Origin of the sequence: Lamprobacter modestohalophilus, assembly GCF_016583905.1 — a bacterium.
Taxonomy (GTDB): Bacteria; Pseudomonadota; Gammaproteobacteria; order Chromatiales; family Chromatiaceae; genus Lamprobacter; species Lamprobacter modestohalophilus.
In genome coordinates this window covers 1-56422 of the sequence record NZ_NRRY01000023.1, presented here as the reverse complement: position 1 = coordinate 56422, position 56422 = coordinate 1, and the positions used below count along the sequence as shown (strand labels likewise).

The following is a 56422-nucleotide window of genomic DNA, read 5'->3' as shown; positions in this document are numbered from 1 at the left end:
TCCGCCTGACCCTTCTGCAAGGTGGCGAAAACCTCATCCGGCATCTCCAGCGTCAGTTGAGTCATTGCAATGTGTTCACTTTGATTGGACCAAGTCACCCATGACCGGAAGCGTAGCGCTCGGCCGACTCGTCTCCGTCCCAGGCTAGTAGTAGGTCATCGATCGTGCCCAAGCGTGGTGTTTCCATCGATCTGAAGCTCAACATGGGGTCTGGGTGCTCAAAGCCGCAGCAACCGAATCTGCCGCTCGCCGGGGCTGCGCTGCTCGCTGTCCGCGAGCCGCTCCGCCAGCGGCAATTGCCCACTGCGTCGGTCGAAGATCACCAGCCAGCCGTTGTCCAGGCCCAATCCGGCCAGGTAGCCGTCGAGCTGCTCCAGCCCTTCCGTCAGCGGGTCCGGTGCGCCGTCACGCCAGACCTTCAGCTCCATCCCTAGCGTCAGATCCCGATAGCGCAGACAGAGATCCATGCGTCCACGGCCGATCGCATATTCGCGCTCCAGGGTTCCTTCGCCGTTGACCACGCGCTGGAAAAAGGCCATCAGCACCAGATGTGGGGCGATCTCATGATAGGGCGCGCTGCCTAGCAGCGGTTCGCCGTGCCGGCGCCAGAAGGCGAGAAAGGCGCTGAGAAGCTGGTCTGGGTCCAGGCTGCCGTCGGCATTGAGCCAGGTGGGGCTGATTTTGGGTAAGGATGCTTGTGGGGTGAAGGTGAGCGCGCGCGGAAGTACCTCACGGTAGATTGGATTGGCGATGGTCAATCCCTGCCCTGGCGCCATGCGGCACAGTCCCAGGTCAATCAGGTACTGAATGTCGTCTTCGGGAACCGCGTCCAGCGCGGTGCCAGCCAGCATCGGCTCGATGACCCGCTTGACCCGCTCTTCGCGCAGCTTGTCGGCAAGCTGGTCAAGATGGGTGACGCGGCGCAAGATCAGGTTCTCCTTGGCCTGGTTGATCACCTCGATGCCGATCGATCGGCTGCGGTCGCGTCCTTCGGGCCTGTCGAAGCAGGTCTCGTAGGCCAGCGCATTGACCAGCCAAGGTTGACCCTGGGTCAGCTCCCAGATGCGCTCGAGGGCCTGCGGCGTGAAGGCTTGCCCGGTCTCGGTGGTGTGCTCGCCGAGCAGGGTCTGCACCTCGGCGCGGCTGAAATCGCCGAGCCGAAGCGACTTGGCCTTGATGTTGAAGGCGCTGCCACCGGTGATGATGGCCTGCTCGGCGCTGGAGTGGATGCGGTAATCACGCAGGTCGCGCACCCCGCAGAGCACGACCGTGTGCGGAAAATGATTCGGACGCTGCGGATAACCGGCCCGCAGTTGGCGTAGCAGTGAGATGAGGGTGTCGCCGACCAGGGTGTCGACTTCGTCGAGCAGTAGGACCAAGGGTTGCGGATCAGCACCCGCCCAATACTCGAGCAGTGCCGCCAGGCGGTCGCCGGCGGCGATCTCGCGGCCCTGAGCGCTGCACCAGTCAGCGGGGCGCGCATCGCCAAGATACAAGCGGGCCGCGCGACCCAGCGCGCTGCAGATGATCGCCATCCCCTGCTCGATGCGTTCGCGTGCGCTTTGGGCAGCTTCGATGTTGACGTACAGCGCCCGATAGCGTCCGTCGCGATTCAGATAGTTCATCAACGCCAGCAAACAGGTGGTTTTGCCAGTCTGGCGCGGGGCGTGCAGAAGGAAGTACTTCTCCAGATCAATGAGGCTAAGCACCTCCTCTAAATCCCAGCGCTGCAGTGGCGCTAAGCAATAATGCTTGTCAGACCGGACCGGCCCCTCTGTGTTGAAAAATCGCATTGGCTGACTCCCGATCATTACCCATTGATTGGACTAAGTTGGCTGGAGCTAAGGAGCCCGAAGGCATCCTCTATCCAATCGCTGATCGCACTCAAAGCCGCAGCAACCGAATCTGCCGCCCACCGGGGCTACGCTGCTCGCTGTCCGAGAGCCGCTCTGCCAGCGGCAACTGCCCGCTGTTCCGATCGAAGATCACCAGCCAGCCGCTATCCAAGCCCAAGCCGGCCAGGTAGCCGTCGCGCTGCTCCAGCCCTTCTGTCAGCAGGTCCGGTGCGCCGTCGCGCCAGAAGGCTCGGAATCGCCGTCGCTCGGTCATCTCCGCAGCGGTCAGCGGGCGTTCGATCGCTTGAAATTCAAAGGATTGGTCTTCGCTCATCGGTGACCGGGTAGGGATAGCAGCAGAAAGAGGATTCAGCGCAACATGGTAAGATCGATGAGCGCGAGCCGCTATCGCCGTATCAGGCACCAAGCCCTTTAACGTGAATCTCACGCGATTCATCTTCCGGGGTGGCACCGCGCCATGAGCGTTAGAAGAGACAATCGATCACCGTAAAAACTTCAGCCTTCAGCCTTCAGCCTTCAAATGAACCGCCGCGACTTTGTGTTTGACTCACTGCGTGCCGCTACTGGGGTCGGTCTGCTCGGACTCGGGCTCAGTCTCTATAGCCAGCGGGCGGCGAGTCTGCCTGCCTGGGCCTTGCGCCCACCTGGCGCTCAGCCCGAGGAGGAATTCAACGGCGCCTGCATCCGCTGCGGGCTGTGCGTGCGCGATTGCCCGTTCGACATGCTGCACTTGGCCAGACTCGGGCAGGATATCCCAACCGGCACGCCCTACTTCATCGCCCGCGAGGCGGGCTGTGAGATGTGCGAGGACATCCCCTGCGTCGCCGCCTGTCCTAGCAATGCGCTGGACCATGCGCTTACCGACATCAACAAAGCCGACATGGGTCTCGCCATCGTCAGCGATCAAGACGCCTGCATCGCCTTCCAGGGGCAGCGCTGCGAGGTCTGCTTCGACAACTGCCCAATCCGCGGCGACGCGATCACGCTCGAGACCCAGCACCACGAGCGCTCCGGCCAGCAGGCGCTGCTGATCCCAGTGGTACATGCCGAGACCTGCACCGGCTGCGGCAAGTGCGAGGAGGCCTGCATCCTCGACGAGGCGGCCATCAAGGTTCTGCCGCGACACCTCATTCAGGGGAAGCGCGGCGAGCATGACCGACTGGTCTGGGAACGACAGCCGGCCCGAACAACCTACTCGGGCAACCTGCTCGACAAGCTCAACGGCCATAGCGCCTCGTGACCGTGTCTGACACCAGACGCCTCTCAACTAACCCCGGAAAGCCCTGGCTCAAACGCCACCGCTGGCTCATGCTGCGCCGGTTTAATCAGCTTGGCGTGCTGTTCATGTTCCTACTCGGGCCGCTGTTCGGCGCCTGGCTGGTCACTGGTAATCTGTCCTCGAGCATGACGCTGGACATCCTGCCGCTGACCGACCCGCTGCTCTTGAGCCAATCCATGCTCTCCGGGAACTGGCCAGCGCTGACTGGCTTCGTTGGTGCCGGACTGGTGCTGCTGTTCTATGCGCTGCTGGGCGGGCGGGTGTTCTGTGCTTGGGTCTGCCCGGTGAATCTGGTGACGGACCTCGCGGCCTGGCTCAGGCGCCGGCTCGGCATTCGCGGTGGCGTTCGCATCTCACGCCATCTGCGCTGGTGGCTGCTGGGACTGGTGCTGCTGCTACCCCTGCTCACGGGAGGGATGGTCTGGGAGTATGTCAACCCGGTCTCGATGCTGCACCGAGGACTGATCTTCGGCTTCGGCTGGGCCTGGCTGATCCTCGCCGCGGTCTTTCTTTATGATCTCCTCATCGTTTCCCGTGGCTGGTGCGGTCATCTGTGCCCAGTCGGCGCCTGCTATGCCGCCATCGGTGCGGCGGCGCCCGTGCATATCGCCGCGCCACGCCGGGACCAGTGCGACGACTGCTTAGATTGCTTCAAGGTCTGCCCGGAGCCGCAAGTGCTCAAGCCAGCCTTGAAGGGTACCCGACTCAAGTCAGATAGCAGCCATGGCCCCGTCATCGACAGCATCGATTGCACCAAATGCGGGCGTTGCATCGAGGTCTGCGACCAGGATGTCTTTGGTCTCGCGCTGGGATGGGTCGACAAGGACGGATTTGTCAAAAGCAATCTCAGTGGCCAACGTCCGAACGCCGAGCAAACGAAGCTTCAACATTGATCCAACCTCGGTTTCAGGGGTTCTATTTCGCCAAACCCACGCCGCTCGATGAGCTCGAGCGCTGGTGAACCCAAGCGGGTCACCGGCCCCACGCTGCATAGGCCAAGTAGGCCGCAATGATCGCCCTGCATCAGACGGCAACGGTGCCGGTCTTGATGGGCGGGAGATTTTGATGACACCACCCAAATGATGAGGAGAGACAGATGCCCAATCCAACGCTGCTGTCCCGGCTGATGCTGCCGGCGCTCATGTTGCTCGCCAGTGTCGCGCTGGCGTCAGACCAAGATACTGGCCTGCGCCTGCAACCGATCAACGATCGCATCTATGCCATCGTCGGTCCATTCGGCAACCGTACAGCTGAGAACCTCGGCAACAACGCGACCTTCGGCTTCGTCGTCACCGACGACGGCGTGGTGCTGATCGATTCAGGCGGCAGCGCCAAGGGCGCCGCGGCGATCGAGGCGCTGATCCAGCAGGTCACTGATCAGGCGGTGAAGCTGGTGATCAACACCGGCGGGCAGGATCATCGCTGGCTCGGCAATGCCTATTTCAAGGCGCGCGGCGCCCGCATCATCGCCAGCCAAGCGGCCGTCGAGGATCAGCGTGCGCGCCTGCAGGAGCAGTTGTTGAGGCTTCAAAACCTGGTCGGCGCAGAAGGCCTGGCCGGCACCGAGCCGGTCTACGCCGATGAAACCTTCGAGGAGCAGACCAACCTCAGCATCGGCGGCACAGACGTCGAGCTGAAGATGGTCGGCCCCGCCCACACCCCGGGCGAGACCTTGGTCTGGCTGCCGGAGTCGCGTGTTGCCTTCAGCGGCGATGTCGTCTATGTCGGGCGCATGCTCCGGGTCGGCTCGCATTCCAACAGCGCGCACTGGATCGAGGCCTTCGAGAGCTTAGCCGCGCTGGAGCCCGAGGTCGTGGTGCCAGGACACGGCCCCGCCACTGACCTCGCTCGGGCCCGCGCCGACACGCTCGACTACTTGGTCTTCCTGCGCGAGACGGTCGGCGCCCTCATGGAGGACGGCGGCGATATCACACAGATCGGCAGCCTGGATCAGTCCCGATTCTCCTATCTGGAAGAGTACGAGTCGCTCAAAGGCCGTAATGCCCAGCAGGTGTTTCAGGAGATGGAGTGGGAGTGAGCGAGGCGCGATGGCTAGCGTCCACCGAGGCGTGTCGACGCGCTGGGGCTCGCGATGCTGGCGGATGCACTGGCCTATACCTACCTGGGCTTCGTCGGGCGCGAGGCCATGGCTGGAACAACGAGCGACGCCACAATCTACCCACGGAGACGACGCCATGACGACCCACACCGGACGCTGGCCGGCCGCCGCTTATCTGCGCGCGCTCGCGCTTGCACTGCTCGCCGCCACCCAGTCTGGGGCGGCCGAGCCAACCGAGGCCCTCTCGCCCCGCCCGGCCGAACTGCAACAGCGGCTCGATGCCGCGCTCGCGGCCAAGGGATCGGACTACGCACCCCGCACCGAGCATCGGCACCCTGACGGCCAACCGCGCTTCACCAACCGCCTGATCCTGGAGAACTCGCCCTACCTGCTGCAGCACGCCCATAACCCGGTGGACTGGTTCCCCTGGGGACCGGAGGCATTCGAGCAGGCGCGGCGCGAGAACAAGCTGGTGTTTCTGTCCATCGGCTACTCCACCTGCCACTGGTGCCATGTGATGGAGCGCGAGAGCTTCGAGGATCTCGCCATCGCCGAGCTGCTCAACGAGCACTTCATCGCCATCAAGGTCGACCGCGAGGTCCATCCCGATGTCGACCAGACCTACATGACCGCCGTCGAGCTACTCGCCGGACGGGGCGGCTGGCCGATGTCGAGCATCCTGACCCCGGACGGCGACACCATCGACGGCGGAACCTATTTCCCACCGGCCGAATTCGCTCAGCTGCTCGAGCGTGCGCGAGACCTCTGGCAAGCGCGACCCGAAGCGCTGCGCGCGCGGGCGGAACAGGTTGCTCGTACCGTGAAGCGGGCGCTCGATACCCAAGGCCAGGCTGCAGCTCTCGACGATGCCCTCATCGATGAAGCCGTCGCAGCACTGCTCGAGCGCCACGACGAGCTGCAAGGCGGTTTTGGCTTTGCCCCCAAGTTCCCGCAAGAGCCAAAACTCGGGCTGCTGCTCGATCAGGCCCTGCGCGTAGACGACGACGCATCGCTCAACGCCGCCATCTTCACCCTGAAGAGCATGGCGCGCGGCGGCATCCACGACCAGGTCGGCGGCGGCTTCCACCGCTATGCCATCGACAACGACTGGCTGGTGCCGCACTTCGAGAAGATGCTCTACAACCAGGCCCAACTGGCGCGGGTCTACCTGGCCGGCTGGCGGCTCACCGCCGATCCGGATCTCGCCCGCGTGACCCGCCGCACCCTGGACTACGTACTGCGCGACATGACCTCGCCCGAGGGCGGCTTCTACTCGGCCACCGACGCCGACAGCGACGGCGACGAGGGGCGCTTCTTTCTCTGGACGCCAGCCGAGCTGCGCGCCGCCTTGCCGGCCGAGGACGCCGAGCTGGCGATCCGCTTCCATGGGGTCACGGAGACGGGCAACTTCGAGGGACGCAACATCCTGCACGTTCCCGTCGCCCTCGAGACCTTCGCCGCAGCCGAAGGCATTGCTCCCTCCGACTTGCAGCGGCGCCTGATAGGCCGCAGGACGCGGACTTCGGCTGCGGCGGGCTGAAGGCGCCATCGCTGATTCGCCTTGGATTCCTGGCGGTGCTCCCCGAGGCGCGGCTGCTCGGAGCCATCGGCGGGCGACTGATCCTGGATCAAGCAGCTGCCATCATCGCCGTCACATCCCTCCCTGTATGATCCCGTTGAGGCGTTCGACCACCTGTCGCAATCGATTGGCTTGATCGCTTAACTCCCCGGATGCACTGGCTGCCTGCTCGGCATTGACTGCCGTTTGCTGCGTTACTTCATTGACCTGCTTCAATGCAATTGTGACCTGCTCAATGCCGTCCTTTTGCTGCTTGGCACCAGCATCCATTTCATTCATTGAGCCATGAACGCGAGCCACACTGGTATCGATATGCGCGAGTGCCGCATCCACGCTCTCCGCCTTTCCCTTGACCTCACCGAGTAGCGAGACGACGCTTGCATTCATCGCCACACCCTTCTCGCTCGCGCCCACCGAGCGCTCGATCAGTGTGGCTGTCTCCTGGGCGGCCTCAGTCGCCCTCACCGCAAGGTTACGTACCTCTTCCGCAACCACCGCAAAACCGGCGCCCGCTTGTCCGGCGCGCGCCGCTTCAACCGACGCGTTCAAGGCCAAGATATTTGTTTGAAACGCAATATTATCTATCTTATCAATCACTTGAGAAATAGACGTCGTTGACGACTGAATATCTGCAATCGCCTCGTTAAGCTCAGTGATCGAGGCACTAATCTGATGCACGACACCGCTCAGGTGTTTCATGGAAGACACCCCATGCTTGGCAGCGTCTTCCGCTTCTTTTGAATACTCACTGGCCTGACGCGAAAGCTCAGCGTTTTGCGTCAACAATTCACTCATGCTTTGCATGCTAGCGGTGGATTGCTCAAGTGAAGCGGCCTGCTCACTGGCTCCCTGAGCAAGCGATTGACTCGATGTCGAAACCTGTTCAGATGCCTTCTCAGTTTCCTGGCTACCGGCTTGTAGATCCTGGCTAATGCGACTGAGTGGACCGGCTAGGCTGCGCGTCAGCAGGAAGAAGACGACAGCCGCAACAATGGCCATCACCGCTGTCAGCAGGAAGACCCAGTTGGTGACACTGGTGATAGAACGTTCTACATCTTGAGCAGCCGCATAAAACTCGCTGTCGTAGGCGCTTGCTGCGATCAGCCAATCCCAGTCCGGAAAATAGGCGTAGATAGCCAATTTGGTCCGTGGAGATGTCTCGCCCGGATTCTGCCACTCATACTCAATCAGCGCCGTCTCACCGGATTCAAACGCTTGGCTCCTCTCCACCATTTCCTGGATAAAATACCGGCCATTGGCATCCTGGCTGGTTAGAATGGTCTCCTGATCCCGGGCGCGTTTCGCTGAGAGCACATATCTTCCGGCGTCTTCGCCTCGCGTATTGAGAATAAAGATATACCCTGTCTCACCGATTCGCCTTTCCGCCAGTTGATCGAGTAGCGGTTGTGTAGCCATCGACTCCGGCATGCCGACATAAAGAATGCCGACAACTTGCCCAGACTCTCTAATCAAGGGCTGATAAGCCGTCACATACCAACGATCGACGACAAAGGCGCGGCCAATGTAAGTTTTCCCGTCAAGCACCTCAGACAGCACCGGATTAGGCTCACCATCCGGATTAATTGCAGGGATAAAGGTGCCGACTGCCCGTTGACCGTCTTTTTCCACATTGGTTGCAATGCGCAGCATATCGCCAGCGGGATTCATGCGTTGAAACAGGGTTGCCGTATCGCCTGTCAGCTCCCCAATCTCATCGACCAGCGCAACCCTCTGATCGAATGACTGTTGCGGCTCCAGCTTGATAGAGCCTCCAAGCAATGCCAGTGGAAGCCGCATCATCTGCTGGGCGCGGGTGTACTGATTAACAGCATTCCATTCGACGGTCTTCAGCTCCGAAAACTGAAGACCACCAAGCTGTTCAAGCTTATCCGAGGCAAAGCTCAGCAAGGTCTTGACGTTTTGTTGGAGCAGCTCTTGTGTAATCTCGACGGTGTCGATAATCCCACCGATCTCCTTCTCCATCTGATGATGGCCTTGCTCCACAATCGCTTCTCTGGCAAGGCCGGAGATCACGTCGGCCTGAGAATATAAGAACACAGCCACGATCGCTAGCGGGCCGACCGCTACGGCAAGCCCAGCAGTCAGTAGTTTGGCCTTCAAGCTTAAGGATTGCATAGTGCGTAAGTCGCTTGGATTCAATGAATGATTTGCAAGCCGCCGGAAAACCTTACTACCCGCGAGCTCTTAACCGAAATAAGCACAGATTCTGTAGGCTCATGAGCCTGAGTCTAGGCGAAGACTCGGCCACGTCAACGCGATGGCAAGACGCGGGTGATCAAGACGCGGGTGATACGGCGCCGATCTGTCACAGATTCGTCACGAGATCGTGCCCTCTGTCCCTTCTGTTGACGTCACGTTCACATCGGACCCACCGCTGGGATCAGTCGCGGTCTCTCGCTCGGCACTCAATTCAGTCATCAGTCATCCTCATCCACAAGCGGTGAATACTCCCACGCCTGGGCCTCCGCACCCGCGGCTGGCGATGCGGCCGCTGGCGCAGACTCAAGCTGTGACTGCGGAGCGGCTGCTGATCGCCCCAGCACCTGCCCAAGCACGGCCTGGGTGCGCTCGGCGATGAAGCGCCGCGACAGGCGCCGATCGGCAAACAATAGGGTCTGATCGGCCGCGCGGTCGAGATAGAGTAGCTGGTTGTCGGCGGGTTGAAAGGGTTGGAGGCTGATGCGTGCGATGCGCCCGAGATTCACACCGCGCCCGTCGTCGAGCAAGATCAGATGTGGCGCCAGCCCACGCGCGGGGTCCGGGCGCGGGAAATCGATCACGCCAAGCAGCTCATAGGCCCGATCGGTGAGCCGAACACTCAGCTGGATCTCGGTATCGCGCAACTCCGCGAGGTAGATCCGCTCACCGACCGCGGCACGCAGGCGCTCGACCTGGGCCTGATAGTCGGCTGAGGGCCAGAGTCCGCCCTCGGCATCAAAGCTCGATTGCGCATCGTCTGCAGATGTCATCCTCAGCTTCTCCAATGGCAGATAGAGCGCGAGGAGTCGCGAGCCGCTGAGGCTAACGCTAGCGCTGGCGTTTAGAGGCGACCAAACCTCGAAGCCGGCCTCCTCATATGCTCAGCCTTAGGTCTTGCCAGTGAGTGGTAAATTGCTTCTGCGACAGCTCGCTGCTAAGTCGCGGTATCTTGCCCTTGGCACTTTATGCGCCGGGGTGTTGGTGCTGATGCCCAGCGTTCGCCAGCCTGTACGCTGGACCGAGTCGCATAGTCGCTTACCTGTTCTTATCCTGCGCTCATGCCTGCTCGCACTAGATCGAATCGGTTCAGTTGCCGATGACCATTAACCCTTGCTTTTGGCTCGCTACCGAGGCCTCGCGCGACTCGACCTGCTCTGGTTACTCGTGACGTGACGCGGCGCGGTCGGACTCGACACGCTTAGCAGCTCCACCTTGTCATAGACCTCAGCCAGCGACAGCTCGGCCTGAATCAGGTGCAGCGGGATGGAATCCGCTGGGCCTTGGTAGCTGCTCAGACTCCAAGTGCCATCGGGCTGGCGCAGGAACAGCTCCGCTTGCATCCGTGTTTGCGACAGCAGCAGATAGGCCTGCAGGCTCTCGAGGCTCCGATAATAATAGAACTTATCGCCGCGATCATAGGCCTCGGTGGAATCCGAGAGCACCTCGACGACCAGGATTGGATTGGTGATCAGATCACGCCGACCGTCGTGGAAGGCGCGCTCGCCACAGACCACCATCACATCCGGATAGGCACCCACATCAGCGGCGGCGATATGCACCTTCATGTCGCTCGGGTAGACCCGACAGGGTCGATCCTTGAGCTGGTTACGCAGCTCTGCGGCGACATTCAGCGCGATGAGATTGTGCTCCTCGGAGCCGCCCGCCATCGCAAACACCTCGCCGGCAAGGTATTCACTGCGTTGCTCGGTCGCCGTGCGTTCAATGGCCAGCCAGTCATCGAAGGAGAGACGCGGTTGCGATGCTGCGGACATCATGACCTCCCGTTAGAGCGCATACGGGCGAGGCCCCAACGGCATGCGACTCGGAGCCCAAGCATAGCAGGCTTAGGTACTGGCATCAGCAACAGGCCGTGTTGCGATCGGAGGCGGGCGGGTTCTGATGTTCACCATGCTCAGCGCGGATCAGCGCACGTAGCGTCTCTAGTGCTGCGTCAACGACGTCCCGGCTGCCCGCAGTCGGATAGACCACATAGGTCGGCAGCCGCAGGCTCGGGCTGTCATGGATGCGGTGCAGGCAACCGCCCTCCAGATAGGAGGCCGCGACCCGCTCCGGCACAAAGCAAGTGCCGCCGTTGGCGAGGATCAACTGCAATCCGAGCCAGCCGATGTTGGCGGTCTGCGCCGGGCGCTCCAGCTCGGGGTAGGCCTGGCGATGCTGAGCGAAGAAGGTCGGCCCCCAGTTGACGTAGACATAGCTGTCATCGAGCTTGCGCCGTTCGGGGTCCGGGCCGACCAGGATCAGGGTCTCGTCGAATAGGTACTCGACCTGGATGCCGGCGGCTTGGCGCGGGCTGTACATCAGCGCCAGGTCCATGGTGCCGGCGATGACCCGGCGCATCAGGTCTTCCTCAAAGCCGATCTCGGTGTTGAGCGAGATGTCCGGCATATGGCTGCGCAGGCGGCCGATCCAGCGCGGCAGCAGACTGTCCCAGAGCGCAATACGCGCACCCAGGGTGAGGCTGGCTCGGAAGCGACTCGGCAGGCCGACCTCGTGGCGCGCCTGCTCGTAGGTCAGCAGCAGGGTCTTGGCGTGGCGAAGAAAACGCTCCCCGGCATGGGTCAGGTTGGCACCGGCGCGGTTGCGCACGAACAGGCGCGCGCCGAACTGCTGCTCCAGGCTCTGGATGCGCGCGCTCACCGTCGATTGGGTGACATGCAACTGCGCGGAGGCCTCAAGGAAGCTGCCATGCGCAGCGACCGCGAGGAAGGTCTTGACCTGGTCGATGTCCATCAGCGCTTGTTCAAGCAGCGCCAGCGCAAACCTTTCATGTCAAAAAGCGTTAGAGCCGATTCCCGCTGGCCAGCCAGTACTGCCAATCGGCGATGGCTTCCGCCGTCTGCTCATCCACATCGATGCCTTGCAGGTGCGAGAGCGGAACGCCGCAGGTTCTCCCGGCCCATGCCACTTCGACCGCCATATCGGTCAGACACTCATCGTCGTTGATCATCCCGAGTACCTGCACGGTTTCACCGAGCTTGAGGGGAGAGCGCTGACTTTCTTTGATACAGCGGGCCTGGAATGGAAAGGATAGCTTCTCGCCGAGATAACAAGACCAACCCGCAACCGCCTCCTCATCGTTGTAGGTATCCACCAGCACTTCCGTCTCAATACGCTCTTCGCGCTCCTCGTCAATTTGATGCTTAGGCATGCTGCTTTCCTGTGTCGAACATGGTTGTTGGTTGGCTGCGAGAAGAAGGATCGAACTATCGGAAAACCCGATACTAAAGTCAAATAACTTTCGTTTGTCTGAACTCAATATCAGGGCTAGCTTATAGAACAGAACAGAACAGAACAGAACAGAACAGCGCGGAGCAACTCGCAGAACAGCCGCTCCACAGGAGGACAAATAATGATCGCAGTCAATGTCTCGATGAAGGCCACCGATGAGCCCCACAAGCGCACCCCGGTGCTGCAAGCGGTGCGGGCCTTGGCAACGCAGACGCTACCCAGTCTAACGGTGGTGGATGCCGTTGGCCGTCGCTGTGGCCTCATGCTGCGCAAGGATTTTTTGCACGCCTGTCGTATCGGGGAGGGATCATGACGCCGAGCAGACCACTGCAGACCCCGTACGATCGAGCGTCGCCCACTGCCGCGACCCATCAGCCGCAACGCTGCGGCTTGGGATTGCATCTAGCGAGCGCGGTCACTGGCTATCTGCGCAAGATGCGCGGCTCCACACGGGGTGCCCCGTCTCGGGTCAGCAACAGCGAGGTACTCTGGTCCTGGCTTGGCAGTTTCCTCGGCATCGCCTTAGTGGCCTGGCTGAACGAGGCAATCAGTACCCGGGGGACCTATCCGTCCGTCTGGCTCGAGGCCATCGGACTCACACCAACAGACGGCCTGCTCCTCATCGGCTCATTCGGCGCCTCAGCGGTGTTGCTCTATGGCGCCCCGCGCAGCCCGCTGGCGCAACCGCGCAATCTGATCGGCGGCCATGCCGTCTCGGCGTTGATCGGCGTCTCGGCCTGGCTGCTGCTTGGCCCACTGCTGCCCTGGCTGGCCGCGGCGCTAGCGGTCTCGACCGCGATCGCTCTGATGCATCTGACGCGCACCCTGCATCCACCGGGTGGCGCGACCGCACTGATCGCGGTGATCGGCTCCGAGCAGGTGCATGCGATGGGCTATCTGTTCGTCTTGATACCGGTGACGCTCGGCGCGCTGCTGATGCTGCTGGTCGCGCTGCTGGTCAATAACTTGGCTCGCGGGCGCCGGTATCCGGAGTTTTGGCTCTGAGATCGACGCTCAGGCACGCGCCCTGCCCAGCAAGACCGGCATGGATGTCTGTCAGATAACCGGCAGCGCTCGCGATGGCCGCTTTCATAAAAACATAAAAACTGTGTATAAGCAGCTTGCCCGACGATTCGAAGTGCCTAATCATTCCATCAATGGAGAACGCCACCATGGCTCATTTTGCTGATTTGCTGGGATCTGTCATCCAAAACAATCTTGGCCCTTCAGGTCAACAGCGTATCGGCAATGCGCTGCAGGATCTGCAGGCCAATTACCTGCGGCAGTTCGCTGCTAAGACTGGACTGCATCCGGCAGCGGTACAGACAATCCACCAGACGATGGGTGTCGCTGCAGTTTGAGCCGGTAGTTGGCGGCCCTGCGGTAACGACCCGCGGGTTGTCAGGGCCGCCGCCCAACCCGTTCGGGATCAGGCATCCGCTTTCGGGATGCGGATCTTTTGCCCTGGGTAGATCAGATTCGCGTCCTTGATGACCTCGCGATTGGCCTCGAAGATGCGCGGGTACGCATTCGCATCGCCATAGAAACGCTTCGCGATCGCCGAGAGGCTGTCGCCCTTTTCAATGGTGTAGTAATCGACCGCTGCCGTTTGCTCAGGCGCCTTCAGGTTGTCGACCTTGACCTCGCCGACACCCTGGACATTGCCCGCCATGAGCACGGCCTTCTCCATCGCCTCAGGGCTCGCCGCCTCACCAGAGAGCGAGACGACGCCATCTTCATAGCTGACGTCTAGCCCGGTGACACCGGGGCGGAGCATCAGGCCCTGTCGTCAAGGGTTAGGCGGCAGCCGCCGCAGCTGATAGACGCGCTCATCAAGTGCATCGAGTCCGCGCGCCCTGAAGCGCGGACTCTCGGCCAGCGCATCAAAAACGCTCAGGGTCTCGACCTGGAAATTGGGCTCGAACAGCGCGCGCACTTCGGGCTCCACCACCGCGAAGGGCGGCCCTTTCATGCGCGACTGCTCGTACTCCAGCGTGATCAGCAGCGAGCGCACATCAGCCGGCAGCAGCGTCGCGAGATGGCGCGCGTAGCGAGGCCGCATCTCGGGCGGCAGCGCGATGAGTGATGCGCGATCGTAGACAGCGGCGATGCCCGCAACCTGCTCAGGGCTCAGATCGAAGAAGTCACCGATCATGACGCTGATCTCATCAACCTGGTAGTGCTGAAACGGACCCCGCACTTCGATGCGCGGCTCGAGCTGACTCTCGGCAAAGAACTGCTCGGCCGCTAATGGACTGATATCGACGCCAAGCACGCGATGGCCGCAACTCGCAAGCCAGAGCATATCCAATGACTTGCCGCAGAGCGGCACCAGCACAGCCGTGCCTTTTGGCAGTTCGAGGCGTGGCCAATGCTCAGCCAGATGCCGATTGATCTCATCTTCGTGCCAGCCGAGCTCACTGCGCTGCCAGCGGTTGAGCCAAAACTCAGGGGTCATCGATTCACCATTGTTCTCAGACAGCCAGCCTCAGGTCCATGGCGCCTCGCCACTCTGGACAATGAAACACTTGTTTCACGGTAAACTCAGCTGACACCGATCGCGCTTTCAGAGGGTTTCACCAACTGCAGCGGCCCTGCAGCGGCCCTGCAGCGCCTCTGCACCAGCAGGCGCATGACCTTGCGCAGGAATCCCGAACGACCGATATGACTTGATATGGAAAATGTCATCGCGCATTTCAGGTGCAGCCTACAGTATCATCACTCGATCGCAAAGTTATCGTAACCGTCAAGATGGACTCATAAAGCACATGATAAGGAAAATCACCATCGATCAACTCAGACAGGGCATGTTTGTTCACGATCTAGACTGCGGATGGCTAGACCAGACATTTCTCTGGACTGCATTCGCAGTAACAAACGAAATCACCCTCCAGCGTGTTAAAGCGCTCGGAATCAAAGAACTGTATATCGATACCGAACAGGGACTCGATGTCGCTAGCGCACCTTCTCAGCAAGAAGCCGAAGCAGCACTCGACGAGAGACTCGACACCATTTCTGCATCCAGTACGGCAAGGCCAAGGCTGAGCAGCGTTAGCGAGGAGAGCGCCACAGCAAAGGGTATTCGAACACTCGCCACCTCGATTATCCAGGGACTCATGGATGACATTCGACTCGGCCGTTCGCTCGAGTTCGAGCGCGCAAACCCGGTGGTCGAGGAAATGACCGCATCCATCTTCAGAAATCAGGACGCATTGCTAGGCCTGCAGCGAATTCGCCACGCGGACCATTACACGTTCGAGCATTCAGTGAATGTTTCAGTATTGATGTTAGCCTTTGCAAAAAGCCTGAATCTGAGCGCACCTGTGATCAAGGAGCTTGGGCTTGGTGCGCTGTTGCACGACATCGGCAAGACCTTGGTCCCAAATGACATCCTCAACAAGCCAGGTCCTCTCACCGAGCACGAGTTCACAGTCATGCAACGCCATGTGAGCGACGGTGTTGCACTCCTAAGCCGATCTCACGGATTTCCACACGCTGCCCTCAGCATCGTCGCAGAACATCATGAACGCACCGATGGTAGTGGATACCCACATGGCAAAACCGGTGCCGAAATTTCGCTCTTTGGGAAAATGGCCTCCATTGTCGATGTCTACGATGCCATCACGACGGACCGCGTTTATCACCGAGGTATGGAGCCGAGCGAAGCGCTCAGAAAACTATTGTCGTGGAGCAATCATCATTTTGACCCCAAGCTGGTCCAGCAATTCATTCGCTGCGTTGGCATCTACCCGGTAGGAACACTGGTGCGACTGGCGAGCGGCCGCATCGCAGTCGTCGTTGAGTCTAGTCGCGATGGTCTCTTAAGGCCGGTTGTTCGAGTTTGCTTTGACCCCGACCGCCAACGCGAATTGACATTGGAGGATCTGGATCTCGCAGACCCCCATATCGGCACTGACGAGCGGATCTTGCGCGCCGTGCGAACCAGCGACGTCCCGATCGATATTGCGGCAGTCATGAGCGCCAAGCTCTAACCGGCGGCTGCAGGTCAACACCGGCCGACCGCTCAGGGAGCCTGGGTCAGATCTCGATCTCGGCGATCATCGCCTGTCGATGTAGATGCCAACCCAGCTCGGCGTCTAACAACGCACTCAAAACGCACTCAATCAGCGTCGGCACGCACGCTTTCGCGCTGCTGACGCAGCACATGCCAAAGACTCACCACGTCCGAGCGCTCCTCGCGCAGCACGCCGGTGATGGCAATCTCCTCAAGGGCGGCTAGCACAGCGAGTAGTGCCGCCAACCGAAACGGCCAGACCGAAACGCCAAGCAGCATCAGCAAGAGTCCGACGAACGTCGCGGCCACAGCGACCTTCACCAGCAGGGTGTGATAGCTGGTGAATCGGCGAAAGCGCAGCAGGCCCGCCAACGCTGGCAGCACGAAACTGACAACCACCGCGGCTACAGCCAGCCATTCGCTGCGCACTAACGCCGGCCATAGCCGCCAGAGGGCGATCGCGGTGACGGTGTAGATCGCAACATCGGCCCAGGAGTCGAGCTGGGCGCCCAAACGACTGGTCTGGCCCATGGTCCGCGCCAGCACGCCATCGACAGCATCGGTCAGAAACGCCAGTGCCAACAGCCAGATAAATGCCTCTCGCTGCTCGGAGAGGGCAAGCAACAGCAGCAACGGCGCGGAGCCGAGCCGAAGGATGCTCAACAGATTAGGCAATGTCCAGGGACCCATCGAGATCATCACCCCAACCAAGGCGGACTGAACGGAAAGCCCAAGGTGTACGGCGCAAGGTGTACAGCGCAAGGTGTACGGCGCAAGGTGTACAGCGCAAGGTGTACGGCGCAAGGTGTACGGCGCAAGGTGTACGGCGCAAGGTGTACAGCGCAAGCTCGCCAAGGCTCGCCAACAAAGTCGCGAACACCAAGCCTTTGCATAGTGCACGGGCTACGGCTGCCCGATCAAGCCGTTCCAGGATCGAGACAGCCTGCCGCAGGTGAGCGCGATTGAACCGCAGCTGATGCCCAGACAGTCCAATCCGTGGCCAAATCGGCCTCGCTGCCGTGCAGACATGGCGGCTAACCGCTATCATCCGCCAGCCAACCCCATCCAGTAGCCAAATCCTAAGATTCAGGAGAAGCCAGTATGAACACTCGTTTACGTGCCGCCGCCCTCGGAACCCTCGCGATCGCCTTTGTTGGCACCGCGACCGCAGCCGACCTCAAGCCCGAAGAGCAGATCCAAACCCGTCAGGCTGGCTACAGCTTCATGTCTTGGAACATGGGCAAGATCAAGGCAAACCTGGACGGCGACTACAGCCAGCCTCAGGTTGAGGCCGCCGCCAATGCCATCGCCGGCATCGCCAATTCCGGCATGGGCGCGCTCTATGGCCCAGGCACCGACAAGGACATCGGCGACGTGAAGACCCGCGTCAAGCCCGAGCTGTTTACCGACCAGGAAGGGGTTGGGGAGGTCGCCGTGGCCTTCATCGAAGCCGCCAACAACATGGCCGAGACGGCTGCTCTCGGCGACGAGGCTGAGGTCAAGGCCGCTTTTGGTAAGCTCGGCGAGAGCTGCAAGGCTTGCCACAAGAAGTACCGCAAAGACTAAGCCCAGGGGCGTTTGATCGGTTAGGCTGCAGTCCATTGGCTGCAGCCAAACAGTCAAGCACATCGGCGAGGCTGGCAACGGCCCCGCCATCAAACGACGCCATCTCCTGCCCGCTATCGAAAAGCCTGTCGATACAAGAGCGACGCTGGCTTGAGTTCACATTGGTTAGGTTGCACAGCCTCAAGAGCCGGGAACTCACCAGCTCGGCAGGCTACCCGCTGGTGGCGGAGGGGGTGGCGGTGGCAGCAGACCACCATCCGCAATCCACACCGCCGCTGCGCCGAGCAACAGCGCCAGCAGCAATGCCCAAAGAGGTCCGCCCCGCGCCGAGCTTGCGCACGAGCCATCCGGCGGTGCCGGCTTCCAGCCGGTGATCATCGGCCGGATCAAGTTGTTGCGCCGAACCAGGGTATAGAACAGCACAGCCAAGATATGCAGGCTCACCAGCGCAACGATGACCCACAGCCCTTGGCGATGCAGGCTGGTCAGCCAGTCGCTGGTCGCCTTGGACACCAGTGCGTAGAGTGGCCCGTTGAAGGCGATGTCATCGTTGCTGAACAGGCCGCTACCAGCCTGGAATAAGAGCACGGCGAGCAACGCGAGAACAGACAAGGCGCCAAGCGGGTTATGCCCCTCCTCGTGCCAGTGGCCACGCAGATAGGCCAGGATCTTCCGCGGCGTCGGGAAAAACTGCGCAAAGCGCGCGTAGGTTGATCCCAACAGGCCCCAGATGAGGCGGAACACGAGCAGCCCCAAGATCAGGAGCCCGGCGCGTTCGTGCCAGACCATCCAGTTACCGCCTTGCAAACCCGTCAAAATGGCCGCGGTTACAGCCACAAAGAGCACCCAATGGAAGACGCGTGTCGGTAGGTCCCAAACCTTGATGCGCATAAGCAGGATTTCCGCAACAGTCGAATTCTCACCCACCGCAGCCTGAGGCTGTCGGCCCAAGTGTGCCTATTATGCCAGAGCGCTCGCGCGCGCCAGCTTCAGCAACGCATCCACAAACGGCCGACAGCCTAACGACTGGCGCGCCGACAACCGCGCCATTTTAGCGCGCGAACGCGTAGAATCGGGGCATTGATGACAACATGCCACTGGAGTTGTGGGATATGCCCTTTCAACTTTGTTACGCTAGCACCGCGACACACGACTTCAGCCGCGATGAGCTGCTCGAGCTGCTAACCTACGCCCGCAAAAGCAACGCCGAAAAAGGCATAACCGGACTCCTGTTGTTTCAGGGCGGCCACTTTCTGCAGGTGCTCGAAGGCGAGCCAAATGAGGTCCGCGGCCTGTTCAAGCAGATCGCCCAAGACGAGCGCCACACTGACATCGCGCTGTTGTTCGAAGAGCTTGTCTCACAAGCCCAGTATCCGGATTGGAGCATGGGCTTCCAGACCCTCGACGGCAGCGAGTGGATGGAATTCCCCAACGAAGACAGCAATCAGCAAGATCTGCGCGCCCTCGCCCAGACCATGGGCCGGGCGAAAGAGCTCCTCATGTATGTTCGCAAGCAGGGCCTTGATCCAGCGAAAGACATCGGCTGAATCCGCTAGTAAAGATCATCACGCGAATGTCGCATACGGCCAGTGACACGCCCACCGCAGCGCATTTGATCGCCAGCGCCCGATGCTTGAGGCGACCTACCGCAGACATCGACACCGACGAGCCCCGCATCCGCGCGGGCGCCACGACCCACTCCCTGAAGAGGCATCCTGGATGAGCCACGACCAACTCCCCGCCCCGCTCCGTCAACTCACTGAGGCGACCCACACCGACCCCTTTGCCGTACTCGGCCGTCATCAGGACGGAGACCAGGTCTGCGTGCGCGCGATCCTGCCGCAGGCGGAGACTGTCTCCATCGCCGAGGTTCAGCAGGAGATGGAGCGCGTCAGTGGCACCGACATCTTCGAATGGCGCGGCCCGGCCGATAACCTACCCGACCATTACCGGCTGATCTGGCGCGACCAAGATCACCGCGAGCACATCGCGCACGATCCCTACAGCTTCCCGCCGCAGGTCCCCGACTTCGACATGCACCTGTTCGGCGAGGGGCGCCACTGGCATGCCTACCGCCTGCTCGGCGCACGGGTGCACGAGACCAACGGCATTGCCGGAGTGCTGTTTACGGTCTGGGCGCCGAATGCCGCTCGGGTCAGCGTGGTTGGCGAATTCAATGGCTGGGATGGCCGCTGTTATCCGATGCGCGTGCACGGCAACGGCGTCTGGGAGCTGTTCATCCCCGACCTGGCACCTGGCGCGCTCTACAAGTTCGAGATCCGCTCGCGCGACGGCGCCATCCTGCTCAAGTCCGACCCCTATGCGCGGCGCGCCGAGGTCCGCCCAAGCACGGCCAGCATCGTCGAGCCGCCCACCCAGTACCGCTGGCGCGACGAGCCCTGGCGCGAAGCGCGTGCGGCATACGACTGGCAGCACAGCCCGATGTCGATCTACGAGGTGCACCCCGGCTCCTGGCAGCGCGGCCCCGAAGGCGAGATGCTCAACTACCGTGAGCTTGGCGAGCGCCTAGTCGATTACGTCAAAGATCTCGGCTTCACCCATATCGAGCTGATGCCGATCACCGAGCACCCGTTCGACCTCTCCTGGGGCTATCAGACCACTGGCTATTACGCGCCCACCAGCCGCTTTGGCAGCCCGGACGACTTCCGCTGGCTGGTCGACCACTGCCACGCCAATGGCATCGGCGTCATCCTCGATTGGGTTCCAGCACACTTCCCGAAGGACGCCCACGGCCTTGGCCGCTTTGATGGCACGGCCCTGTTCGAGCATGAGGACCCACGCCTTGGCGAGCACCTTGACTGGGAGACCCTGATCTTCAACTTCGGCCGCACCGAGGTGAAGAACTTCCTGATCTCCAGCGCGCTGTTCTGGCTCGAAGAATTCCACGTCGACGGTCTGCGCGTCGATGCCGTCGCCTCGATGCTTTACCTCGATTATTCCCGCACCGACTGGCTGCCGAACCAATACGGCGGCCGCGAGAACCTCGAGGCCATCGCCTTCCTGCGCGAGCTCAACGAGATCGTCCACGACCAGGTGCCGGGAGCCCTAGTGATGGCCGAGGAATCGACCTCCTGGCCCCAGGTCACGCGGCCGACCTACGTCGGCGGCCTCGGCTTCGACCTGAAGTGGAACATGGGCTGGATGAACGACACCCTGGAGTACTTCAAAGAGGACCCGATCCACCGTCAGTACCATCAGGACGCGCTGACCTTCAGCATGCTCTACGCGTTCACCGAAAACTTCCTGCTGCCGTTCTCACATGACGAGGTCACGCACGGTAAGCGCTCGCTGCTGTATCGGATGCCTGGCGATGAATGGCAGCGTTTCGCCAACCTGCGCCTGCTGTTTACCTACATGTACACCCATCCCGGCAAAAAGCTGCTGTTCATGGGCAGCGAGTTTGGCCAGGGCGAGGAATGGGATAGCCAGCGCATCCTCGATTGGTATGTGCTCGAGTACCCGCTCCACCAAGGCATTCAGCAACTGGTGCGTCGCATCAATCGGCTCTACCAAGAGCAGCCACCGCTGCATCAGCTCGACTTCAGCGGCGAAGGCTTCGAGTGGATCGACTGCCATGATGCGCACAACTCCGTGCTGATCTACCAGCGCAAAGGCCAACCCGCCGGCGATAACAACGACTCGTTGCAGAGCGACCACCTTGTCGTTGCGCTCAATTTCACACCGATTCCGCGCCACGACTATCGCGTCGGGGTTCCGGCTGCCGGCGCCTATCAGCAGATCTTCAACTCCGACGAATCGGCCTTCGGCGGCAGCGGCGTCGACAACGGCAGCGCTCCGATCAGCACCGAGCCGGAGCACTGGATGAACCATCCGCAGTCTCTGCTGCTGACCTTACCGCCGCTGGCCGGTATCGTGCTCAAGTCCCTGCCCACAGCCGCTGCCGAGCACGACGAGACCGCGGAGGCAGCCGCCGACTAAGCGATCGGCCGGCATCGGATACACAAACGGCAGGTGGCAGGCCTTGCGGCCAAACCCAGCACTCGAAGCACTCAGATCGCGCAGGTGAGCAGCGATGGCAAAAAAGCCAACGACCACGTCCACGTCCACGTCCACGAAGAAGACCAAAGCATCAAGTAGCCGCAAGACCGACGCGCCCGTCGCGCCCAAGGTCGACGCCGAGGGCGCGGCTGCGAAGCCGCAGGCCGCGGGCACGCCGCCTGCTGGCTCCGTGGCTCAGACAACGGACCCGAGCCCGAAGTCGCCGGCCAAGACGACCGATGCGGAGGCCGCCAGCGCATCTGCAAAATCCGCCACGAGCCCGAAGCCTGCGGCCCCAGCGGCGGCCGCGACGCCTGCTGCCGAGGGCTCTTCAGGCGCTTCTTCAGGCGCGACTGCATCCACAACCAAGCCAAACACGCCCTCGCCGGCGAGTAAGCGGAAGCCGGTTCGCTCTAGCACCCGCACAAAATCCGCGGCAAAGGAGGCCCCCGCCTCCAGCAGCCCGGGTCCCTCGGCGCAACCAAAGACCACACCGACGCCTAAGCCGACGCCGACGCCGACGCCGACGAGCAGCGAAACATCAGCATCAGAACAAACGCCCACCGCCGCTGCGCCCGCGACATCGACGCGCCCCCCTGCCGCGACCAAAGAAGCGGCCAATCCAACAGCCAATCCAACAGCTCAGCCCAAGGCAAAACCGAAACCAGCGACCGCGGCGGCCAAGGCAGCGGTATCAACACCGCAGCCGGCCCCTTCCATCCCGGAGAGCGTTGAGGAGCCGCCGCAGCCCGAGCCGGTCGCAGAGCCCAGGATGCCCAAGGAGCCGCTGATACAGCCCGTTGCGGAAACGGCCGCGGAGCCGCAGCCCGCCCCCCCCCCTGAACCGCCGGTCGTCCATCACGCCCCGCGTCCCAGCCTGTTCATCGTCCATATCACGCCGGAGATGGCACCGATCGCGAAGATCGGTGGCTTGGCAGACGTGGTCTTCGGCTTGAGCCGGGAATTGGCCATCCGCGGCAACCATGTCGAGATCATCCTGCCGAAGTACGACAACCTTCGCTACGACCAGATCTTCGATCTGCAGCCGGTCTACAACGACCTCTGGGTACCCTGGTACGACGGCGCGATCCATTGCACGGTCTATTTCGGCTTCGTCCACGACCGCAAATGCTTCTTCATCGAGCCCCACTCGCACGACAACTTCTTCAACCGCGGTAGCATCTACGGCTTCCCGGATGATGTCTTCCGTTATGCCTTCTTCTCGCGCGCGGCGATCGAGTTCCTCTGGCAGTCCGGCAAGCATCCGGACATTATCCACTGCCACGACTGGCAGACCGCCCTGGTGCCGGTGTTCCTGTACGAGTTCTATCAGTCGCTCGGCATGACCCATCCACGGGTCTGCATGACCATCCACAACTTTAAGCATCAGGGCGTCACCGGCGCCGAGCTGCTGCGCGCCACTGGCCTGCATCAGCCCGAGCGTTTCTTCGATTGGGTGCGGATGGGCGACAACCATCACAAGAACGCGATCAACCTCCTCAAGGGCGGCATCGTCTATTCCAATTTCGTCACCACCGTCTCGCCGCGCTACGCCTTCGAGACCAAGGATCAAGGCCAGGGCTTCGGCCTCGAGTCGACCCTGCACACCCATCACATGAAGTATGGCGGTGTCGTCAACGGCATCGACTACGACGTTTGGAACCCGGAGGTCGACCGCTACATCCCGGTCAACTACGGTCTCGGCAACCTCGATGACAAGTACGAGAACAAACGCGCGCTGCGCCAGCGGCTGATGCTCGCCGACAACGACAAGCCGATCGTCGCCTTCATCGGCCGGCTCGACCCGCAAAAGGGCCTGGACCTGGTGCGCCATGCCATCTTCACGACCCTCGAGCGCGGCGCCCAGTTCGTGCTGCTCGGCTCCAGCCCCGACCAGGGCATCAACAATGATTTCTGGGGCCTGAAGCACATGCTCAACGACAGTCCCGACTGCCATCTCGAGATCGGCTTCGACGAGGATCTCTCGCACCTGATCTACGCCGGTGCCGACATCATGCTGGTCCCGAGCCAGTTCGAGCCCTGCGGCCTGACCCAGCTGATCGCGCTGCGCTACGGCACCGTGCCGGTGGTCCGCACCGTTGGTGGGTTGGCCGACACCGTGTTCGATAAGGATCACTCCGATCGCCCACTGCACCAACGTAACGGCTACCGGTTCGACGACTACGATGTGCCAGGTCTGGAATCGGCCCTGATCCGCGCCATCGACTGCTACTACCAGTACCCAGAGCACTTCCGCGAGCTGATGAAGAACGCGATGAATGCGGACTACTCCTGGAACCACCCTGGCCAGGACTACTTGAATATCTACGACTTCATCCGCGACCGCTGAGTAACCGTTGACCGTCCATTGTCTAATTCCCGATGATCGCCCTACGGTGGTGCTCAAATCGGGAAGAAGTTGATGGACAGTTTCTAAGGCAATTGACGGGCACTTTCGTACCAAAACGACGTTGGATTGAGAGTCGCCTTCACGCAGAGCTGGCGAGCGCTAAACAACGCCATCGGAGACCGTTCCGCCCAATCAGATGACTGAGTTCCAATCGCTTAACCTGCTGCTCTGCGACGACCACAGCCTGTTCCGGGAGGGACTCGCGGCACTGCTGCGTCAGCATCCAGGCTGGCGCATCCTCGCCGAGGCCGCCAATGGCGAAGAGGCGGTGCAGCTCGCCGCCGAGCTCAAGCCCGACGTGGTTGTGCTCGATGTCGCCATGCCAGGCATGAATGGCATCGATGCGGCGGCGGCCATCCGCAACGAGACACCACAAACCCGCATCGTCGCGCTCTCGATGTATGCCGACAATCATTATCTGCAGCGCATGCTCAAAGCCGGCGCCAACGCCTATGTCCTGAAGAACGAGGCCAGTGCTGAATTGGTCGAGGCCATCGAAACAGTCATGGCTGGCGGCCAGTTCATCAGCCCTGCGTTGACCCAAACCGGCGCCGAGACTCGACACCGCAGTGCGGACGTCGACCGCACGGCCCTCACCGCCCGCGAGCGCGAGGTGCTGCGTCTACTCGCCGAAGGTCAGCGGACCAAGGATATCGCCGTGGCGCTCAGCATCAGCCCCAAAACTGTCGAGACCTACCGCGGGAGAATCATGCTCAAGCTCGGCATCGACAATGTCGCCGGCCTGGTCAAGTTCGCCATCCGTGCCGGTATCGCAACGGTTGAGTAGCCCCTTAGCTAGAGTCGGGGATTCAGCGGCCCGCTACCAGGCAACCGGACCGACCAGCTGACAGGGATCGCAACCCGACTGTGGGGAGAGTCCTGACAGGCAACCCCTAATTGCCGCAAACTCCCGCGCGCCTTAACCTTGCCGGCGGTGTCAGCGCATTGCAGGCTGATGCTGGCTGACCCGCTTCACCAACACGCCTCCCCGCTATCCATCGATTGCTGCAACCACGAGATCGACCACCATGACACTCCGCTCAATTCGCCTTGTTGCGCTTACCGGCGCGCTCGTCGGTGCGCTCGTCGGAACACTCACCTTCACAACAGCGTCCTACGCGCAATTGTCGTCCGACGTCCAGTTCAAGCCTGGAAACTACGGCACGATGGTGAACGGAACCATCCGCGGCGATGAGTATATCGACTACAAGCTTCGTGCTAAGGCCGGACAGGAGATGTTCGTTTCCCTCAACGTCGATGGGACGAATGGCAATGGCACGATTTACTTTAACATCCTGCCGCCTGGCAGCAATGACGTCGCCATCTATAACGGCTCGATGGACGGCCGCACAACGACCATCGAACTGCCAAAGAGCGGCGAGTACAGGATTCGCGTCTATCTGATGGGCAACGACCGCGATACCGACAAGACCGTCGGCTACAACATCGACCTGTCGATTCAGTAGCCGTCCAGCGGCTGATTGAGTAGGGCTTGCAGCCATCAACCGCGATCGCTTCAGCGCCTAAGGCTGCGGCATTCATTGCCGTCGTGGCCCAAGCAGAAACCAACAAGACGGCAGATCCTGTCGGGCAAATCCTTACGGACGATACCCGATTTTCGCATGGTCATCTGCTTGCTAATGTACCAACAGTTTTAACAGGTCCGCCGACTGAGACGCCACTGACGGGCTGTCCGTTGTAGAAAACGGCGGGTGTCGCGGACAGATCAATAACGCTATTCAGTGAGAAGCAATCATGGGACTCTTTGATTTTGCGAAAAACGTCGGCAAATCGGTGTTCGGCAAAGACGCCGAGGCCAGTGAGAAGATCAAGCACGAGATCGAGCGGGACAACCCCGGCATCAAAGATCTCGATGTCAGCTTCGATAAGGGCGTCGTCACCCTCGGTGGCGCGGCGGACAATCGAGAAGCCATGGAAAAGGCCGTGCTCATGGCGGGCAATGTGAAGGGCGTCGAGCGCGTTGAGGCGGCCCAGCTGCAGGCCCCAGAGCAAAGCGGTGAGGTGGAGTTTTACATCATCAAGAAGGGTGACACCCTCTCCGCGATCGCCAAGCAATTTTACGGCGATGCGAATGCCTACCCGCAGATCTTCGAGGCCAACCGGGAAGTCATCAAGAACCCCGATCTGATCTATCCCGGCCAAAAGATCCGAATCCCGCTGTCCGCGGCCTAACGGACATGCGGTGGCGAAGTGGTCGGCGCAGCAGCAATATTGAGGATCGGCGTGACCGAGTGAGCACTGGAGTGCCTTCCTCGAGTCGACGACGACGACCGGTCGGGCGCCGAACGGCAACCGGGGGCGGACTCGGGCTGGTGGTCATCGTCCTGTTAGCCCTGGTGTTCGGCATCGACCCCAGCACCTTGATGTCCGTCGGCCTGCCAGTTCCAGAATCCGCTCCAAGCGCGCAATCGTTCCCAGGCGCCACCAACGACCCGTTCAGCACCCACCTTGGCCAACAGCGCGAAGATGAGCTCGCTGATTTCGTCGCTGTTGTCCTGGCTGATACGGAAGACACCTGGCAGGCCCTGTTCAGCGAGGCCGGCGCGCGCTATCGGGAGCCAAACCTGGTCCTGTTCACCGGTTCGGTGCGCTCGGCCTGCGGCTTGGCCGGCTCCGCGACGGGCCCCTTCTATTGCCCGGCGGACGAGAAGGTCTATATCGATCTCGGCTTCTATGATGAGCTACAGAGCCGCTATCAGGCGCCCGGTGACTTTGCCCAGGCCTATGTGATTGCGCACGAGGTCGGTCACCATGTGCAGAACCTGTTGGGGATCTCGGATCAGGTCAGCCGAGCACAGCAGCAGGCAGGCAAAGTCGCAGCGAATCGGCTTTCCGTGATGCTCGAACTGCAGGCCGACTGTTTCGCAGGGGTCTGGGCCAACCGTGCGCAACAGGCGCGACAGATCTTGGAGCAAGGCGATATCGACGAGGGACTCAATGCCGCGGCACAAATCGGCGACGACCGCATGCAGCGCCGTGCTGGCGGCTTCGTTGTCCCAGACAGCTTCACGCACGGCAGCGCGGAACAGCGCCAACGCTGGTTCCGCACCGGGCTCTCGACGGGCGATATCGAGCGCTGCAATACCTTCGAAGCCGCAAGTCTGTAGCGTACCGGCCAAAGATGCACTGCCGTTGCGACTAGGACTCGATCCTGACATCTACCGAGGATCTCAGCTTCAAACCGAGTCCGATCAAATGCCCTTCCCGCATCATTCGACCCATAGACCGCGCGCGAGCGCACAATCGGCACCTCCGCTGTAGACTTCAGGTTGAAGCGCCACGCCCCATGCCGTGGCGCCTCGCCGCCCTACCATTCTTGGTGGATTCGCTGCGCAGAGGCGCTTTAGAGGTTGCCGTGGTCGATCAATGGGCCTAAGAAGATTCGTTCTGGGATGGCTGATCCTGCTGTGCTGGCTACCTGCACTTCAGGCCGCTGCAGGTCAAGAGGTCGCGCTGACGCAGGCCGAGCAGGACTGGCTGGCCGCTAACCCACGCATCCTCTTCGGCAGCGATGCGCAGTGGCGCCCGTTCGTCTGGCGCGAGCGCGACGGTAGCCATGCCGGCATCGAAGCCGACCTCATCGCCCGCATCAACGCCCTCACCGAGGCCAATATCGAGCTGGTGCTGGGCGATTGGGCCGAGATGGTGACGCGCGCCGAACGCGGTGAGCTTCACGGCCTCGCCGCCTCGGCCAGCCATGCTGAGCGCGCGAATCGGTTCCTCTTCAGCACCAGCCCCTACAGCACGCACAAGTTCATCTTCACCCGCGAGGGGAGCCCAATCCAGTCGATGGAGGATCTCTCCGGCCGCCGTGTCGGCGTGATGCGGAGCAATCTGTCGGACCTGAAATTGCTCGATGCATGGCCGGACAGCATCCGCGTCGAGATCGACAGCCCCTTGGAGCTGGCCGTCGCGCTGCAGAACGCCGCGCTCGACGCGGTCATCTCCAGTGCCAATCTGCAGTGGATCGCCACTGAGAACATGCTGCCCGATGTGCACCTGGCGTTTCCAGTGCCTGGCAGCAGAATCGATCTGCGCTATTCCATCCGCAAAGAGCACGGACCACTGCTCACGATCATCGATAAAGCGCTGAAGGCCATCGAGCCGGTCGAGATGATGGAGATTCTGCGCAAATGGCGCGCGGAGCAAAGCCCGACCATCGAGCTTAGCGCGGAGGAGCGCGCCTGGCTGGAGCAGAAACACAGCGTTCGCGTCCGTATCGGCGAGGCCCCGCCCTGGGAGATCAACAGCCCCGAGGCCGCAGGCATGGCGGTCGATTACCTGCGTATCATCGCCAAGCTGTTCGAGATCGACGTTCGCTTCATTCCCGCCGCCGACTCCTGGATTGAAGGGTTCGAAGACATGGCCGGCACCCACCGCCACTATGACCTGCTGCCGTCGGCCAACCGCACCGACACACGTTTAGCGACCCTGGCCATGAGCCAGGACTATCTCTCCTCGCCCTGGATCATCTTCACGCGCAAAGAGACGCAGGACATTCATGGGCTGAGCGATCTGCGCGGCAAAACGGTGGCGATCGAGCGCGGCTATGTCATGCAGGGACTGTTGCAAACCACCGAGCCTGGCATCGTCCTCGTCATTCAGGACAGCACCAAAGACGCGCTATTGGCCGTCTCGACCGGGCGTGCCGATGCCTATGTTGGCAACCTGCTGGTCACCGATTACCTGATGCAGGCGCAAGGCATCACCAACCTCAAGATGGCCGGCCCAACCCCCTTTGGCGAGCACAAGCAGGCGATGGTCACGCGCAAGGCCTGGGCTCCGCTGATCTCGCTGATCGACAAGGGCCTGAACGCCATAGCCGCAGAACAGCACATTGCCATTCGCCAACGCTGGCTGACCTCGGTCGCCGCCGCCGGCGATATGCGCCCACCGCTGGAGTTCAGCCCGGAAGAGCGCGCCTATCTGGATGCCACCCTGTTTCAGCGTGCCCTGGCCACGGCCTGGACCCCATTCGACTTTGCCGATGCCGAGGGCGCGCCAACCGGTGTTGCCGAGGACTATTGGACGCTGATCCGCGACAAGCTCGGTCTACAGGAGACCCGCGCCGAACGGCAGCCCTTCGGCGCCATCCTGAGCGCCATGGAACGCGGCGAGATCGACCTCTACGCGGCCACCACGCGCACCGCCGATCGCGAGCGTTATGCCCTCTTCTCCGACCCCTACGAGCACTATCCCATCGCCGTCGCTGGCGGCGCCAATGCCGGGCTGTTCGCCGGCACCGCCACGCTGGCGGGACGGCGCGTCGCGGTCGGCCGAGATTACAGCGCCTACCATCTGCTCAAGGCTCAGTCCCCCGGGATCGACTTCGTGCTGGTCGACAACACGCGCGCAGCGCTCGAGGCGGTGGCGGAGCGCAAGGCCGATGTCGCGGTCGACATCCTGCCGGTGTTGCACCAACAGATCGAGGGCTTTCCGCCCGGCCAGGTCAAGCTCATCGGTGTCACTGACCTTGAGTTTCCGCTGCAGGTGATGGTCAGCCGGCAGCAGGCCGCTTTGCTCCCGCTGATCAATCAGGCCATCGCTGCCATCACCCCGGCGGAGCGCGGCGCGATTCACAACAAGTGGCTGCTGCGCCAGGTGGTCACCGCGCCCGATTACAGCCTGTTATGGCAGGTGCTCATGGCGGCACTGCTGATCCTGCTGACCATCCTGTATTGGAACCATCGTCTGCATTGGGAGGTCGGGCGCCGCAAGCAGGCGGAGACCGAATTGCTGCAGGCCAAGGAGATCGCCGACCGCGCCAGCCGTGCCAAAGGCGACTTCCTGGCCAACATGAGCCATGAGATCCGCACCCCGCTGAATGCGGTCATCGGCCTCACTCGCCTGTCAATAGAGACCAAACCAGGGCCATTGCTGCGCGACTACCTGGACAAGATCGACCTCTCCGCCCGAACCCTGCTAGCACTGATCAACGACATCCTCGATCTGTCCCGCATCGAGGCGAATAAGCTGCAACCGCGTCAAGAACCGCTAGAGCTGGATGCCGTGCTTGCGCGTGTGCGAGTGATGGTCGAGCAGCAGGCGGCGGACAAGGGTCTAGCGCTGCGGATCGACGGGCCAACGGAGCCGATCGGCACGCTGCTCGGCGACAGCCTGCGCCTCACGCAGGTGCTGTTGAACCTGGTCGGCAACGCGATCAAGTTCACCGCCAAGGGCCGGGTCACGCTGGCGGTCTGGGTGAATGACGCGAACGAGCGCGAGGTGCAGCTGGGATTCACGGTCACCGACACTGGCATCGGCATTCCCGAGGACCAACGCGCCGACCTGTTCGAGGCCTTCACCCAGGTCGACACCTCGAGCACCCGCAGCCACGGCGGCAGCGGCCTGGGCCTGGCCATCAGCGCGCGCCTGGTCGCCCTGATGGGCGGACGCTTGGAGTTAGAGTCCATTGTGGGCAAGGGCAGCTGCTTCTGGTTCAGCCTGGTGTTTCCCCGCGCAACAGAGGGGCTCTTGGCGGAGGCGGAAGCAGGGACAGAGGCGAAGTCAGAGGCAGAGGCAGAGGCAGTAGCAAATGCAGAGGTAGCTGCGGGAGCAGAGGCAAAGGCTGAGGCAGCGACAATGGCAGGAGCAGAGGCAGAGACAGAGACAGAGACAGTAGTAGAAGCAGAAGCAGAAGCAGAAGCAGAGACAGGTACAAAGACAGTGGCAGAGACAAAGGCTTTGCCGACGCTGCATCGGGCGGCCCCGCCCCCGCAAACGGCAGCGCTGCGCGATGCACGGATACTGGTGGCGGAAGACGACCCGGTGAGTCAGTTGCTGGCGCGCGAGCTACTGAGCCGGCACGGTGCCTTGGTCACCCTCGTCACCACGGGTACCGAGGCCGTCGCCGCAGCAGCCGAGGGCGATTTCGACCTCCTGCTCATGGACGTCCGCATGCCGGAGATGGACGGTCTAACGGCATGCCGACAGATCCGCGCCTTGCCGAATAGCAAGTTGCAAAGCAAGCTGCCGATCATCGCCCTGACGGCCAACGCATTGGCCGGCGAGCGCGAGCGCTGTCTGGCGGCGGGCATGGACGGCTACCTCACCAAGCCGCTCGAGCCTGAGAGCCTCTATGCCGAGCTGAGCCGCTGGCTGCGATTACCCGCTGCAGCGCACGAGGTCTCGCAGCCGGAATCCGTCATCGCCGGGCGCGACATCCCCCAGCCAGTCTCCGTCATCGCCGGACGTGACATCCCCCAGCCAGTCTCCGTCATCGCCGGACGTGACATCCCCCAGCCAGTCTCCGTCATCGCCTCGCGGCCCATTGATCTATCCGGTTTCGACGCCAACAAAGTCAGACGCTGGCTGGATGAGGCCCCGCACGTCTGGGGCACCATGGCTCAGCGCCTCGTCGCCGAGTACCCGGAGACAGCATCCGCCATTGCCGGCGCCCTGGACGCCGACGACCGGGCGCGAGCGGGCGATCTACTGCATCGCTTGCGCGGCGCCGCGGGAGCGCTTGGCGCAGACGACCTGAGCGCAGCGGCAGAACAGCTGGAGCTGGCACTGGCGAGCGACGAGCCTGTTGATGCCGACTTGCGTGTCCGTTTCTTCGCCAGTGCCGAGGTCAGCATCGCGGCACTCACGGAGCTAAAGATCCTGGATTGATCGCATGGGTTAGTTTCTCTTAGCTCGGCAGACGCTGGTTAGGTTTGGTCTTGATGCGCTTTCCTTGCCCGCACCGCCCGCAGCGATGGAATCAATTGATGATCATTTCGAGACGGTATTTGGCTGTTTCATCCCGGCGGGCCGCGTTACGCATCAGGTAGACACGGATCTTGTAGTCACCGCTCGCCGGCAGGGTGCCCTCGAACTGATTGCCGGCGATGGAGCCAACGAAGATGGCCTCGTTCGCCTTCCCGGGCGCGATGATATTGAAATAACTCGACCTGTTGTCCGTGGCCATGCTGACGTTCATGGATTGCCCCTCGCGGGCGCCGAGCAGGTAGTCGACGGACTCGCGGCCTTTGATCTGGCCCTCGACGGTGGCGCTGCTCGCGCCTTTGTGGAACTGCACGCGCTCGGTGCGGATGTCATCCGCCAGCGCGGTGTTTGCGACCAGAAATCCGGCAGCGAGTGCAAGGAACAGACGGGTCATGGTGATAGTCATAGCAATGTTTTGGTTTATTCTTTGGCCTGGATAGCTCACGAATCTCACGCGAAGGCACGAAGAAGCTAAGAAAACCAGGCGGTTGGACAAGTTTTTATGACCTAATGCGTCGTTTGCGACAAGCAAGCAGTCAGGTCAACTTTTAGCCACAAGATCCGTATTCTTCGCGTTCTTCGCGGCTTCGCGTTCAACATTCGGGTTAGATTGAAGGTTTACTGGCAGTTGTGCCCTCTCAGGCCTGCTTGAACAACCGCACCACCAACAGTAGCACCACGGCGCCCACGGTCGCGGTAATGATGGAACCGATCAGCCCGTTGGCTGAGATGCCGAGCAGGCCGAACAAGAAGCCGCCGACCACGGCACCGACGATGCCGAGCACGATGTCGATCAGCAGACCGAAGCCGCCGCCCTTTATCAGGACACCGGCGAGCCAGCCGGCCACGGCACCGATGGCGAGAAAGATCAAGAGACTGGTAATGTCCATTCGTATGACTCCGATAAGGGTGGGATCAACCAGAGGCCGATCGATTCACTTGGGTTGCCCGCCAGTCCCCGCCAATGGATTGCGGCGTTACGGCGAGACAATATCCGCAATGGGTACGGAATGAAGCCTGAACAGATCTTATTATGTCCGTCTGGGTATTAGCGCTTGGAGCAGACCACAACCATCGTCGCGCCAAAGACAACGCTCGCCAGCATACTTCTCGCAGCCACACCACCCGGACACAAACCCTCTCATGCCAGAGCGCTGCGATGCTCACAATGGTAGTGATTGTTCTGTTAAGAAAAAATCAGGAAACGGCGACAGGCTATTCCCGTCAGGAAAAACCTGACAGACAATGACGAGACATACACTGCCTATGCGGCATGCTCAGCTTATCGCCGCGGATCGATGTCCGCCAGCTCGAGCCATTGCGGCAGCAGACTCAAGCCCATTGCAGCGCAGTAACTGCTGCACATTCAATGCTCAAACTGTTCTATGATTCCCGCCCTCCCGTCGGCGCGGTCTTTCGGTTACTATTCGAGGCGGTGAAATCAACACCGTTCCTATGATCCACTTGGGAGTAACCAACATGGCCGGCTTTAGTGACTTACTTGGCTCGATGATTGAGAACAACATCCCGCAAGCCGGACAGGACCGGTTGGGGAATATCCTGCAAGACCTGCAAGCAAGCTTCGGCAATGCGCAAGGCGCGCAAGGTGGGGCGCAAGGTGGCGTTGGTGATTTGCTCGGGAAACTGTTGGCGGGTGCGCAGTCGACCTTGAGTCAAGCCTCGCAAAACCCGGTTCAGGCAGGGGGCCTTGGCGCCGTGCTAGGCTCGCTGCTCGGCGGCGGTGGCGATTCAATCAAGGGCGCAGTCGGCGGCGGTGCCCTGGCGATGCTTGCCGGGGTCGCGTTCAAGGCGCTAGCAAACGCATCGGCCTCTGCCGGTCAGGGGGCTTCGTTCACTTCACCAGCGGCTAGCATGGGCGCCATGCCGCTCGGGCTGCACGAGCCGGCGTCTCCGACCGAGCAGCAGGCCATGAACGACACCGCACGCTTGGTCATCAAAGGCATGGTCAGCATCTCCAAAGCGGACGGCGAGGTCAGTCACGATGAGATCCAGCGCATCCTCGGCAAGCTGCAAACGGGTGCAATGGATACGGAGACCCAAGAGTGGCTGATGAGCGAGCTGGCACAGCCGCTCAATCTAGATGCCTTCGTCGCCGAGATCCCGAATCAGGAAGTGGCCGCTCAGGTCTATGCCGGCTCCCTGCTCGCAGTCAAGATCGACACTGAGGCCGAGCGCGATTACCTGCGTCAGTTCGCCGAAAAAACGGGGCTTTCTCCGGCTGTCATCAGTCAAATCCACCACTCGATGGGGTTGGCGGCTTAAGCCTTACCTTCTTCTTCACTCAGGTCGAAACCGGGCGTTGATCATCGGGCGCTCGGAGCACGACTGCCACTCTTGATCGCGCCACCTGGACATTGAGCATGCCGGAGATGGGTCGAGCAGCCTCGGGATCACTTTGGCTAGACGAACTGATACACCTCTTTGATGGTGACTGGAGATGACATGAGTATGGTGACGCTCTTCAGAATCGTCTATTTCTGCGCAGCCTTGTTCTCGATCGCCTCGGGCGCCCTCGTCATTACAAGCCTGTTCATCCCAGACCGAGCCCCACAGAGCCTTCAATTCCTCATCATCAGCCTCGTTGTCAGCACCATTTTCCTAGGTGGCGGGGCCCTGCTGCTCGGTCTCCAGGGGCAGGTCGCGCGAATCGCCACCATCGCGCGCGGCCTCGAGGCCGAGACCGCACGCTCATTGGGCAAGCATGTCAACCGGTTATTGGCTTATCTCCTGGTAGGAGGCACCTTTCTCTGCGCCCTGCTCGGCGTCATGGCCTATGCCATCCTCGCGCGCATCGATCAGGGATTTGCGGTGTTTAGCTGAAGCCATCCGCCAGCGCGATGGGCAAGACAATCGGTACAGGGCTACCAAGTCGCCGTCTACTGGATTCGAAGCTCGCGATAATCGCCAGCAGACATAGGATCACCCGGGACTAAATATACGCTAAGCCTCAGCGGGCGCTGCGTCGACTTACTGCACGACCGTCAGCTCAGCGATCTCCCCAGCATCCGAGGTAAGGCAGCGCCAGCGCTCGGTCTGCGAGCCGCCGCGCACGCCGACCGCGTCGAGCATCACCACGGAGTTGGCCTGCGAGAACTCGGAGCTGACGACGCGAACCTCGCGCACGTTGCCGCCGTAGTTGCTATTGACGGAGGTCATGCAGGCCGTCTCGGCGGCACCGCTTGCGTCGCGGGGCATGGCTGAGCTGGAGCCAGCGATCGACTGCTCCTCGACGCAGGCCGAAAACGCGAGGGAGGCGAATGCCGTGGCTGTGATCTTGGCAAGGGTGTTCATGGTGTCGTTGGTATCCGTCTGATGGAAGGTTAAGGAAGGATTTGTCAGCGCCCAGGAAGCCTGTGGAACGATGCACAGCCGATCTCCTGAACGCGTTTAAGGACATGCCGATTGAGTCGGCTGTGGATAATGAGCGCTTAAAGCAGCGCCATGGTAATGATTGTGGCGCGTCGGAATAATCAGGAAATGGAGCAAGGCGATTCCTTAAGGAAAAACCTGACAGGCTATCGAGCGCCATGCCTGACAAGCGATCGAGCGCCATGCGCTGGAACGGCGGAGCACTAGACCCCACTCACCAGACGAACTGACGCACCTCTTTGAGAGGTGACCGGAGACGACATGATTGACAGCATGACGGCGGGCGAGATTGCCAACGACTGGGCCTTGGCCTGCTGCGAGACCTTGGAAAGACGAGATATCGAGGGCCACATGAACCTGATCTCAAGACGGGTCAAGGTCTATGGTCTGGCCAATCTTGATGTGGTCGACTACCACTTCTGGCGGCAGCAGGTGCAGGAGCAGTTCGCCGCCGGCCTGGTGACCTCGCTCCGCTACTATCTGAACGCGGTCAAGGTCGACTCAGACACCCAGCTCCGATTGACCGCCATCGAATATCTCACCGACAAAGACGGTAACGAGCACGAGAGCCCGCTCCTGATCACGCTCAGCAAGGAAGCAGATGGCTTCTGGCGCGCCACTGAGGAGAAGATCTTGACCAAAGACGAGGCGCAGACCGCCGGATTGAGCAGGCTGCACTGAGCCAGACAGGGGCGCTTAATCGCCGAACGCTTCCTTGACTGCTTCAGAGATCGCGTCCCAAACGCCGGTGTCGAGCAGCGCCGGGATCTCTTTGGCCAGTACCCTGGAGCGCTTGCCTTGATTGGCCGCCACCAATTTGCGGGCATCGATGGTATCGATATAGCCCGCCGCGCGTACTGTCCGGTCGGCTCATCCAGCACCCAGGCGACCAGATCGCTCGTCTCGATCCGCTCGAACAGACGGGAGAGCAATTCTAGGTGCGGCACCTCATGCTTGAGGTGAAAGGTCAGATGACCGCGTAGGCTTGGTGCTGGGCGCATCGCTTCGACATAGGTTTCGGTCGAAACGCCCTCGGCCAACCGCGACGCGCGCCGTCCGCCGATGCAGCTGACGACGCTGAGCGGGAGCACCAGCGTTAAACCGTAAGTGGCGACCAGCCAGGGCCCCACCGATCCAGTCGTTTTTTGAGCGCATTCCCCAGCTCACGGATGAGGTTGCCGGCGATCAAGTGATGCTCTGGATCAGATCGGCTTGTTGGCCTCCCGGGGGTCGGCTAGACTCCGAGACAAGCCTGCATCCACAGGAGTCCGAGCATGCCTTCGCCCGCGTTCGCCTTGCATCATCCGTCGCCTGAATCCACCCCACGGGATGGCGACCCCAGTCTCCCTCAGCCCGTCGATCCACCGGAAGGCACGCCGGTCAGCGAGGAGGACTACTGGGCTTTTTATTACGAGCACGAAAACGGCTACGAATGGAATAACGGCATCTTGGAGGTCAAGCCGGTGTCTGATGTCCTAACCGCTTGGATTTACCAATGGCTGCTTGGACTTTTACGGCTTTATCTCGAGACCCACCACAATGCCCGCCTGACCTGCCTGGAATTCGGCTTTCGCCTGAGCCTGCCGAACAAGATTGCCATCCGCAAACCGGATCTCGGCCTAGTGCTCGATAGCAATGTGCAGCCGCTCGCGGATCTCGACCGCTCCTACCAGGGCACTTTTGATCTGTGCGTCGAGGCGCTCTCAGATAGCAAACCAGCGGAGATCCGCCGCGACACCGAGCAAAAGCACGCGGAATATCAGGCCGCCGGGGTGCCCGAGTACTACATCATCCACCATGATCCGCGCTGGCAATTGTTCTATCGACGCAATGCCTCGGGTCTGTATGAACCCATCCCCTGCCATGAGGGCATCCTTCGCTCGGCGGTGGTGCCGGGGTTTCGCTTTCGCCTGGAGGATCTCACCCGCCAGCCGAGCCTGGAGACGTTGATTGAGGATCCGGTTTATGCGCCCTTTGTGCTGCCGGCCTGGCAGCGGGATCGGCAGGCTCGGGTGCAGGCTGAACAGGCACGAGAGCAGGCTGAACAGGCGCAGGAGCAGTCTGAACAGGCGCGTCGGCGAGCTGAAGAGACCGTCGTGACCGAACGACAGGCACGCGCGCAGGCCGAACGTGTGAGTGAAGTTGCTGCGCGTGCTCGTCAGCAAGCTGAACAGCGAGCCACCTCATCCGAGCAACGCGCGGCGATGGCCGAGCGGCTCGCTGAACAAGAGCGCTCCGAAAAAGAAGCCCTGCTGGCCGAGTTGGCGAAACTTCGTCGCTGATCCAGTCCGTTTCGCCATGCTCAGCGTTCTTCATCCGTAGCGAGAAACGGGTAGCGGATGCGGCCTCTGCACTTCAGTCAAGGGCCAGCGCGCGCGGCCGGTGTGACTCAGCAGCTTCCAGGGAATGCGCGGCATGCTCGAGCACTGCGCGCGCCTGCTCCAGCGTGACGTCCGGAAGCCAATCGATGAATTCGCCAACCTGAGCGCCATCTTCCAAGTTCTCAAACAGAGCGGCCACAGGCACGCGGGTACCGCAAAATACCCAAGCGCCGCTGACCCGCTCAGGGTCGCGCTCTAAGACTGCGCATGTTGACCAGTCGATCATGGCTCAAAAATTGACCTTGTTGCAGCTTAAGGACAAAGGATAGCCGATGAGTTTGCCAACTCCCAACATTGCGCACTGACCGACGAATCAATCGATGCCAGACATCAACGAGCGTTGCTGCTCGCTCAGAGCGCACCCTCGTTGGTCAGCGACATGATGTCGGCGGTGGTGCCGTCGCGATAGCCGATGCAGCGCCAGCGGGCGCGCTGCGGGCCGACGCCGACGATGACCTCGGTGCCAGCCTCGGAGTAGCTCGATGAGAGCAAGACCACGTCCGGGTTGTTGGTCTGTCGGGTCACGTCGCGCAGGCAGCCTTGCTCGGCCAGGGTTGGTGTGCCCGGTGCTGGCGCCGAGTCGGCCTGGGTTCCGCCGGTGGTCTCGGTGCAGCCCGCCAGGCCGAATAGGGCTGCGGTGGCGGCCAGGGTGGCGGTGACAACGAACCGGGGGTAGGGATACTTCACTTCTGTGCTCCTGTCATGGTGGCGCGATGAGGCCCGCGCCCGCGCCGGGTTGGTCAATACTGAACTGAGAATCGCGTCTTCGGCTGCTGACTGCAGCTGGTTGTTGCAGCCCTGCTAGCCGTGGTGCTAACCGTGGGCGTGACGGTTGTCGCCAGCACTGAACTCACCGCCCACGTGACCGGTGATAGCGACGGTCTTGGAGCGTGCGGAAGCGCACGTAGCGGAGGAGTCCATCCGCCAGCAGGGTGATCAGCACCACACTGAACAAGACGACGGCGGTTCCCTGCGCCTGGTTGGGAACGATGCGATCGTAGACCTGCAGCAGCGCCAGTGTGAGGGCCAGCGCCAGGATATTGGATGCGATCGATAGCACTAGCAGGCTGCTGCGCTCGCCCCATGTGGGCCCGGCTCTTCGGCTGATGTCCGTCACTTAACTGACTCCTGCGCTGTCAGCAGCTCGATGAAGATTGATTAGTGTCAAATTACCAGCCAATGCCTGAAGACTAAATCAGGAGTCCCCCGTCAGGAATTTCCTGACAAGCGCTCTTTGCTTGGCCTACGACTCACCTTAGGGAGCGTTTAAGGGCCTGCATCCACGCCAGTTGATCATCTGAAGCTGTTGGACGATCTTCGCCACGAACGCTGAGTACAGACCGCAAGGACAGTCTTGTTGACGACTGGAGAAAGATGCCAGTCGCTCGATGCTGACGGTCATTGGCAGCGATCATATCTGCGGGAGCAATGAGGGAGCCTACGCGCGCCGCTCGCTGCGAGAAATCCGGCTATTCATGTAAGGCAATCCCTGACCCTGGCCGCTCCGACGCCATCAAGCGCTAGCTAGCTAAAGATCCGTGCTAGCAGGAGCTGTGGTGGTATGCCTTACAGAGGAACACCAATTCCTCCCGCGACAGTCTGCTGTTACCGTCTTCTGGCTCTCTTTGATGACCGCCTGCAGTTCCACTGCTTTGCTCGCCGCCATGAATACATTCGTCTCCCGATCGCTCATCGTGCTGCTCGTTCTAGCGGCACTCTACCTTATCGCCGTCAACGCGGCGCTCAATCTGCCGGCCACCCGCGCCCTGGTCAACGGCTTGCAGCCGGAGCAGTTTCAGGTCACCTGGGAGCGGGCTTGGAGTCTGTATCCGCTGCGGCTGGAGCTGAATGGCGTCGCCGCCGATGGGCAGACCCCGACCGAGCAGTGGCAGGTCGATGCAGGCCATGCAGCAGCCTCGATTTCACTGCTGCCGCTGCTCCAGGGCGAGATTCGGGTGCACGACCTGGACCTGAAGGATATCGATCTGCGCCTGCGGCCGCGTCCCACGCCCGAGGCGTCCGCAGACGCAGATGCAGATGCAGACAGGAACCCACTGGTCGCCTTCTATCCAATGATCCGTAACCGCGACCCCAACGCGGTCGCCGAGGCACCACCGGAAGCGTCAAACGGCACGCTGGTGCTGGAGATCGATGACATCCATGTCCAGGGTGAGCACCGATTTTGGATCTCGCATATCCGCGGCAGTCTGCCCGGCGCAGTCCGTGGCAGCCTGCGCATGGAGAGCGAGACCGGTCGGCTGGCCTTGGGTGGCGGCGCGATCGACCTCGCCTTGACCTCATTGACAGTCGGTCCTGAGGAGCCGATCACCGATGCCGCCTCGATCCAGGGCGAGATTGAGATCCCGCCGTTCAGGCTATCTGAGAAGCAGGGTCTTGAGCTGATGCGCGTGCCAGAATTGGACGCCCGCATCGACCTGCCGGTGCAGAACCTGGATTTCATCGCGTTACTGATGCCGGTCTTGGGTGAGCTGGAGCTGAGCGGACATGGCCGCCTGAACGGGCGAATCGCGCTGTCGGCTGGTGAGGTGCTGCCGGGAACCGATCTGCGGGTCGAGGCCCACCAGCTGGCGATGGATATTAGCCCCTATGCGTTTAGCGGCGACGGCTCGGTCGAATTCAAGGTCGACCCAGACCATGAGGGGCAGGCTGATCTAATCGTCCGGTTCGACAAGGTTCGCGCCGAATTGGAGCCCGGATCGGGGCCTGCGATGGACAGGCCTGGTGCGTCGTCCCGGGAAGACAACAATGCCCAACCTGACGCGCAACTCCTGTTCACAGGCCAGGGGCTGACGGCGCAAGTCCAGGCCGCAGAGGTCGATCCCACGACCACCTCCACCGCGAAGCAGGTCGAGGATCTGGCGACTGAGGTGACGCTGCAGTTCAAGCTCGATATCCCGTCGATGCAGGTGCCCGACCTCGTCGTCTACAACCGCCTATTCCCGCAGGAGTGGGATCTCGGCTTGCTCGGCGGCAGCGGAACGCTCGCCGGCGCACTCGAGATCACGTCGGAGGTCTTGTCGCTCGACCTCGACCTCGCCTCTGACGAGGCCGAGCTGCGCTATCAGGACTATCACGCCATCACCGACTTGCTGTTGCAGCTGCGGGCACGCGTCGACGATGTTGACGATGTCCCCGGTACCGAGCTGCACATGGACGGCACGACGCTGCGCATCGAGGACGCCGAGGTCGCTGTCGAGCATGCAGACAATGATGCAGGCGAAAACGCCAGACAGCCAGCCCAGCCATGGCGAGCCGAGCTCAGAATCGTCGATGGCGACCTGCGCCTGCCAACGCCGAATGCTGTGCCAGGATCAGGATCAGGATCAGATTCGGGATCAGGGCCCGGATCGGGATCGGGGCAGGAGCTTGGGTCGGTATCGGAACCAGGGTTGGCGGAGACCCAAGTGCAGCCGCAGCCTCAGCCGCAGGCAGACGCTAAGGCAAATGCACAGACAGATACAGGCGCGAGCGACCCGATACCCGCCATTGCCCGCATCTTAAAGGAGCAGGGCTTCGGCGCCGTGCTCGCCGACGCCGATGGTCGCTTAGAGGCGGTCCTGACCGTCTCCGAGCTCGACTGGATCGCTGAGCTGCTCGACCGGCCGCTCGACCTGAGCCTCGAAGGCTCTGGTGAGCTCGACGCCGAGATCATCTTGACCAACGGCCAACCGGATGCCGGCACCAGCCTTTGGGTCCCGCGCGAACCGCTCTCGTTGGCGCTCATGCAGCATCGCGTCGATGGTCAGGGCAGCGCCCGGCTCACCCTGGAGCGCGGTGGTGACCGGCCCCGCTTTCGCCTCGACGTCGGGTTGGAAGATGCCCGCATGCGGCGACGCGACGAGCCGGAGCCAAGCATTGGCGAGGTGCGGCTCGATGCCATGATCTTGGTCACTGATCCACTCGCCGGCGGCGGCGACTCAGCCGACCTGAGCCTGAAGCTGCACTCGGCCCGTGTGCATGACATGAGCACCTACAACGCCTACCTGCCCGAGAACGCGCCCCTATCACTGCTCTCGGGTGCGGCCAGCCTGGTTGGCGATCTTCGTCTCAAGCCTGATAGCGCCGAGGGCCAATGGCTGCTCCAGGCCGAGGATCTCCAGCTCAGCCTCAGCGACAACAAGCTCTCTGGCGACCTCCAGCTCGAGATCCTAGTCCGCGACGGCTCGGCACAGGATCTGCGCTTTGACATCACTGGCTCCTCACTTCGGCTCGACCGCGTTCAGGTCGTCGGCGCGGCCGGTTCAGCGCAGTCACCCGACTGGCATGCCCGACTGCAGCTAGAAGACACCGAGGTGCTGTGGCAAAAGCCCATGCACCTGGACATGTTGGCCGACATCACCATCAGAGATACCCGCCCCTTCGTCGCGCTGCTCGACAACCTGCGAGGCAAACATGGCTGGATCGGCGAGCTGCTAACGATGGAAGACCTCGGTGGCCATGTGCAGCTTGCCATGGATGGCGAGACCGCCGTCATCGACGACGCCATGCTGAGCGCACCGGAGCTTGGCATCCATCTCAAGGGCCAGTCTGCGGCATCCGCGCGCGAGGCGATGCTGCTGCTGCGCTGGCACAACCTCAGCGGTGCGATGGAGCTCAAGGACGGGCAACAGCACTTCAACATGACTAACGCTCAGGCACGTTTCGCTGCCTACTCACCAGGCGAGACGCCGTTGCCATCGTTCGGTGACGATATGCCCATAGCGGAATCCAACATGCACACTGTCCAAACGAAGGCCTCCAAGGAACAGACTCCGAGGGAGCCCGAGGCCAATCGGGAGTCCGGACCGCAGCGACCTCATGGCACGCCGAGTCCATTCGCTGATCACAGTCTCTGACAAGACATGACGCCGCACGACTGGCTGTAGAAGGCTCTCAAGACTTATGAGCCATCCTCAATGAAGACCTTGTCATAGATCTCGACTAGGGCAAGCCGGCAGTCGACGCCAGGTAATTCAACCTCGGCGTTTGGATCAGTGATCTCGGTCAGCAGCCAATGATTGGCATCCTGACGATGATAATGGATCAGATGAGGGCTCTCCTGAGAAACCAGCAGGTAGTCTTGAAGGCTCTCGATCTGGCGGTAGCGAGCGAATTTTCTGCCCATATCGAAATCCGCCGTGCTCGATGACAACACTTCAGAGATCAAGTCCGGATTGACTAGGTTATCGCGATCACTGAAACGCGGTGTGCCGCAGACGACACTCACGTCAGGATAAAAGTAGCCATCCGCGACCTGGACTCGGAGGTCGCTCGGGTAGACACGGCATGGACGTTTCTTGAGCGCATTCCCCAGCTCACGGATGAGGTTGCCGGCGATCAAGTGATGCTCTGGGGTTGCGCCGGCCATGGCAAAGATCTCACCAGCGACATACTCGCTCTTGGTATCGGCCATGCGCTCCCGTTCCAGATACTCGGCGGGACTTGGCTTGAGTAAAGCGTTCATGACGAGACAGAGTAGCGATGCTTCAGATCGATGTCCAGCACGCATCCACTGGCCGGGTCGCCCCACTGACAGACAGGGTTGCAACAAGAGCCAACCTGAAGGCATGCCACCCAAACAGATGGATTTAAATGGTTTTCCGCAAGATATCCAGGTCTGGCGCACTACCTAGGAACAATTCGCCGCAGGGATGATGACGTCGATCTGCTACTATCTTGGCGCGAAAAGACGGGCGCGAAAAGACGGGCGCGAGAAAGGCAGACGTTGATGAACCATCTCCGGCAACAGACTCAAAGACGCGCGCTCATCGTCGACAGCGACGCCGAGAGCCGCGCAGGCCTTGGCGAACAACTCCTAGCACTCAATCTGGATCTCACCGCGGTCAGCACCACTGAATCGCTGATCGAGCAATTGTTGACCGCAGAATTTGAGATCGTCTTGATCGACCTCAATTTGGGCCAGAGCGATCAGGCCATGGACAGCATTGAGCTGGCCCGTGGATCAGGCCAGATCGCGCCGATCGTCGTCATGGCGACCCACCTGCCCGAGGCTAAGCAAACGCGACTGAGATCGCTCGGTTGCGACGTTCTGCGGAAACCGTTCGACCCGGCCACCTTGACGACGCTGCTCGAGCAATGTCTGCAAGCCTCGAGACCAGAGCGCTCCCCGACCACGGCCAACCCAGCGATCTTAGGTGACGATGAACAGCGCGCCTTGCAACGCGCCTTCATCGAGATGCTGAACAGCGGTTATCTCGTCGACCTGAGATCAGCCCTAGAGCAAGGTTCTGCCAGTCAGGCTCAGGCTGTACTGCATAAGCTCAAAGGGTCTGCGGGGAGTTTTGGCTATCATCGGCTTGGCACGCTCGCTGCGTCAGCGGATGGGTTGTTGCGTCAAGGGTATCCGCTCCAGGCGGTCATGATGCAGATCGACCCCGTCATCGCCGAGGCCGAGCGCCTTCAACAACTCAAGTATTAGATGGTTACTCGATGCCTTGGTCATGTAATCCCAATGACGTCCGCATTTTGATCGTGGACGATGATCCGATGCTGCGCAAGCTCCTACGCTCGACGCTGCAGTCACTGGATCACACAAACATTCTCGAATCAGGGTTAGGTCAAGAGGCCGTGGATCTCTGCCAGCAGAACCCTCTCGACCTCGTCTTTTTGGACATCGAGATGCCAGGCGAGATGAATGGCATCGACGTACTCAACGAGCTCAGGAAGGACAAGCGACCGGTTTCTATCATCATGCTCACTGCGCATAGCACAATCGCCAATGTGCGTCAGGCCGCTGCGAGCAAGGTCAATGGCTTCCTGGTCAAACCGCTGAATCCCGAGCGCATCGAGAAGGTCTTGGAGCATTATCATCAAAGCCGCTGCGCCTAGCGATGCGCGCACCGTGGACAACGGATGGCCTCATCTTATTGCCGCGCCTTATTGCTATACCTTATTGTCTTACAGCGAGAATGGCTGCGATCTCCTCGTCCCGTAGCACGATGGGATTGGTCTTCATGCTGCTGCCCCGGCTGTTAGCAACGATACGCGGATGATCGGCGCTGGTGACGCCCCAGGCTGACAGGCGCTGCAGTTGCAAGCTCTCGGTCCAGTCCCACAAGCTATCGAGTAAGGCATCCCAGGCATCTTGCCGGCTCAAGCCCTGCTCACTGGCGAACAGGCGGCCAACCGTGGCATAGGCCTCCAGGGCCGGATGCTCGGGCTCACGCTGTTGCATGGCGCTCAGATTGGTGTCCGTGGCCTTGGCCACCAAGGTGCCGCAGGCCATCCCATGCGGAATCGGGAAGAAGGCGCCGAGCGGCGATGCCAAGCCATGCACCGAGCCGAGCCCGGTCTGCGCAAGACAGATGCCTGAGAGCAGTGACGCATAGGCCATGCCGGCTCGGGCCTCAGCGTTGTTCGGGTCTTCGTAGAGCGGCAACAGCGCGTCACGTGCCTGTTTCAACCCGTCCAAGGCCAAAGCGGCACAGAGCGGGTTCGAGCGCGTCGAGACGAAGGATTCCAGCAATTGCGTGAGCGCATCCATACCGTTAGCCGCCAGCACCGAGCGCGGACAGGTTTGCAGGAAATCCGGGTCAACCAAGGCATCCCGCGCGACCAGGGCCTCGTCGCGAAAGGATTTCTTGTAGCCCTCCGCGCCGCGCTGGCTCAGCACGGCATTCTTGGTCGCCTCCGAGCCGGTGCCAGCGGTGGTTGGCAGCGCGACGAAGGGCACCGCCGGCCCTTGATAGGGACGTTCCGGTCCCACCCCTTCGAGGTGATCCAACACCGAGTTGCCAGGACGCAGCAGACCAGCGATGGCCTTGCCGGCATCCAGCGCGCTGCCACCCCCGATGGCGACCACGACATCGATGTCAGCCTGATGATAGGCGCGCACCGCGGCATCGATCTGATCCGGGCTCGGCTCATCGGCGATCTGAACCTGCTCGATATGCACCTCGGCCTTGGCGAAGGACTGCTCCAATTCCGCCCAGAAGGGACCGGCCCGCAGTGATGCCCCACCGGTGACCAACAGCGCGCGGCGTCCATAGCGAGCGGCGCAGGCGCCAACCGTCGAACGCACGCCGGCGCCAAACGCGATGCGTGGCAAGCGGGCGATCGAGAATCCTGACAGGCCCGCCATTATTCAGCCACCAGCATCTGATAGGCGACGCCTTCGCGCGGGCGCGCCATCATCTCGGCGACGGCCTCCCGCCAGGCCAAGTAATGAGCCGTCTCCTTGTGCGCACGCGCGGACTCGGCATCGACATAGGCCTCGTAGAGGATGAAATGATTCGGGTCGGCCTCGCCTTGCAAAAGATCGAAACGCAGGTTGCCCGGTTCTTGTCGAGATTTCAGGCAATTCTCGTGCGTCGCAGCAATGAATCGATCCCGCGCCTCGGGAACCACCTGAATATGGACGAGTGTTGTTGACATTGCTTTTCTCTCCTCAGGGACATTAGACAGACGTTTGGGGTTGGTCCCTAACCAGCCATTGCTCGGTCCAGGCGACCGCATGGACGAAATCCTCATTCAATTTCGCCACCACGGCAGGACTGAGACTTGAGAGATCACCAGATTCATGCGCATCCAGCACATCCAACAGTTTGCCCATCTCGCCCTCACGCTTCAGCAAGGCGTCTTGCATCGGCACGGAAAACGGCATGCCCTGAAGCAGGGTTGGCATCGGCAGTCCCTCGAAGGCATCCAGCCGTGAAAACAGACCGAGGGTGAAGGCGGTATTCGGGTCGATGCTCCGCACCCGCCGGGCAATGCGAGCCGCCATCGCGGCGCGATTCAAGAGCATGCGCACCTGTACCGCTTCGACCGGATCATTGCGGCTGAGCAAGAGAAAAGATGCAATGGTTTTGATCCGCTCCAAGCCGAGCCTCACCACCGCCTCGTGTAGGGAATCAATACGACGGTTGCCGCGCGAAAATGCCGCCGAGTTCACCTGCGCGAACAACAGAACGCAAAAATGCGGATGCTGAGCCACCAGTACCTCAAGTTGCTCGACTTGCATCTCGTTCGAGCTAAGCTCGGCGAGTAATCGCAATTCGACAGCGCGGTTACTGCGCCGCTTGCGCCCGCTCTCCTTCACGTGCATCGGTGGTAAGAATACAAACCCCATGAACCAATCGAATGCGCCGCCGGCGTGAACACGATCCAGGGTCGCTTGATCCTCGACGAAGGTCGCCAGTAGCCGTGGACCCAGTCCCTTTAAGTGCGCCGCAAGATCCAGGCAATCAGGGCGTCGACTATCGATCTTGACGAGATCAACCAGACTGATGGGAATCTCGGGATAACGCTCGAAAACGGTTTGTGGCACGGCAATCAAATAGCCGATGGAGCGCAAGCGCTGGATTGCATCGAGCGCCGTCGGCGATTCGAAAAAATCCAATGTCAACTCCGCGAACAACTGCTCGGCAGGAAGCTCGAAAAACCCTGTATTCTCGATCCACTCCAAGGGCGCGGTGAACAAGAGCATGCGATCGCCGACCAGGTTCTCGATACCCACCTCGTAGACCGCCGTCGAATAAGAGCGAACCGTCGCGAGAAAAGGGTCATCAAAAGACGCGACATCTGCTCCACAATGGGAACGATAAAGTAGCTTATCGGCCACATGATGCAGCTTGCGATCGCAAATTGGCTGTAATGCGATGCAGTAAGGGCTATGGTCGCTGTGTTCGCTCATGAATCAGGCCGATGTTGCTCAAGTCTTTCGTCGAGCAGAGGGCGGACATGCTGCAAGGTCGCGAACACCGCGTTCACTTGCCTGTCGACATCGGCCCAATCGCTTGGTTGATCCCGACAGGCCTGCTCCACCGCCCAGAACCCCTGTCTTGCCTGCTCCATGCACAGGGTCGCGCAGAGGCTTTTCAGCGTGTGCGCCTCCAGCTTGAGCAATTTTGCATCGCGTTGTTTCAAGGCCGCTCTCACACGTTGCTCGGCGGAGGGGAGATCGTCAAGGAAACGCGAGAGAAACATAATCAGTAATTCTTCTTCCGCACCCAACTGCTTGATCGCCTGATCCCAATCGAATTGCTGCGGGTCGGCACCTATCGCGGAGGGCTGACTTGGGGTTGCCGAGCCCGCATCAGCAAACGGCGCCGAGGTCTTGTCTTCTTCACCAGCGCCGAGCCAGGCATCCAGATCCGAAGAGGCCTGGGCTTGCTGCACTTTGGCTCCATCGCTCGGCAGTCGAACTTCAGCATCGCGCTTGGGCAACACCCGCTCCATTTCCTCGAACAACAACATAGAGTTGATCGGCTTAGCGACATAACCATCCATGCCCCGCTCAAGATAGCCCTCGCGATCACCTTTCATCGCCTTGGCGGTGAGGGCGATGATCGGCACCGGCGGCCATTGATGCTGACGCTCGTATTCGCGGATCAGCTCGGTCGCCTCCAAACCGTCCATCATCGGCATCATGATATCCATGAAAATGAGATCAAACCGTTCCTTGCAAGCCCATTCGACAGCTTCGCGACCATTATTGGCCAAGGTATAAGCAACCTTAAACTTCTTCAATAGCGCGATGATCACCTGCTGATTGATCGGATTATCTTCCGCGACCAGTATATTCAACTGCTGATCGGCAAGCGATGAGCGTGACCCATTTAAAACGCCATCCTTGGTTTGGTCTTGTCGAAAGAGGAGATGGCGCAGATCGGCAAGCGTCACCGGTTTGGTCAAGCACTCTTGTTGTTCGAACTGCCGACAGTGCGTTTCCTGACCATTGTAGAATGGGCAAGCCTGTTGGCATACACGTTGGTTGTAAGCAACGAAGTCTTGGTCGTGTTCCTCCTCTCCAGCAAACGCAGAAGAACTCAAAATACGAATTTGCGCGGGACAGAGCAACCCCTCACGCAGCACCTCCTTCGCCATGGCGTAGCCGTCCATACCCGGCATGTTGGCATCCAGCAATAAGAAATTAAACGGCTGCTCGTCCTCAATCGCCTTGCGGAGCACCAACAACCCTTCTGGCGCACTCACCGCGGTCGCACAGGCAACCTCGAGAATCCCGAGCATATGATGGATCACGGAACGGTTCAGTGGTTCATCATCAACCACCAAGATCCGGTAGGTTGCTGCCGGTAACGCCGGCACGCGGACCTCCTCGACGACAGGCTCAGCGGCTGACGTCAGTGGCAGGGTCACACGAAAACAGGTGCCCTGACCGACCTCGCTCTTAACCTCGATCAGTCCACCCATCATCTCGACCAGTTCGCGGGTGATGGTCAGGCCGAGTCCGGTGCCCTCGAATTTGCGTGTTGTTTTGCTGTCGACTTGCTCGAAGGCATTGAAGATCGTCAACTGTTGCTCGGCTGGGATGCCGATGCCGGTGTCCTCGACCTCGAAGCAGGTCCATTGAGCGTTGCTTACATGGGACACATGCGCTGGCCCCTTGCAGGGAGACACGATGAGCTTGACGCTGCCTTGATCGGTAAACTTCAAGGCATTACCGATCAGATTCGACATGACCTGGCGTAACCGGGTTGGATCGATCTCGACCCAGCGCGGTAGCGTCGGCTCCACGTCGTAGAGCAGATTGAGCCGTTTGCACAACGCATGCGGCACCTGGCTCTTGATCAATTCTCCGATGAACTCGAATAGGTCGGTCGGTTCCGGTTTCAGTTTGAATTTCTTCGCCTCGATCTTGGAGAGATCCAAGATCAGGTTGATGATTTCGAGCAGATGCTGCGCCGACAAGCGCGCCTGGCGGAGATAATCACGCTGCTGTGGCTGAAGCTCGGTCTCTAGCGTAATGTCCAACATCCCCATCACACCGTTCATCGGCGTGCGGATCTCATGGCTCATGTTGGCGAGGAACTGACTCTTGGCCACATTGGCTGCTTGCGCCGCCTCGATCTGCTGTTTCAGTTGCGCATCGTGCAGGCAAGCGAGCGCCGAATACGCCAACTTATCCATTAAGACATTCAACGACAGCAGCAGACTGTGCGAGAGGCTCGGGCCGATCCGTTTCAGCACGAGTACGCCGATCTTCGCAAGATAGAAGGCGTAATAGGTCGAGGTGCTAAGCTCGCTCGCGTGCGGCAAGGCGCCAGCCTCGACCGCTGCCTGCCAAACCTCGAATTCGGCCTGGTTAGCCGGCAAACTCAATTCCGTGACGAAGCCCTGCAATTCAGACGATTTGCGCGCGGTCTTCGGCACCACATAGAGATCAGTCCAAGTCAGCGCCTCCAGTGCGCGCATTTGCGCCTGCTCTTGCGACGGCTCTCGCGATCGCCCATTCCTGACCTGCGCGTCATCGTCAGCGTCGTATTGCAAGACCAGGGCGGCCTGGCAGTTCAACTGGCGCATGATCGTGCCCACGGACTGCTTGAGCATCGCCTGCAGATCCAGACTGTGACCAATCGCCAGCGAGATCTCATAGAGGATCTCGAATTCTTTATGAGTGTCCGTTTCGGTCATGACGGCGATCGGGCTTGCCGAGGGCTCGGCTGGGCATCGGCCTCGTAGGCCCGCATGAACTCAAGCAACCGCTCCGGCACCAGCGGACGGGCGATCAGGAAACCCTGAATCTCATCGATGTTCAGCGCATCGAGATAATCGCGTTGGGATTCGAGCTCGACGCCCTCGGCGATGGTCGTCAAACCCAGGTGGAAGCTCAGGGTGCTGAGCGCGGTGACAATCGCGCGATTGCGTTTACCTCGAGTGATCTCTTTGACGAAGGCCCGATCGATCTTCAAGGTATCCAGCGGAAATTGCAGCAGATAGGACAGCGATGAGTAGCCCGTGCCGAAATCATCGATCGCAATCCGGAATCCACACTGCTTGTATTTACGCAGATTGAGCAGGGTCTGTTCCGGCACCTGCATCGCGGTGCTCTCGGTGATCTCGAGCTCGAGTTGCTCGGGCGGCAGCTGATAGTCCTTGACCAGTGCACACAAGCGATTGATGAGGTTCGGGTTCTCGACCTGCGCCGCGGCGAGGTTGACCGACATCCGCAGATTCAGCCCCTGTTGCAACCAGTCGACGGCCTGACGAACCGCCTCCTCCAAGATCCAGTCACCGACCTCATGGATGAGTCCGGTTTCCTCCAGGATAGGTATGAAATCCGCCGGCGACACGATCCCGCGTTCGGCGTGGTTCCAACGCAACAGCGCTTCCACGCCCTCAATGCGCTGGGTCGCCAGACACTGCTGGGGTTGGTAGACGAGAAAGAATTCCTGCTTCTCGAGCGCGCGGCGCAGATCGGTTTCGAGAATCACCCGCCCTTCCGCACGCGCCTCGCGAATCTCCGAGAACTGGATGAAGCGCCGACTCTGATCCCGATTGGTCTCTCGCTCCGCCGCTTGCGCGGCCTGAATCAGGCTGGCCGCCTCCTGACCATCGTCGGGATGGATGGCCAGGCCCATGCTGCAATCGATATAGATCTCGCGCCCATTGATCTGCAAGGACAGGATCAACTGACTCAGCAGCTGCGCTTGGAGCGTCGCGAGATCGGTACTCTCGAGCGGGATCGCCATGCCGAAACTGTCCGACTCGAGCCGGCACAAGAGGCTATTGGAGGGCAGCAGTTGTCGCAGCCGGTTGGCCAGGGTCACGATGACCTCATCGCCCTGCACCGGACCAAAGGCTTCGTTGATGCGATGCAGGCGATCGATATCGATCACCAGCATCCCAGTGCGCGCCTCGGCATGCCGGTCGCGCTCGAGCCGATCCGCGAGCAAGCGGGAGAACAGCCGATGATTCGGCAGATTGGTCAGCTCATCATGCTCGACCAGATAGAGCGTCTGGTCCTCGAACGCGCGCAGAGCGGTCACATCCTGAAAGGCGCCGACGATGACGCCATCCTCGATCTGTGGACTGCTTTGCAGCTTGATGATGCAGGCGTTACCGGTGCGCGCCAGCTCGATCTCCAGATCCAGCCCCGCCGCCCGCGTCCCGGCTTGATCGAAGGCCAACTGCAGGCGTTGGCGCTGATCCGGGCGCGCCTCCTCGATGAGTGCCGCAACGCTGGTCGGCATGGCTGCGGAGCGGCCAAGCAGGGACGCCGCATCCCGCGACCATTGCAGCTGCCCGGTCTCGATCTGGAGCCGCCAAAAGCCCAGCTTTGCCAATTGACAGGCACTTTGCTGCTCCAGATGGATACGGCGCAGGCGCTGTTCACGCTCGGCACTGGCGAGCGCATAGCGCACCCGCTGGGTCAGGATCGGCAGATTGATCGGCTTGGTGATGAAGTCGGTTGCGCCAGCATGGAAGGCCTTGGTCACTGACTCGTTGTCATCGGAGCCCGTCACCATGACCAGGGGGATGATCTCGCCCCCCTCACGCTGGCGAATCGCGGCAACGGTCTCGAAGCCATCCAGCTCCGGCATGCTGACGTCGATCAGCATCAGATCGGGCTTGGCGGTTTCGAAACACTCCAGGGCCTCAAGGCCATTACTGGCCTCGGTCACCTGATAACCGGCTCGGGTCAAGCCATGCTGGATCAGCAGACGGATACCAGGGTCATCGTCCACCAGAAGGATCTTGGCTGGGGTCTCTTGCATGAGTCATTACCGCGGATGCCGCCCAGATGCCGAATCGCTGTCGACGCGGTAGAGGACGATGAACAAGGATTCTGTCAGCGCCTGCGCCTAATCAACGCCGTCCCACCAAACGCTTCACGTCGAACGCACCTAGTCGACCACCTAGTCGACCACCTAGTCGACCACCTAGTCGACCACCTAGTCGAACAAGATGCTGAACACCGATGTCTTATTATAGAACTCGAGGAAAGCGTCGCCAGTATTGGCAATCTCGCCGAGGGTAAAGGCGCCATTCACGGGCTGATCTGGCCCGACCGCGTTCAGCTCATCGGCGATGCGCTCACCGAGGAAGAGCACACGCGAGATGCAATCGATAAACAGGTAGCTTGCCGCCGCCTCCTCGCCGACACCCTCAGGGAGGGCCAGCTCGCGCGCCTTCTTCGCAGCGGCGATTAGGCTGTCCGGCGTGCCGTTCAGCAGCCGTAAAAAGGCCCCTTCAGGCACTTCGCCGACGCACACTAGATGGTTACCCTCGGCAACCATCAGGGGATCACGAACGACGATCTCGGTGCCAAGCTTGGTCATACCAAAGGGGTAGGATTTCGCCAGCGAGAAGAAATCCTCCGCATGCATTTCCTGACCGCTGTGTGCCTCTACCATGCGCTTGTAAACGTCAAAGGCAGGCTCCCAATCCAGGGTCATGACGACATTACCCTGGGCGCCGGTGACCTTCATCGGCTCACTGATCGGCTGCCAGCCGTGCGTGACGCCGAGAAGGCTGCGAATCGGCATGCGCACCAGGACTGCGACATCGGCCAGCAGCCCGGCATTGGTGAGGATGCAGGGTTTTTGCTGAAAGCTCAGCGAGCCTGCACCACCGCCGATGAAATTGTTCTCGAGGCCGAAGTTGGCAAACAAGCCCTCGACCAGCGCGCTGATCCGGCTCGACAGCCCATCGACATAGACGAGCATCGTGGTCACCTCGGGCGGCTCGGGCCAGTGCTCGGTAGCGGCCTCGACCCGCTCGTCGAAATCCGCCTCCGCGTCGCTCAGGCCATGCACACAGGCGACCTCGGGCAAAGCGTTGAACGCGATCAACAAGGTGCCGCGTTCATAGTTCTGGTTCTGGTAGGTGACCTGCGGGAAAATCCCCCCGAACACAGGCATCTCGCAGGCTTGCAGGATCGGATCGAGCTGTTCCGGTTGCCAGCCGTTGGCGTCACAAGCAAGCACCATCAGGCCGCCGATGGCCGCTTCGTCGGTCAGCGCATGGAGCGCGGCGAGCAGACCGTCGGGAGTACCACTGGGATCAAAGTGCGCGCGCATAGCTCTTGTCTCTCGTCCTGTACAGGATCTGTGTCTCGCAAATGGCGTCCAGTCTATCAGCTTACGAATCCTGACTGGACGTTGCGCGCGAAAACGGTCAATAGGATTCAGACGCCCACATCAGCTCCGCAGGTATACTGAGCGCCTGTTGAAACCAGAAACCGCTATGGCAGCTCCCTATGAAGAGAACTGTTTTCTACGCTCTGACCCTGATGATCCTATCGACCAGCCTGGGTGCCTGCTCCTGGGCCGGTAAGACGACAGGCAAGGCCATCAACGCCGTCGAGCAAGGCGCCGAGGAATTCGAGCAAGGCTATCAACAAGAACGCCAACCCAAGGACCAATCCAAGGACCAACCCTAGGACCAAGAGCGAAACACTGAATGAAGCTATACAACCTGTTCCCGCTGCTCGCCGGCCCTTTCGATCGCTGGGCGCCGCACCTGGAGCGCGCCGCCGCGATGGGCTTCGACTGGATCTTCGTCAACCCGATCCAGCAGCTCGGCCGCTCCGGCAGCCTGTACTCGATCGCCGATTATTTCGCGATCAACCAGGCCCTGATCTCCCCCGATTCCAGCCTAGAGCCAGACGCCCAGGTGCAGGCCATGGCCGAGATCGCTGGCGAGCAAGGGCTCTCACTGATGATCGATCTGGTCATCAATCACTGCGCTGAAGACAGCCCCTTGGTGACCGAGCATCCCGACTGGTTCGTCCGCCACAACAATCGCATCGCGCATCCGTTCTGCGTCGAGGCCAACGGCAACAAGGTGGTCTGGCGCGATCTGGCCCAGTTCGACCATCAGCGCGCGCTGCGCCAGGCCGATGATCCCGAGGGTCTGCTCGCCTATTTCGTGCGCCTGGTCGAGCATCTGATCGGGCTCGGCTTCCGCGGCTTTCGCTGCGATGCGGCCTATCAGCTGCCGGCCGCGCTCTGGGAGCAGCTGATCACCCAGATTCGCGAGCGCCATCCAGATACGGTCTTCGTCGCCGAAACCTTGGGCTGCAGTCCGGAGCAGACCCGCGAGACCGCCGAGGCCGGCTTCGACGCCATCTTCAACAGCGCCAAGTGGTGGGACTTCAACGGCAACTGGCTGCTCGATCAGTACGAGCTCACGCGCCAGATCGCGCCCTCGATCGGCTTTCCCGAGAGCCATGACACGCGGCGCATGTTCGAGGAATTCCGCGAAAATGCCGACGCCCTGCGCCAGCGCTACCTGTTCACCGCGCTGTTCGCAAGCGGCGTGATGATCCCGATGGGCTTTGAATTCGGCTTCCGCCGCCGCCTCGATGTGGTCGAGACGACCCCGGACGACTGGGAGACGCCGAACCTGGATCTCAAGGATTTCATCAGCCAGGTCAACGCGATCAAGGACGCGGTGCCGGTGCTCGATGGCGAAGGCCGCATCGAGCGGCTCGATGTTTCGGACCCGGCGGTCTTGGTCCTGCGCAAGCACGCGGCTGAGGGTCCAGGTCAGGCCCTCTTGGTCATCAACAAGGACCCTTGGGCGCGGCAGCGCTTCTATGTCGATGACCTGCGCCATCTGCTCCAGTCGCCCGGACCGATCCGCGATCTCTCGCCAGACTGGCCGATGGCCGAGCTGCCGGCCCCGTTTGAATTCTGGCTTGGGCCGGGCATGGCGCGGGTGCTGGTCTCCTCTGATGCCTAACCCAGATGCCAAGCGACTGCGCCGAGCGCGAAACCAATTTCACCGCGCTGCGGCTTCAGGATGATCAATTAACGCTTCGTCCGCTCGCCAGATCGTCGACGGCCACCGATCGCCGTAACCCGACTCTGGTGGCCGTTGCTGCCGCCATCCTCATTGAGCGCGCCACCCGTAATCACTGAGCGCAGCGCCTGCTCCGCACCCACGGCAAGCGGCCGCACCCGACTGCGCTCTAGATAGAGGGTATAGCCGCCAACCTGGTAGCTCATCGGCAAATAGACCGCCACCCGATCCCGTTGCTCAGTCTCGGCGTCGACATCAGCAAACGGCAGGTCAGCATGCTCCTGCATCATGAACCCAACCAATTGCACGGTGGCATCGCCAACCGGAAGAGTCACGACAACCGGCCGCCCCAGGTCTTGGTCACCGGTGCGCGCAAAGAACCGGGCAATGTCCTTCAAGCCCTGAAACAAACTCTTGACCAGCGGGATGCGATCTAGCACCTGCTCCGCAACCTCAACCAGCCAACGCACCAGAAACAGATTCGCGAGCAGTCCAGCGGCCAATGTCAAGACCAAGCCCGCCACTAACCCCATCCCCGGTATATACCAGGCGTCTGGCATCAGATGCCGAAGAAAAACGCCGACGAAGATCTCGACCGATCGTCCTAGCCAGACCAGCAGGGCCAGCGTGATGATCAGCGGCGCGAGCAAGGCGATGCCTTGCAAAAACCAGGTTCGTAGTCGGCTCAGCAGTGAGGACTCTTGCATCGACGGGCTCCAAAAGGCGTGCGTGCGGATCTGTCAACCCTTAGCGTCAGCCCGCCCTCAGGGCACAGCGGAAAGCCTGGGGTTGACCCACGGGAGTGAGGCGCTCGAAAAAGCGGGGTTTCGTCAGACCGACAACGCGGCCCATAGCGACCATGATGCACTCAGAACGGCGCTGACGCGATGACAGCTAGAGTGCCGTGGACGTCCAACCCACGTTGCTCTTGCAGGTCGTCAAAGTGTCTTCAAACAACACCAGCAAAAAACGTGTTGGAGACACATATTTGAACGGGTGCGGCCTCAACATACTGTGCTCAACAGCAGCACTCCGCCCCAAACTGATCGATCTTCTGCCAGAACTGCGCCCAGCGTCCGACGGTCTGTGTGAGCGCGCGCAGGCTGAGCACGATGCCCGCGCCCTTGGTCTTCCAGCGCATGCCTGAGGCACAGAGGCG

General features: G+C 61.0%; 53 protein-coding genes and 3 pseudogenes (1 of these 56 cut by a window edge). 28 read left to right on the top strand and 28 right to left on the bottom strand.

Annotated features, from left to right (window positions below):
- The 3 genes from CKO42_RS14350 to CKO42_RS14340 form a co-directional block, all read right to left on the bottom strand.
- Nucleotides 1–65, bottom strand: partial view of a UPF0175 family protein gene (locus CKO42_RS14350; protein WP_200245218.1) — the beginning only. The gene continues 190 nt to the left of window position 1, outside the view; only the first 65 of its 255 coding nucleotides appear in the window; its start codon is at nt 63–65; its stop codon lies off the left edge, out of view.
- Nucleotides 66–218: 153 nt separating this feature from the next.
- Nucleotides 219–1793 carry an AAA-like domain-containing protein gene (locus tag CKO42_RS14345; RefSeq protein WP_200245216.1) on the bottom strand — a complete coding sequence of 525 codons (1575 nt, stop codon included), beginning with the start codon at nt 1791–1793 and terminating at the stop codon, nt 219–221.
- A 91-nt stretch (nt 1794–1884) separates the two neighbouring features.
- Complete coding sequence (locus CKO42_RS14340) at nt 1885–2169, bottom strand: hypothetical protein (RefSeq protein WP_200245214.1); 285 nt, start codon at nt 2167–2169, stop codon at nt 1885–1887.
- 207 nt (nt 2170–2376) lie between these two features.
- On the opposite strand from CKO42_RS14340, the gene napG reads away from it, so the two are divergent.
- The 4 genes from napG to CKO42_RS14320 all read left to right on the top strand — a co-directional run bounded on the left by napG (nt 2377) and on the right by CKO42_RS14320 (nt 6734).
- On the top strand, nt 2377–3096 hold the full coding sequence (napG, locus tag CKO42_RS14335) for a ferredoxin-type protein NapG (RefSeq protein ID WP_200245212.1): 720 nt from the start codon (nt 2377–2379) through the stop codon (nt 3094–3096).
- 2 nt (nt 3097–3098) lie between these two features.
- Nucleotides 3099–4028: a quinol dehydrogenase ferredoxin subunit NapH gene (gene napH / locus CKO42_RS14330; protein ID WP_322827479.1), complete on the top strand. Its 930-nt coding sequence runs from the start codon at nt 3099–3101 to the stop codon at nt 4026–4028.
- 203 nt (nt 4029–4231) lie between these two features.
- On the top strand, nt 4232–5173 hold the full coding sequence (locus tag CKO42_RS14325) for an MBL fold metallo-hydrolase (protein ID WP_200245205.1): 942 nt from the start codon (nt 4232–4234) through the stop codon (nt 5171–5173).
- Nucleotides 5174–5330: 157 nt separating this feature from the next.
- Nucleotides 5331–6734: a thioredoxin domain-containing protein gene (locus tag CKO42_RS14320; RefSeq protein WP_200245203.1), complete on the top strand. Its 1404-nt coding sequence runs from the start codon at nt 5331–5333 to the stop codon at nt 6732–6734.
- A gap of 111 nt (nt 6735–6845) precedes the next feature.
- Here CKO42_RS14320 and CKO42_RS14315 read toward each other — a convergent pair whose 3' ends face one another.
- From CKO42_RS14315 to CKO42_RS14295, 5 genes are all read right to left on the bottom strand, one after another.
- Complete coding sequence (locus CKO42_RS14315; RefSeq protein ID WP_200245201.1) at nt 6846–8894, bottom strand: methyl-accepting chemotaxis protein; 2049 nt, start codon at nt 8892–8894, stop codon at nt 6846–6848.
- Between the two features lie 317 nt (nt 8895–9211).
- Nucleotides 9212–9763, bottom strand: a complete 552-nt coding sequence (locus tag CKO42_RS14310; protein ID WP_242479395.1) for a hypothetical protein — start codon at nt 9761–9763, stop codon at nt 9212–9214.
- Between the two features lie 354 nt (nt 9764–10117).
- Nucleotides 10118–10765, bottom strand: coding sequence for a Uma2 family endonuclease (locus tag CKO42_RS14305; RefSeq protein ID WP_200245193.1), 648 nt, complete (start codon nt 10763–10765; stop codon nt 10118–10120).
- Between the two features lie 85 nt (nt 10766–10850).
- Nucleotides 10851–11744: a LysR family transcriptional regulator gene (locus tag CKO42_RS14300; RefSeq protein WP_200245191.1), complete on the bottom strand. Its 894-nt coding sequence runs from the start codon at nt 11742–11744 to the stop codon at nt 10851–10853.
- 49 nt (nt 11745–11793) lie between these two features.
- Nucleotides 11794–12162, bottom strand: a complete 369-nt coding sequence (locus CKO42_RS14295; RefSeq protein ID WP_200245189.1) for a calcium-binding protein — start codon at nt 12160–12162, stop codon at nt 11794–11796.
- Between the two features lie 201 nt (nt 12163–12363).
- Between CKO42_RS14295 and CKO42_RS14290 the strand changes: the two genes are divergently transcribed.
- From CKO42_RS14290 to CKO42_RS14280, 3 genes are all read left to right on the top strand, one after another.
- Complete coding sequence (locus CKO42_RS14290) at nt 12364–12555, top strand: hypothetical protein (protein WP_200245187.1); 192 nt, start codon at nt 12364–12366, stop codon at nt 12553–12555.
- 122 nt (nt 12556–12677) lie between these two features.
- The gene (locus CKO42_RS14285; RefSeq protein WP_200245287.1) at nt 12678–13247 is read left to right on the top strand and encodes an HPP family protein; all 570 of its coding nucleotides are present in this window, start codon (nt 12678–12680) and stop codon (nt 13245–13247) included.
- A gap of 167 nt (nt 13248–13414) precedes the next feature.
- The gene (locus CKO42_RS14280) at nt 13415–13603 is read left to right on the top strand and encodes a hypothetical protein (protein WP_200245185.1); all 189 of its coding nucleotides are present in this window, start codon (nt 13415–13417) and stop codon (nt 13601–13603) included.
- A 68-nt stretch (nt 13604–13671) separates the two neighbouring features.
- Here CKO42_RS14280 and lysM (CKO42_RS14275) read toward each other — a convergent pair whose 3' ends face one another.
- Both lysM (CKO42_RS14275) and CKO42_RS14270 read right to left on the bottom strand, forming a co-directional pair.
- Nucleotides 13672–14019, bottom strand: a complete 348-nt coding sequence (gene lysM, locus CKO42_RS14275) for a peptidoglycan-binding protein LysM (RefSeq protein WP_200245183.1) — start codon at nt 14017–14019, stop codon at nt 13672–13674.
- 12 nt (nt 14020–14031) lie between these two features.
- Entirely contained in the window at nt 14032–14700 is a 669-nt protein-coding gene (locus CKO42_RS14270) for a thiopurine S-methyltransferase (protein ID WP_200245181.1), read from the bottom strand.
- Between the two features lie 223 nt (nt 14701–14923).
- Here CKO42_RS14270 and CKO42_RS14265 point away from each other — a divergent pair, with 223 nt between their 5' ends.
- Nucleotides 14924–16234 (top strand): HD-GYP domain-containing protein, encoded by a 1311-nt coding sequence (locus tag CKO42_RS14265; protein ID WP_242479393.1) that lies wholly within the window; start codon nt 14924–14926, stop codon nt 16232–16234.
- A 128-nt stretch (nt 16235–16362) separates the two neighbouring features.
- Here the strand turns inward: CKO42_RS14265 and CKO42_RS14260 are convergent, their stop codons facing one another.
- Nucleotides 16363–16947 carry a CDP-alcohol phosphatidyltransferase family protein gene (locus tag CKO42_RS14260; protein ID WP_200245166.1) on the bottom strand — a complete coding sequence of 195 codons (585 nt, stop codon included), beginning with the start codon at nt 16945–16947 and terminating at the stop codon, nt 16363–16365.
- Between the two features lie 411 nt (nt 16948–17358).
- Here CKO42_RS14260 and CKO42_RS14255 point away from each other — a divergent pair, with 411 nt between their 5' ends.
- The gene (locus CKO42_RS14255; protein ID WP_200245157.1) at nt 17359–17823 is read left to right on the top strand and encodes a c-type cytochrome; all 465 of its coding nucleotides are present in this window, start codon (nt 17359–17361) and stop codon (nt 17821–17823) included.
- 195 nt (nt 17824–18018) lie between these two features.
- Here CKO42_RS14255 and CKO42_RS14250 read toward each other — a convergent pair whose 3' ends face one another.
- Entirely contained in the window at nt 18019–18714 is a 696-nt protein-coding gene (locus CKO42_RS14250; protein ID WP_207148738.1) for a cytochrome b/b6 domain-containing protein, read from the bottom strand.
- 221 nt (nt 18715–18935) lie between these two features.
- Between CKO42_RS14250 and CKO42_RS14245 the strand changes: the two genes are divergently transcribed.
- Both CKO42_RS14245 and glgB read left to right on the top strand, forming a co-directional pair.
- Nucleotides 18936–19370, top strand: coding sequence for a BLUF domain-containing protein (locus CKO42_RS14245; RefSeq protein WP_200245155.1), 435 nt, complete (start codon nt 18936–18938; stop codon nt 19368–19370).
- 172 nt (nt 19371–19542) lie between these two features.
- Entirely contained in the window at nt 19543–21783 is a 2241-nt protein-coding gene (gene glgB, locus CKO42_RS14240) for a 1,4-alpha-glucan branching protein GlgB (RefSeq protein WP_200245152.1), read from the top strand.
- A 255-nt stretch (nt 21784–22038) separates the two neighbouring features.
- On the opposite strand, the gene CKO42_RS14235 is transcribed toward glgB, so the two are convergent.
- Nucleotides 22039–22464 carry a hypothetical protein gene (locus tag CKO42_RS14235; protein ID WP_200245145.1) on the bottom strand — a complete coding sequence of 142 codons (426 nt, stop codon included), beginning with the start codon at nt 22462–22464 and terminating at the stop codon, nt 22039–22041.
- A 151-nt stretch (nt 22465–22615) separates the two neighbouring features.
- On the opposite strand from CKO42_RS14235, the gene CKO42_RS14230 reads away from it, so the two are divergent.
- From CKO42_RS14230 to CKO42_RS28535, 8 genes and pseudogenes are all read left to right on the top strand, one after another.
- On the top strand, nt 22616–24193 hold the full coding sequence (locus tag CKO42_RS14230) for a glycogen synthase (RefSeq protein ID WP_242479392.1): 1578 nt from the start codon (nt 22616–22618) through the stop codon (nt 24191–24193).
- Between the two features lie 196 nt (nt 24194–24389).
- Entirely contained in the window at nt 24390–25040 is a 651-nt protein-coding gene (locus CKO42_RS14225) for a response regulator (protein WP_200245138.1), read from the top strand.
- A gap of 241 nt (nt 25041–25281) precedes the next feature.
- On the top strand, nt 25282–25719 hold the full coding sequence (locus tag CKO42_RS14220; RefSeq protein ID WP_200245137.1) for a hypothetical protein: 438 nt from the start codon (nt 25282–25284) through the stop codon (nt 25717–25719).
- 289 nt (nt 25720–26008) lie between these two features.
- Nucleotides 26009–26446 (top strand): peptidoglycan-binding protein LysM, encoded by a 438-nt coding sequence (gene lysM, locus CKO42_RS14215; protein ID WP_200245134.1) that lies wholly within the window; start codon nt 26009–26011, stop codon nt 26444–26446.
- Between the two features lie 5 nt (nt 26447–26451).
- Nucleotides 26452–27381: a KPN_02809 family neutral zinc metallopeptidase gene (gene ypfJ / locus CKO42_RS14210; protein ID WP_200245132.1), complete on the top strand. Its 930-nt coding sequence runs from the start codon at nt 26452–26454 to the stop codon at nt 27379–27381.
- A 259-nt stretch (nt 27382–27640) separates the two neighbouring features.
- Nucleotides 27641–30229 (top strand): annotated as a pseudogene (locus CKO42_RS28545) (transporter substrate-binding domain-containing protein); the annotation flags it as partial.
- Nucleotides 30230–30304: 75 nt separating this feature from the next.
- Nucleotides 30305–30778: pseudogene (locus CKO42_RS28540) on the top strand (ATP-binding protein); the annotation flags it as partial.
- Nucleotides 30779–30856: 78 nt separating this feature from the next.
- Nucleotides 30857–31888, top strand: coding sequence for a response regulator (locus CKO42_RS28535; protein WP_420844309.1), 1032 nt, complete (start codon nt 30857–30859; stop codon nt 31886–31888).
- Between the two features lie 91 nt (nt 31889–31979).
- Here CKO42_RS28535 and CKO42_RS14200 read toward each other — a convergent pair whose 3' ends face one another.
- Together CKO42_RS14200 and CKO42_RS14195 are read right to left on the bottom strand one after the other, a co-directional pair.
- On the bottom strand, nt 31980–32378 hold the full coding sequence (locus CKO42_RS14200) for a hypothetical protein (RefSeq protein ID WP_200245128.1): 399 nt from the start codon (nt 32376–32378) through the stop codon (nt 31980–31982).
- Between the two features lie 244 nt (nt 32379–32622).
- Nucleotides 32623–32874 (bottom strand): GlsB/YeaQ/YmgE family stress response membrane protein, encoded by a 252-nt coding sequence (locus CKO42_RS14195; protein ID WP_200245126.1) that lies wholly within the window; start codon nt 32872–32874, stop codon nt 32623–32625.
- 589 nt (nt 32875–33463) lie between these two features.
- On the opposite strand from CKO42_RS14195, the gene CKO42_RS14190 reads away from it, so the two are divergent.
- Together CKO42_RS14190 and CKO42_RS14185 are read left to right on the top strand one after the other, a co-directional pair.
- Entirely contained in the window at nt 33464–34267 is an 804-nt protein-coding gene (locus CKO42_RS14190; protein WP_200245124.1) for a tellurite resistance TerB family protein, read from the top strand.
- Nucleotides 34268–34447: 180 nt separating this feature from the next.
- Nucleotides 34448–34825 (top strand): hypothetical protein, encoded by a 378-nt coding sequence (locus CKO42_RS14185; protein WP_200245122.1) that lies wholly within the window; start codon nt 34448–34450, stop codon nt 34823–34825.
- Nucleotides 34826–34972: 147 nt separating this feature from the next.
- Here the strand turns inward: CKO42_RS14185 and CKO42_RS14180 are convergent, their stop codons facing one another.
- The gene (locus tag CKO42_RS14180; protein ID WP_200245120.1) at nt 34973–35296 is read right to left on the bottom strand and encodes a hypothetical protein; all 324 of its coding nucleotides are present in this window, start codon (nt 35294–35296) and stop codon (nt 34973–34975) included.
- Between the two features lie 339 nt (nt 35297–35635).
- On the opposite strand from CKO42_RS14180, the gene CKO42_RS14175 reads away from it, so the two are divergent.
- Nucleotides 35636–36055 carry a hypothetical protein gene (locus CKO42_RS14175; RefSeq protein WP_200245118.1) on the top strand — a complete coding sequence of 140 codons (420 nt, stop codon included), beginning with the start codon at nt 35636–35638 and terminating at the stop codon, nt 36053–36055.
- Between the two features lie 593 nt (nt 36056–36648).
- Nucleotides 36649–37656 (top strand): Uma2 family endonuclease, encoded by a 1008-nt coding sequence (locus CKO42_RS14170; RefSeq protein ID WP_200245114.1) that lies wholly within the window; start codon nt 36649–36651, stop codon nt 37654–37656.
- A 73-nt stretch (nt 37657–37729) separates the two neighbouring features.
- Here the strand turns inward: CKO42_RS14170 and CKO42_RS14165 are convergent, their stop codons facing one another.
- The 3 genes from CKO42_RS14165 to CKO42_RS14155 all read right to left on the bottom strand — a co-directional run bounded on the left by CKO42_RS14165 (nt 37730) and on the right by CKO42_RS14155 (nt 38815).
- Complete coding sequence (locus tag CKO42_RS14165) at nt 37730–37981, bottom strand: DUF433 domain-containing protein (protein WP_200245106.1); 252 nt, start codon at nt 37979–37981, stop codon at nt 37730–37732.
- Between the two features lie 125 nt (nt 37982–38106).
- On the bottom strand, nt 38107–38442 hold the full coding sequence (locus CKO42_RS14160; RefSeq protein WP_200245103.1) for a hypothetical protein: 336 nt from the start codon (nt 38440–38442) through the stop codon (nt 38107–38109).
- A 163-nt stretch (nt 38443–38605) separates the two neighbouring features.
- Nucleotides 38606–38815, bottom strand: a complete 210-nt coding sequence (locus CKO42_RS14155) for a hypothetical protein (RefSeq protein ID WP_200245100.1) — start codon at nt 38813–38815, stop codon at nt 38606–38608.
- A gap of 604 nt (nt 38816–39419) precedes the next feature.
- On the opposite strand from CKO42_RS14155, the gene CKO42_RS14150 reads away from it, so the two are divergent.
- Nucleotides 39420–42611, top strand: coding sequence for an AsmA family protein (locus CKO42_RS14150; RefSeq protein WP_200245097.1), 3192 nt, complete (start codon nt 39420–39422; stop codon nt 42609–42611).
- A 44-nt stretch (nt 42612–42655) separates the two neighbouring features.
- On the opposite strand, the gene CKO42_RS14145 is transcribed toward CKO42_RS14150, so the two are convergent.
- Nucleotides 42656–43219, bottom strand: coding sequence for a Uma2 family endonuclease (locus CKO42_RS14145; protein WP_200245090.1), 564 nt, complete (start codon nt 43217–43219; stop codon nt 42656–42658).
- A gap of 264 nt (nt 43220–43483) precedes the next feature.
- Here CKO42_RS14145 and CKO42_RS14140 point away from each other — a divergent pair, with 264 nt between their 5' ends.
- Both CKO42_RS14140 and CKO42_RS14135 read left to right on the top strand, forming a co-directional pair.
- The gene (locus CKO42_RS14140) at nt 43484–44194 is read left to right on the top strand and encodes an Hpt domain-containing response regulator (RefSeq protein WP_200245088.1); all 711 of its coding nucleotides are present in this window, start codon (nt 43484–43486) and stop codon (nt 44192–44194) included.
- A gap of 11 nt (nt 44195–44205) precedes the next feature.
- Entirely contained in the window at nt 44206–44604 is a 399-nt protein-coding gene (locus CKO42_RS14135; protein ID WP_274608923.1) for a response regulator, read from the top strand.
- Nucleotides 44605–44665: 61 nt separating this feature from the next.
- Here CKO42_RS14135 and CKO42_RS14130 read toward each other — a convergent pair whose 3' ends face one another.
- The 6 genes from CKO42_RS14130 to CKO42_RS14105 all read right to left on the bottom strand — a co-directional run bounded on the left by CKO42_RS14130 (nt 44666) and on the right by CKO42_RS14105 (nt 53537).
- Nucleotides 44666–45823, bottom strand: coding sequence for an iron-containing alcohol dehydrogenase (locus CKO42_RS14130; RefSeq protein WP_242479391.1), 1158 nt, complete (start codon nt 45821–45823; stop codon nt 44666–44668).
- Between the two features lie 32 nt (nt 45824–45855).
- Entirely contained in the window at nt 45856–46149 is a 294-nt protein-coding gene (locus CKO42_RS14125; protein WP_200245078.1) for an antibiotic biosynthesis monooxygenase, read from the bottom strand.
- A gap of 22 nt (nt 46150–46171) precedes the next feature.
- Nucleotides 46172–47407 carry an EAL and HDOD domain-containing protein gene (locus CKO42_RS14120; protein WP_200245076.1) on the bottom strand — a complete coding sequence of 412 codons (1236 nt, stop codon included), beginning with the start codon at nt 47405–47407 and terminating at the stop codon, nt 46172–46174.
- Nucleotides 47404–50148, bottom strand: a complete 2745-nt coding sequence (locus CKO42_RS14115; RefSeq protein WP_200245075.1) for a response regulator — start codon at nt 50146–50148, stop codon at nt 47404–47406. The genes CKO42_RS14120 and CKO42_RS14115 overlap by 4 nt, the downstream gene beginning before the upstream one ends.
- Nucleotides 50145–52232 (bottom strand): two-component system response regulator, encoded by a 2088-nt coding sequence (locus CKO42_RS14110; RefSeq protein ID WP_200245067.1) that lies wholly within the window; start codon nt 52230–52232, stop codon nt 50145–50147. The genes CKO42_RS14115 and CKO42_RS14110 overlap by 4 nt, the downstream gene beginning before the upstream one ends.
- 177 nt (nt 52233–52409) lie before the next feature.
- A complete protein-coding gene (locus tag CKO42_RS14105) occupies nt 52410–53537 on the bottom strand; it encodes an FIST signal transduction protein (RefSeq protein WP_200245059.1) in 1128 nt (375 codons plus the stop codon).
- 179 nt (nt 53538–53716) lie between these two features.
- Between CKO42_RS14105 and CKO42_RS14100 the strand changes: the two genes are divergently transcribed.
- Both CKO42_RS14100 and CKO42_RS14095 read left to right on the top strand, forming a co-directional pair.
- Entirely contained in the window at nt 53717–53899 is a 183-nt protein-coding gene (locus tag CKO42_RS14100) for a hypothetical protein (protein WP_200245051.1), read from the top strand.
- Nucleotides 53900–53919: 20 nt separating this feature from the next.
- Entirely contained in the window at nt 53920–55203 is a 1284-nt protein-coding gene (locus CKO42_RS14095; RefSeq protein ID WP_200245049.1) for an alpha-amylase family glycosyl hydrolase, read from the top strand.
- 68 nt (nt 55204–55271) lie between these two features.
- Here CKO42_RS14095 and CKO42_RS14090 read toward each other — a convergent pair whose 3' ends face one another.
- Nucleotides 55272–55970 carry a DUF502 domain-containing protein gene (locus CKO42_RS14090; protein ID WP_200245047.1) on the bottom strand — a complete coding sequence of 233 codons (699 nt, stop codon included), beginning with the start codon at nt 55968–55970 and terminating at the stop codon, nt 55272–55274.
- A gap of 311 nt (nt 55971–56281) precedes the next feature.
- A pseudogene (locus tag CKO42_RS14085) lies at nt 56282–56422 on the bottom strand (ISKra4 family transposase); the annotation flags it as partial.

Excerpts from the sequence above, each read along its gene's own strand:
- glgB (WP_200245152.1), top strand. The coding sequence starts at position 19,543 with ATGAGCCACGACCAACTCCCCGCCCCGCTCCGTCAACTCACTGAGGCG.
- lysM (WP_200245134.1), top strand. The coding sequence starts at position 26,009 with ATGGGACTCTTTGATTTTGCGAAAAACGTCGGCAAATCGGTGTTCGGC.
- CKO42_RS14295 (WP_200245189.1), bottom strand. The coding sequence starts at position 12,162 with ATGCCTAAGCATCAAATTGACGAGGAGCGCGAAGAGCGTATTGAGACG.
- CKO42_RS14145 (WP_200245090.1), bottom strand. The coding sequence starts at position 43,219 with ATGAACGCTTTACTCAAGCCAAGTCCCGCCGAGTATCTGGAACGGGAG.
- CKO42_RS14135 (WP_274608923.1), top strand. The coding sequence starts at position 44,206 with ATGCCTTGGTCATGTAATCCCAATGACGTCCGCATTTTGATCGTGGAC.
- CKO42_RS14170 (WP_200245114.1), top strand. The coding sequence starts at position 36,649 with ATGCCTTCGCCCGCGTTCGCCTTGCATCATCCGTCGCCTGAATCCACC.
- CKO42_RS14270 (WP_200245181.1), bottom strand. The coding sequence starts at position 14,700 with ATGACCCCTGAGTTTTGGCTCAACCGCTGGCAGCGCAGTGAGCTCGGC.
- CKO42_RS28535 (WP_420844309.1), top strand. The coding sequence starts at position 30,857 with ATGGCAGGAGCAGAGGCAGAGACAGAGACAGAGACAGTAGTAGAAGCA.
- CKO42_RS14310 (WP_242479395.1), bottom strand. The coding sequence starts at position 9,763 with ATGACATCTGCAGACGATGCGCAATCGAGCTTTGATGCCGAGGGCGGA.
- CKO42_RS14345 (WP_200245216.1), bottom strand. The coding sequence starts at position 1,793 with ATGCGATTTTTCAACACAGAGGGGCCGGTCCGGTCTGACAAGCATTAT.
- ypfJ (WP_200245132.1), top strand. The coding sequence starts at position 26,452 with ATGCGGTGGCGAAGTGGTCGGCGCAGCAGCAATATTGAGGATCGGCGT.
- CKO42_RS14095 (WP_200245049.1), top strand. The coding sequence starts at position 53,920 with ATGAAGCTATACAACCTGTTCCCGCTGCTCGCCGGCCCTTTCGATCGC.
- CKO42_RS14140 (WP_200245088.1), top strand. The coding sequence starts at position 43,484 with ATGAACCATCTCCGGCAACAGACTCAAAGACGCGCGCTCATCGTCGAC.
- CKO42_RS14125 (WP_200245078.1), bottom strand. The coding sequence starts at position 46,149 with ATGTCAACAACACTCGTCCATATTCAGGTGGTTCCCGAGGCGCGGGAT.
- CKO42_RS14165 (WP_200245106.1), bottom strand. The coding sequence starts at position 37,981 with ATGATCGACTGGTCAACATGCGCAGTCTTAGAGCGCGACCCTGAGCGG.
- CKO42_RS14305 (WP_200245193.1), bottom strand. The coding sequence starts at position 10,765 with ATGTCCGCAGCATCGCAACCGCGTCTCTCCTTCGATGACTGGCTGGCC.
- CKO42_RS14285 (WP_200245287.1), top strand. The coding sequence starts at position 12,678 with ATGCGCGGCTCCACACGGGGTGCCCCGTCTCGGGTCAGCAACAGCGAG.
- napG (WP_200245212.1), top strand. The coding sequence starts at position 2,377 with ATGAACCGCCGCGACTTTGTGTTTGACTCACTGCGTGCCGCTACTGGG.
- CKO42_RS14115 (WP_200245075.1), bottom strand. The coding sequence starts at position 50,148 with ATGACCGAAACGGACACTCATAAAGAATTCGAGATCCTCTATGAGATC.
- CKO42_RS14185 (WP_200245122.1), top strand. The coding sequence starts at position 34,448 with ATGAGTATGGTGACGCTCTTCAGAATCGTCTATTTCTGCGCAGCCTTG.
- CKO42_RS14290 (WP_200245187.1), top strand. The coding sequence starts at position 12,364 with ATGATCGCAGTCAATGTCTCGATGAAGGCCACCGATGAGCCCCACAAG.
- CKO42_RS14220 (WP_200245137.1), top strand. The coding sequence starts at position 25,282 with ATGACACTCCGCTCAATTCGCCTTGTTGCGCTTACCGGCGCGCTCGTC.
- CKO42_RS14180 (WP_200245120.1), bottom strand. The coding sequence starts at position 35,296 with ATGAACACCCTTGCCAAGATCACAGCCACGGCATTCGCCTCCCTCGCG.
- CKO42_RS14325 (WP_200245205.1), top strand. The coding sequence starts at position 4,232 with ATGCCCAATCCAACGCTGCTGTCCCGGCTGATGCTGCCGGCGCTCATG.
- CKO42_RS14200 (WP_200245128.1), bottom strand. The coding sequence starts at position 32,378 with ATGACCCGTCTGTTCCTTGCACTCGCTGCCGGATTTCTGGTCGCAAAC.
- CKO42_RS14300 (WP_200245191.1), bottom strand. The coding sequence starts at position 11,744 with ATGGACATCGACCAGGTCAAGACCTTCCTCGCGGTCGCTGCGCATGGC.
- CKO42_RS14250 (WP_207148738.1), bottom strand. The coding sequence starts at position 18,714 with ATGCGCATCAAGGTTTGGGACCTACCGACACGCGTCTTCCATTGGGTG.
- CKO42_RS14150 (WP_200245097.1), top strand. The coding sequence starts at position 39,420 with ATGAATACATTCGTCTCCCGATCGCTCATCGTGCTGCTCGTTCTAGCG.
- CKO42_RS14225 (WP_200245138.1), top strand. The coding sequence starts at position 24,390 with ATGACTGAGTTCCAATCGCTTAACCTGCTGCTCTGCGACGACCACAGC.
- CKO42_RS14255 (WP_200245157.1), top strand. The coding sequence starts at position 17,359 with ATGAACACTCGTTTACGTGCCGCCGCCCTCGGAACCCTCGCGATCGCC.
- CKO42_RS14100 (WP_200245051.1), top strand. The coding sequence starts at position 53,717 with ATGAAGAGAACTGTTTTCTACGCTCTGACCCTGATGATCCTATCGACC.
- CKO42_RS14280 (WP_200245185.1), top strand. The coding sequence starts at position 13,415 with ATGGCTCATTTTGCTGATTTGCTGGGATCTGTCATCCAAAACAATCTT.
- CKO42_RS14190 (WP_200245124.1), top strand. The coding sequence starts at position 33,464 with ATGGCCGGCTTTAGTGACTTACTTGGCTCGATGATTGAGAACAACATC.
- CKO42_RS14340 (WP_200245214.1), bottom strand. The coding sequence starts at position 2,169 with ATGAGCGAAGACCAATCCTTTGAATTTCAAGCGATCGAACGCCCGCTG.
- CKO42_RS14120 (WP_200245076.1), bottom strand. The coding sequence starts at position 47,407 with ATGAGCGAACACAGCGACCATAGCCCTTACTGCATCGCATTACAGCCA.
- CKO42_RS14105 (WP_200245059.1), bottom strand. The coding sequence starts at position 53,537 with ATGCGCGCGCACTTTGATCCCAGTGGTACTCCCGACGGTCTGCTCGCC.
- CKO42_RS14245 (WP_200245155.1), top strand. The coding sequence starts at position 18,936 with ATGCCCTTTCAACTTTGTTACGCTAGCACCGCGACACACGACTTCAGC.
- CKO42_RS14195 (WP_200245126.1), bottom strand. The coding sequence starts at position 32,874 with ATGGACATTACCAGTCTCTTGATCTTTCTCGCCATCGGTGCCGTGGCC.
- CKO42_RS14320 (WP_200245203.1), top strand. The coding sequence starts at position 5,331 with ATGACGACCCACACCGGACGCTGGCCGGCCGCCGCTTATCTGCGCGCG.
- CKO42_RS14090 (WP_200245047.1), bottom strand. The coding sequence starts at position 55,970 with ATGCAAGAGTCCTCACTGCTGAGCCGACTACGAACCTGGTTTTTGCAA.
- CKO42_RS14230 (WP_242479392.1), top strand. The coding sequence starts at position 22,616 with ATGCCCAAGGAGCCGCTGATACAGCCCGTTGCGGAAACGGCCGCGGAG.
- CKO42_RS14110 (WP_200245067.1), bottom strand. The coding sequence starts at position 52,232 with ATGCAAGAGACCCCAGCCAAGATCCTTCTGGTGGACGATGACCCTGGT.
- CKO42_RS14175 (WP_200245118.1), top strand. The coding sequence starts at position 35,636 with ATGATTGACAGCATGACGGCGGGCGAGATTGCCAACGACTGGGCCTTG.
- lysM (WP_200245183.1), bottom strand. The coding sequence starts at position 14,019 with ATGCTCCGCCCCGGTGTCACCGGGCTAGACGTCAGCTATGAAGATGGC.
- CKO42_RS14265 (WP_242479393.1), top strand. The coding sequence starts at position 14,924 with ATGTCATCGCGCATTTCAGGTGCAGCCTACAGTATCATCACTCGATCG.
- CKO42_RS14260 (WP_200245166.1), bottom strand. The coding sequence starts at position 16,947 with ATGGGTCCCTGGACATTGCCTAATCTGTTGAGCATCCTTCGGCTCGGC.